This window comes from Gillisella vitis, assembly GCF_021559775.1.
GTDB classification, from domain to species: domain Bacteria; phylum Pseudomonadota; class Alphaproteobacteria; order Rhizobiales; family Rhizobiaceae; genus Allorhizobium; species Allorhizobium ampelinum.
In genome coordinates this window covers 932,501-990,171 of the sequence record NZ_CP056048.1, presented here as the reverse complement: position 1 = coordinate 990,171, position 57,671 = coordinate 932,501, and the positions used below count along the sequence as shown (strand labels likewise).

Annotated in this window: 41 protein-coding genes, 1 tRNA gene and 2 rRNA genes (1 of these 44 cut by a window edge); 27 read left to right on the top strand and 17 right to left on the bottom strand. The window is 58.6% G+C overall.

Annotated elements, in window-relative coordinates; all coding sequences use genetic code 11:
* On the bottom strand, positions 1-154 hold the 5' end (the start) of the coding sequence (locus tag AVCG78_RS21380; RefSeq protein WP_081363393.1) for an Lrp/AsnC family transcriptional regulator. It extends 314 nt beyond the left edge of the window; the window shows 154 of its 468 coding nt (coding positions 1-154); it begins with the start codon at positions 152-154; its stop codon lies beyond the left edge, outside the window.
* Positions 155-278: 124 nt separating this feature from the next.
* Here AVCG78_RS21380 and alr point away from each other — a divergent pair, with 124 nt between their 5' ends.
* Together alr and AVCG78_RS21370 are read left to right on the top strand one after the other, a co-directional pair.
* Complete coding sequence (alr, locus tag AVCG78_RS21375) at positions 279-1,403, top strand: alanine racemase (RefSeq protein WP_071584536.1); 1,125 nt, start codon at positions 279-281, stop codon at positions 1,401-1,403.
* Between the two features lie 17 nt (positions 1,404-1,420).
* Positions 1,421-2,686, top strand: coding sequence for a D-amino acid dehydrogenase (locus tag AVCG78_RS21370; RefSeq protein ID WP_071207177.1), 1,266 nt, complete (start codon positions 1,421-1,423; stop codon positions 2,684-2,686).
* 13 nt (positions 2,687-2,699) lie between these two features.
* Here the strand turns inward: AVCG78_RS21370 and AVCG78_RS21365 are convergent, their stop codons facing one another.
* Together AVCG78_RS21365 and recQ are read right to left on the bottom strand one after the other, a co-directional pair.
* Positions 2,700-3,965 carry an FAD-dependent oxidoreductase gene (locus AVCG78_RS21365; RefSeq protein ID WP_071207179.1) on the bottom strand — a complete coding sequence of 422 codons (1,266 nt, stop codon included), beginning with the start codon at positions 3,963-3,965 and terminating at the stop codon, positions 2,700-2,702.
* Between the two features lie 15 nt (positions 3,966-3,980).
* Positions 3,981-5,837, bottom strand: coding sequence for a DNA helicase RecQ (gene recQ / locus AVCG78_RS21360; RefSeq protein ID WP_071584537.1), 1,857 nt, complete (start codon positions 5,835-5,837; stop codon positions 3,981-3,983).
* Between the two features lie 369 nt (positions 5,838-6,206).
* On the opposite strand from recQ, the gene AVCG78_RS21355 reads away from it, so the two are divergent.
* From AVCG78_RS21355 to AVCG78_RS21330, 7 genes are all read left to right on the top strand, one after another.
* A complete protein-coding gene (locus tag AVCG78_RS21355; RefSeq protein WP_143049370.1) occupies positions 6,207-8,033 on the top strand; it encodes an FUSC family protein in 1,827 nt (608 codons plus the stop codon).
* A 247-nt stretch (positions 8,034-8,280) separates the two neighbouring features.
* On the top strand, positions 8,281-8,367 hold the full coding sequence (locus AVCG78_RS27330) for a potassium-transporting ATPase subunit F (protein ID WP_070148480.1): 87 nt from the start codon (positions 8,281-8,283) through the stop codon (positions 8,365-8,367).
* Positions 8,368-8,519: 152 nt separating this feature from the next.
* Positions 8,520-10,229 (top strand): potassium-transporting ATPase subunit KdpA, encoded by a 1,710-nt coding sequence (kdpA, locus tag AVCG78_RS21350; protein WP_071584539.1) that lies wholly within the window; start codon positions 8,520-8,522, stop codon positions 10,227-10,229.
* Between the two features lie 18 nt (positions 10,230-10,247).
* Positions 10,248-12,311 (top strand): potassium-transporting ATPase subunit KdpB, encoded by a 2,064-nt coding sequence (gene kdpB, locus AVCG78_RS21345; RefSeq protein ID WP_071207334.1) that lies wholly within the window; start codon positions 10,248-10,250, stop codon positions 12,309-12,311.
* A gap of 2 nt (positions 12,312-12,313) precedes the next feature.
* Positions 12,314-12,889 (top strand): potassium-transporting ATPase subunit KdpC, encoded by a 576-nt coding sequence (gene kdpC / locus AVCG78_RS21340; RefSeq protein WP_012654321.1) that lies wholly within the window; start codon positions 12,314-12,316, stop codon positions 12,887-12,889.
* 9 nt (positions 12,890-12,898) lie between these two features.
* Positions 12,899-15,607 carry a sensor histidine kinase gene (locus AVCG78_RS21335; protein ID WP_071584540.1) on the top strand — a complete coding sequence of 903 codons (2,709 nt, stop codon included), beginning with the start codon at positions 12,899-12,901 and terminating at the stop codon, positions 15,605-15,607.
* A complete protein-coding gene (locus AVCG78_RS21330; protein WP_071207189.1) occupies positions 15,604-16,290 on the top strand; it encodes a response regulator in 687 nt (228 codons plus the stop codon). Before AVCG78_RS21335 ends, AVCG78_RS21330 begins: the two co-directional genes overlap by 4 nt.
* A gap of 21 nt (positions 16,291-16,311) precedes the next feature.
* Here AVCG78_RS21330 and arsK read toward each other — a convergent pair whose 3' ends face one another.
* The 5 genes from arsK to AVCG78_RS21305 are packed head-to-tail and all read right to left on the bottom strand — an operon-like array spanning position 16,312 to position 20,148.
* Entirely contained in the window at positions 16,312-17,562 is a 1,251-nt protein-coding gene (gene arsK / locus AVCG78_RS21325; RefSeq protein ID WP_071207190.1) for an arsenite efflux MFS transporter ArsK, read from the bottom strand.
* Positions 17,559-18,218, bottom strand: coding sequence for an arsenical resistance protein ArsH (arsH, locus tag AVCG78_RS21320; RefSeq protein ID WP_234665039.1), 660 nt, complete (start codon positions 18,216-18,218; stop codon positions 17,559-17,561). The genes arsK and arsH overlap by 4 nt, the downstream gene beginning before the upstream one ends.
* Positions 18,219-18,258: 40 nt before the next feature.
* Positions 18,259-18,681, bottom strand: a complete 423-nt coding sequence (gene arsC / locus AVCG78_RS21315; RefSeq protein WP_071207194.1) for an arsenate reductase (glutaredoxin) — start codon at positions 18,679-18,681, stop codon at positions 18,259-18,261.
* Positions 18,678-19,772 carry an ACR3 family arsenite efflux transporter gene (gene arsB / locus AVCG78_RS21310; RefSeq protein WP_071584543.1) on the bottom strand — a complete coding sequence of 365 codons (1,095 nt, stop codon included), beginning with the start codon at positions 19,770-19,772 and terminating at the stop codon, positions 18,678-18,680. Before arsB ends, arsC begins: the two co-directional genes overlap by 4 nt.
* A gap of 4 nt (positions 19,773-19,776) precedes the next feature.
* Positions 19,777-20,148 (bottom strand): ArsR/SmtB family transcription factor, encoded by a 372-nt coding sequence (locus tag AVCG78_RS21305; protein WP_012654314.1) that lies wholly within the window; start codon positions 20,146-20,148, stop codon positions 19,777-19,779.
* A gap of 290 nt (positions 20,149-20,438) precedes the next feature.
* Between AVCG78_RS21305 and sfnG the strand changes: the two genes are divergently transcribed.
* The 3 genes from sfnG to AVCG78_RS21290 all read left to right on the top strand — a co-directional run bounded on the left by sfnG (position 20,439) and on the right by AVCG78_RS21290 (position 24,362).
* A complete protein-coding gene (sfnG, locus tag AVCG78_RS21300; RefSeq protein ID WP_012654313.1) occupies positions 20,439-21,548 on the top strand; it encodes a dimethylsulfone monooxygenase SfnG in 1,110 nt (369 codons plus the stop codon).
* Between the two features lie 43 nt (positions 21,549-21,591).
* On the top strand, positions 21,592-22,830 hold the full coding sequence (locus tag AVCG78_RS21295) for an SfnB family sulfur acquisition oxidoreductase (RefSeq protein ID WP_071207197.1): 1,239 nt from the start codon (positions 21,592-21,594) through the stop codon (positions 22,828-22,830).
* A 77-nt stretch (positions 22,831-22,907) separates the two neighbouring features.
* Complete coding sequence (locus AVCG78_RS21290) at positions 22,908-24,362, top strand: FAD/NAD(P)-binding protein (RefSeq protein ID WP_156582585.1); 1,455 nt, start codon at positions 22,908-22,910, stop codon at positions 24,360-24,362.
* Between the two features lie 46 nt (positions 24,363-24,408).
* On the opposite strand, the gene secD is transcribed toward AVCG78_RS21290, so the two are convergent.
* From secD to tssH, 5 genes are all read right to left on the bottom strand, one after another.
* Complete coding sequence (gene secD / locus AVCG78_RS21285; RefSeq protein ID WP_156601501.1) at positions 24,409-26,928, bottom strand: protein translocase subunit SecD; 2,520 nt, start codon at positions 26,926-26,928, stop codon at positions 24,409-24,411.
* Between the two features lie 170 nt (positions 26,929-27,098).
* The gene (locus tag AVCG78_RS21280) at positions 27,099-27,494 is read right to left on the bottom strand and encodes a hypothetical protein (RefSeq protein ID WP_139191584.1); all 396 of its coding nucleotides are present in this window, start codon (positions 27,492-27,494) and stop codon (positions 27,099-27,101) included.
* Between the two features lie 295 nt (positions 27,495-27,789).
* Positions 27,790-28,296, bottom strand: a complete 507-nt coding sequence (locus AVCG78_RS21275; protein WP_041698651.1) for a hypothetical protein — start codon at positions 28,294-28,296, stop codon at positions 27,790-27,792.
* Between the two features lie 177 nt (positions 28,297-28,473).
* Positions 28,474-28,950 (bottom strand): Hcp family type VI secretion system effector, encoded by a 477-nt coding sequence (locus tag AVCG78_RS21270; RefSeq protein WP_012654308.1) that lies wholly within the window; start codon positions 28,948-28,950, stop codon positions 28,474-28,476.
* 62 nt (positions 28,951-29,012) lie between these two features.
* The gene (gene tssH / locus AVCG78_RS21265) at positions 29,013-31,724 is read right to left on the bottom strand and encodes a type VI secretion system ATPase TssH (protein ID WP_071207338.1); all 2,712 of its coding nucleotides are present in this window, start codon (positions 31,722-31,724) and stop codon (positions 29,013-29,015) included.
* Between the two features lie 219 nt (positions 31,725-31,943).
* Here tssH and tssA point away from each other — a divergent pair, with 219 nt between their 5' ends.
* The 14 genes from tssA to AVCG78_RS21195 all read left to right on the top strand — a co-directional run bounded on the left by tssA (position 31,944) and on the right by AVCG78_RS21195 (position 50,807).
* On the top strand, positions 31,944-33,020 hold the full coding sequence (gene tssA / locus AVCG78_RS21260) for a type VI secretion system protein TssA (protein WP_012654306.1): 1,077 nt from the start codon (positions 31,944-31,946) through the stop codon (positions 33,018-33,020).
* A gap of 75 nt (positions 33,021-33,095) precedes the next feature.
* Positions 33,096-33,611 carry a type VI secretion system contractile sheath small subunit gene (tssB, locus tag AVCG78_RS21255; RefSeq protein ID WP_012654305.1) on the top strand — a complete coding sequence of 172 codons (516 nt, stop codon included), beginning with the start codon at positions 33,096-33,098 and terminating at the stop codon, positions 33,609-33,611.
* 72 nt (positions 33,612-33,683) lie between these two features.
* Positions 33,684-35,165: a type VI secretion system contractile sheath large subunit gene (gene tssC, locus AVCG78_RS21250; protein ID WP_070148435.1), complete on the top strand. Its 1,482-nt coding sequence runs from the start codon at positions 33,684-33,686 to the stop codon at positions 35,163-35,165.
* 84 nt (positions 35,166-35,249) lie between these two features.
* Positions 35,250-36,635, top strand: coding sequence for a type VI secretion system contractile sheath large subunit (gene tssC / locus AVCG78_RS21245; RefSeq protein ID WP_234665005.1), 1,386 nt, complete (start codon positions 35,250-35,252; stop codon positions 36,633-36,635).
* The gene (locus AVCG78_RS21240) at positions 36,632-37,459 is read left to right on the top strand and encodes a type VI secretion system accessory protein TagJ (RefSeq protein ID WP_156582583.1); all 828 of its coding nucleotides are present in this window, start codon (positions 36,632-36,634) and stop codon (positions 37,457-37,459) included. Before tssC (AVCG78_RS21245) ends, AVCG78_RS21240 begins: the two co-directional genes overlap by 4 nt.
* Complete coding sequence (tssE, locus tag AVCG78_RS21235; protein WP_071207205.1) at positions 37,452-37,961, top strand: type VI secretion system baseplate subunit TssE; 510 nt, start codon at positions 37,452-37,454, stop codon at positions 37,959-37,961. Before AVCG78_RS21240 ends, tssE begins: the two co-directional genes overlap by 8 nt.
* Positions 37,954-39,735, top strand: coding sequence for a type VI secretion system baseplate subunit TssF (tssF, locus tag AVCG78_RS21230; RefSeq protein ID WP_071207207.1), 1,782 nt, complete (start codon positions 37,954-37,956; stop codon positions 39,733-39,735). The genes tssE and tssF overlap by 8 nt, the downstream gene beginning before the upstream one ends.
* 8 nt (positions 39,736-39,743) lie before the next feature.
* The gene (gene tssG / locus AVCG78_RS21225) at positions 39,744-40,754 is read left to right on the top strand and encodes a type VI secretion system baseplate subunit TssG (protein WP_156582582.1); all 1,011 of its coding nucleotides are present in this window, start codon (positions 39,744-39,746) and stop codon (positions 40,752-40,754) included.
* Positions 40,751-42,010: an FHA domain-containing protein gene (locus tag AVCG78_RS21220; RefSeq protein ID WP_071584547.1), complete on the top strand. Its 1,260-nt coding sequence runs from the start codon at positions 40,751-40,753 to the stop codon at positions 42,008-42,010. The genes tssG and AVCG78_RS21220 overlap by 4 nt, the downstream gene beginning before the upstream one ends.
* The gene (tssK, locus tag AVCG78_RS21215; protein ID WP_012654297.1) at positions 42,000-43,340 is read left to right on the top strand and encodes a type VI secretion system baseplate subunit TssK; all 1,341 of its coding nucleotides are present in this window, start codon (positions 42,000-42,002) and stop codon (positions 43,338-43,340) included. The genes AVCG78_RS21220 and tssK overlap by 11 nt, the downstream gene beginning before the upstream one ends.
* On the top strand, positions 43,337-44,872 hold the full coding sequence (tssL, locus tag AVCG78_RS21210; protein ID WP_071207212.1) for a type VI secretion system protein TssL, long form: 1,536 nt from the start codon (positions 43,337-43,339) through the stop codon (positions 44,870-44,872). The genes tssK and tssL overlap by 4 nt, the downstream gene beginning before the upstream one ends.
* Positions 44,872-48,363 carry a type VI secretion system membrane subunit TssM gene (tssM, locus tag AVCG78_RS21205; RefSeq protein WP_071584584.1) on the top strand — a complete coding sequence of 1,164 codons (3,492 nt, stop codon included), beginning with the start codon at positions 44,872-44,874 and terminating at the stop codon, positions 48,361-48,363. The genes tssL and tssM overlap by 1 nt, the downstream gene beginning before the upstream one ends.
* A gap of 100 nt (positions 48,364-48,463) precedes the next feature.
* Entirely contained in the window at positions 48,464-49,915 is a 1,452-nt protein-coding gene (gene tagF, locus AVCG78_RS21200; RefSeq protein ID WP_071207214.1) for a type VI secretion system-associated protein TagF, read from the top strand.
* Positions 49,902-50,807 carry a protein kinase domain-containing protein gene (locus AVCG78_RS21195; RefSeq protein ID WP_071584549.1) on the top strand — a complete coding sequence of 302 codons (906 nt, stop codon included), beginning with the start codon at positions 49,902-49,904 and terminating at the stop codon, positions 50,805-50,807. The genes tagF and AVCG78_RS21195 overlap by 14 nt, the downstream gene beginning before the upstream one ends.
* 148 nt (positions 50,808-50,955) lie before the next feature.
* Here AVCG78_RS21195 and AVCG78_RS21190 read toward each other — a convergent pair whose 3' ends face one another.
* Positions 50,956-52,098 (bottom strand): polysaccharide biosynthesis/export family protein, encoded by a 1,143-nt coding sequence (locus AVCG78_RS21190; RefSeq protein ID WP_071207218.1) that lies wholly within the window; start codon positions 52,096-52,098, stop codon positions 50,956-50,958.
* 434 nt (positions 52,099-52,532) lie between these two features.
* On the opposite strand from AVCG78_RS21190, the gene AVCG78_RS21185 reads away from it, so the two are divergent.
* A protein-coding gene (locus AVCG78_RS21185; RefSeq protein ID WP_156636673.1) for an IS3 family transposase occupies positions 52,533-53,722 on the top strand; the annotation gives its coding sequence in 2 pieces (ribosomal slippage) (positions 52,533-52,782 and positions 52,782-53,722; 1,191 coding nt in all).
* A 149-nt stretch (positions 53,723-53,871) separates the two neighbouring features.
* On the opposite strand, the gene AVCG78_RS21180 is transcribed toward AVCG78_RS21185, so the two are convergent.
* From AVCG78_RS21180 to AVCG78_RS21170, 3 genes are all read right to left on the bottom strand, one after another.
* A tRNA-Met gene (locus AVCG78_RS21180) sits at positions 53,872-53,948 on the bottom strand.
* Between the two features lie 119 nt (positions 53,949-54,067).
* Positions 54,068-54,182, bottom strand: a 5S ribosomal RNA gene (rrf, locus tag AVCG78_RS21175).
* Positions 54,183-54,523: 341 nt separating this feature from the next.
* A 23S ribosomal RNA gene (locus AVCG78_RS21170) occupies positions 54,524-57,464 on the bottom strand.
* Between the last annotated feature and the right edge of the window lie 207 nt (positions 57,465-57,671).

The following is a 57,671-nucleotide window of genomic DNA, read 5'->3' as shown; positions in this document are numbered from 1 at the left end:
CGCTGATATAACCCTGTTTTTCAAGCAGTGCGACCCGCCGCAGGCAGGCGGAGGCGGAGAGCCCGACAGCCGCCGCCAGACTGGCATTGCTGATGCGCGCATTCAGCTGCAATTGGCGCATAATGGCCCGGTCGATGGCGTCGATACCACTCACGCAACAATCCTCGTTTTCTTCGCATAAAATTGCGCAGAAATTCACATAGCACAAGAGTTGCCGATAACCCGCCCGGAAATTTCGCGAATCTTTCAATATCATCGAGAAAAAACGGGGTGCAGTTATGGACATGTCTATCAGCCACGACCTCAATGCCGATGCGTTTTCCGCCCGCCTCGTGATCGACCTCGACGCGCTTGCCGACAATTACCGCCAATTGGCCGCTGAAGCCGCCCCGGCGGAAGCCTCCGCTGTTGTCAAGGCCGACGCCTATGGCCTTGGAGCCGCCCGCGTCGGCCCCGCGCTCTACCGGGCTGGATGCCGGAAATTCTTCGTGGCGCATGTGCAGGAAGCCGCCGGGCTGAGGCAGCATTTTCCCAAAGATGCCGAACTTTTCATTCTCAATGGCTTGCAGCCGGGCGCGGAGCCCTTTGCAGCGGCAAACGGCTTCATACCGGTGCTGAATTCGCTGGAACAGCTTGCCAATTGGTCGAAAACAGCAAGCGAGTTCGGACGGGCCCTGCCCGCGATCCTGCAATTTGATACCGGCATGTCGCGGCTCGGCTTTTCACCGGAAGAAGCCAATGTTCTCGCGGGCGACCCCGCGCTGTTGTCCGGCCTTTCCATCCGCTACATCATGAGCCATCTCGCCTCAGCCGATGACAGCGCCAGCACCCAGAATGCCGCGCAATTTGCTGTCATGCGCGAGCGATTGGCGCAATTTCCGGGCATTGCCTTGTGCTTTTCCAATTCGGGCGGCATCTTTATCGACAAGCAGTTTCACGGCGCGCTGGTGCGCCCCGGCGTTGCCCTTTACGGTGCGGTGCCCAGCGATCTGGCAGGGCGCCGTATGAAGCCGGTGGTGCGGGTCGATGCGAAAGTCATCCAGACCCGAACGGTACCAGCCGGGGCCTGCGTGGGCTACGGCGCGACCTATGTGGCCACCAAGGAAACCCGACTGGCCACAATCGCTATTGGCTATGCCGATGGTCTGCCGCGTTGCTTGAGCGACCGGGGTGCCGCTTATTATGGCGACATCCGCTTGCCGATTGTCGGGCGGGTGTCGATGGACAGCATGACACTCGATATATCGGCCCTGCCGCCCGGCACGTTGACGCTGGGAAGTCTGGTAGAGATGATTGGTCCTCACCAGAGCCTGGAAGATGTGGCGCAAGCAGCGGGCACCATCGCCTATGAAATTCTGACCAGCCTTGGTCATCGCTATCACCGCGACTATATTTCAGCATAAGAATATTGGGGAACGACATGAAAGTTACCATTCTGGGCGCGGGCGTCATCGGGGTCACCAGTGCTTACTATCTTGCCAAAGCTGGCCACGAGGTCACGGTCATCGACAGGCAAACGGGTCCGGCCCTGGAGACCAGCTTTGCCAATGCGGGCGAAGTGTCCTTCGGCTATTGTTCGCCCTGGGCGGCACCGGGCATTCCGCAGAAGGCATTGAAATGGCTGTTCATGGAACATGCCCCGCTGATCCTGCGACCGAAAATCGATACCACCATGCTGGGTTGGATGCTGAAAATGCTCTCCAACTGCACCTCCGGGCGCTACGCGATCAACAAAAGCCGGATGCTGCGGCTGGCCGATTACAGCCGGATTGCGCTGGCGCAGCTGCGCACCGAGACCAATATCGACTACGACCAGCGCATGCAGGGGACTTTGCAGCTGTTTCGAACTCAGGCGCAGCTGGATGCCTCGGCGAAAGATGTGAAAGCACTGGCGGCGGACGGTATTCCCTATGAAGTGCTGGACCGTGAAGCCTGCATCCGGGTCGAGCCTGCCTTGGCGGCAGCCCGCCATAAAATCGTCGGCGGCTTGCTGACGCCGAAGGACGAGACCGGCGACTGTTTCAAATTTACCAATCAGCTCGCTGAAAAGGCCGCCTCGCTTGGCGTAGTATTCGACTATGGCCGCAGCATAGAACGGCTGGTGGTATCGGGGGGCAAGGTCACCGGCGTTGTCACCGACAGGGGAACCGAAACCGCCGACGCCTATGTCGTGGCACTCGGCAGCTATTCGCCGCTGCTGCTGAAGCCGCTCGGCATCACGCTGCCGGTCTATCCGGTCAAGGGCTATTCGCTGACCATTCCAATTGTCGATCCATCGAAATCACCTGAATCCACCGTGATGGACGAGACCTACAAAATCGCCATCACCCGGTTGGGCGACCGGATCAGGGTGGGCGGCATGGCGGAAATTTCCGGCTATACCAATGATCTGGGTGCCGCACGTCGTCGCACGCTCGAACATTCCGTCACCGATCTTTTTCCCGGCGGCGACATGGCGCGGGCCGATTTCTGGTCCGGACTTCGCCCAATGACGCCGGATGGCACGCCAGTGATCGGCGCAACCGGCATCAGCAATCTCTATATCAACAGCGGCCATGGCACGCTGGGCTGGACAATGAGCTGCGGTTCGGGCCGTTTGATCAGCGACATCGTCAGTGGCCGCCAGACCGAAATCGACAATGCCGATCTGGCGCTCAGCCGATATGCTGCCGGTCGGGCCGGATAACCAAGGTGCTGGCCTATTTCAAGGGCCGGACATGCTCCGGCCTGAAGCCAAGGCCGATCAACCGCCCAGCAATATGGGCAAGCAGCGGCCAGCGGGCAATGGTCTTCAGGAATGCGGGCGGGCCGGAGGGCTTGGCCGGTGCTTCGTTCGCCACCGTCTCATCCTCGGGCTTCGGCTTGCGGCGCATCATCAATTGCAGTTTCTGCGTCGCCTTGGTTGGGAACAGGCGTCGTTTCTCGATGGCGGCGAGATGGGCGTCCAAAGGCTCGCCTGATAGTAGTGGTTTTGCCAGCCGATTTGCCGCGGCCACGGCATCCTGAATGGCCAGATTAACGCCGACACCACCGATCGGCGACATGGCATGGGCCGCATCGCCAATGCAGATCAGCCCCGGCTTCCACCAGCGTTTCAGGCGATCGATACGGATGCTGAGAAGATAGAGATCGTCAAATGAGGTGACTTCCTCCACACGCTCAGGGGCCAGCGGCGACACCAAAGCCACGGCTTGACGGAAGGCATCAATTCCCTTGGCTTTGACCGTATCGAAGCTGCCTTTGCGAACGATATAGCCGCATTGCCAATAGTCGCCGCGATCAATCATCACGAAGCCTTGCCTTGGACCGCCATGCCCCATCGTATAGGGCGGGTCTTGCGGCTGATGGGATAGCTTGAACCACAGCACATCGCTTGGACTGCCGAAGCTTTCCACTTCCAGCCCGGCCTTGGCGCGGGTGACGGAATGGCGCCCATCGGCACCGACCACCAGCCGGGATCGCAGCGTCACCGGGCCTTGCGGGGCGGAAGCCGTCAAGCCCGTCACCCCATCGGGGCCTTCCAGCAGCGTCTCTACTCTGGCATTCATCAACAGCCGAAAATTGGGGTATTTACCCGCTTCGCGCGCCAAAAAATCCAGAAAGTCCCATTGCGGCATGAAGGCGATGAAGCGGCAGCGGGTCGGCAACCGGGAGAAATCAGCCATCGTCACGTCACGTCCGCCGATTTCCGCATGCAAAGTCGGCGCCTGCACATGCGGCAGTTTCAACAAATCTTCCAGCAGGCCAAGCTCATGCATCACTTCCAGTGTGGAGGGGTGAAGTGTGTCGCCGCGAAAATCGCGCAGGAAATCGCCGTGCTTTTCCACCACCGTAACATTCACCCCGGCGCGCGCCAGCAACAGGCCGAGCATCAACCCGGCAGGCCCGGCACCGACAATGGCGCAATCGCAGTCAATCGTCTCCTCGATGGGGAGAACAGAGGCGAGGTCTTCCTGTTCATTCATGATCCGTGCCTCTCATCATCGCTCATGCGCCTGGATAACCTCCAGGAAAGCATCGCCATAGCGTTCCAGCTTTGATTGGCCGACGCCAGAAATACCAAGCAGCGCCTCACGGCTATCAGGCCTTTCCGTTGCAAAGGCAATCAACGTCGTATCCGGGAAAACTACATAAGGCGGCACGGAAAGATCCTTGGCAATCGCCATTCGCGCCGCCCTGAGCGCCTCGAACAATTCCATATCGGCCCCCTCCAGCGCAGATTTCGCCTTTGCGGCTGCGGGCGAGGCAGTGCGTGCCGCCTTGCCCTTGGTCGGACGGTCCTTGCGGAATCGCACTTCACGCTCCCGCTTGAAGACGGCGCGCGCGTCCGGCTCCAGTTTCAACGCGCCGAAAGCGTCATGATCGACCCGGATCAGACCGGCGGCCAACAGTTGCCGGAACACCGATTGCCAGGTTTTTAACGGCAGATCCTTGCCCGCACCGAAAACCGGCATATCAACATGGCCAAACTTTACTGTCTTGTCGTTCTCATTCCCCAATAGCACATCGATGAGATGGCCGGTGCCGAAACGCTCCCCGGTACGGTAGATCGCCGCCAGCGCCTTGATCGCCGCGTCGGTTCCGTCCCAGGTTTCCACCGGCTTCAGGCAGGTATCGCAATTGCCGCAGGCACCGGGATGCACTTCGCCAAAATGCGCCAGGATTGCCTGGCGGCGGCAACCGGGGGTCTCGCAGATCGCCAGCAGCGCATTCAACTTGGCCCGCTCGACGCGCTTCACCTCCTCAGCCGAGGTGCCGCCATCGATCATCCGCCCGCGCTGGATGACATCGGCCATACCATAGGCCATCCACACATCCGACGGCAGCCCATCGCGCCCGGCTCGACCGGTTTCCTGGTAATAGGCCTCGACGGAACCAGGCAGATCAAGATGCGCAACATAGCGCACATTCGGCTTGTCGATGCCCATGCCGAAGGCAACGGTCGCCACGAGACAAAGGTTTTCTTCCTTCAGGAAGGCATCCTGATTGGCATCGCGCAACACCCGATCCATGCCAGCATGATAGGCCAGCGACCGCACCCCTTGCGTGTTGAGCCATTCCGCCGTTTCCTCCACCTTGGCACGCGACAGGCAATAGACAATGCCGCTCTCGCCTTCATGGCGGGAAAGAAACCGCAGGAGCTGCTGGCGCGGCTGGTCGCGCTCGACGATTTCATAGGCGATATTCGGCCGGTCGAAGGAGGTGGTAAACACCTTGGCCGATTGCAGGCCGAGCTTGTCGATAATATCATCGCGCGTATGGGGATCGGCAGTTGCCGTCAGCGCCATGCGCGGCACGCCGGGATAGGCCTCGGCAAGCTTGCCCAATTCCCGATATTCCGGGCGGAAATCATGGCCCCATTGAGAGACACAATGGGCCTCGTCTATGGCAAACAACGCAATTTTCGCAGAGCCGATCACCTCCTTGAAGGCAGGCGTGACGATCCGCTCCGGCGTCACATACAACAGATCAAGCGTGCCATCGGCAATGGCGCGCCGCACCTCGACAAACTCCTCCCGTGACAGCGAGGAATTCAACGCCGCCGCCCGCACCCCCACCTGCTTCAGCGCCTCCACCTGGTCGCGCATCAACGCAATCAGCGGCGACACCACAACGCCGACCCCATCGCGGCACAGAGCCGGGATCTGGAAGCACAGCGATTTGCCAGCACCGGTCGGAAACAGCACGACCGCGTCGCCGCCAGCCACCACCTGCTGAACCACCTCGGCCTGCTTGCCGCGAAAGGCCGGATAGCCATAGACCCGCTTCAGAATGGACAGCGGATGTCTTTCGCCATGCTCGAATGTCGGTTCGTGGCGGGGCTGGCTTGACGGCATGGCATTGCTTTCGAGACATTAAGGATGCCCAACAGGGCTGTTTAATTGGCTACCGGATGGCAGCGAAAGCCAAGAGATAGAGTTATATCATGCCCCGTGCAACCTGGATGACCTTAGGCAGCGTGGGATGAAAACAGCTAAGGTCAACAAACCCGAAACGCAACCAAAACGAGCTTCACCGTCACAACGCAAGCAAAACCTCTGAATACGGCAGCCAGACCGGCTTTGCGTGGTGCAGCAGACATCAGTCTTCGACACATGAGTCATGCAAACTCGCCTGAGGTATCGGGCGTCTGTCTTTGATACAATTTTCCATCAGCATGCATTTGGAAATGCTATCAGAAATGTTAAACGGGGCGACTAAAAATCGTGAAAACTGTCCTTGGCTTGGCGATGACATCAGAGACTGAAACAGCACGCCGCCCTTCAGGACATTGGGTTCGCCGCATTGCGCGCTGGCTGGAACTGCGTGCAATCGGGTTGACGCCTGAACATCTCGACATCATTGATGGCCTGCGCTCGGCATTTATCGTCGGCGTTCCCGTCCTCATCGTCGCGGCAGGGCAAAGCCAATTTGGCTGGTCGATTTTTGCGGCTTTCTGGACCTGCCTTGCCGATACCGGCGGCGAAAAACGGTTCCAGCGGCGGATGCTGGCGACCTTCGCGCTGCTGGGCAGCCTCACGGCTTTCCTCGCATCCTGGCTTGCGGGTTTCGGGTCCATAGCAGGGCTTGCCGCCGGCTCAATTCTCGTCGGTTTGACCGCATTGCTGCCGCTGCGCTGGCCTGTCGTGCCGCTTGTCGCCACACTCCTTGGCGTGGTTGGGGTTGTGGCGGCGGGTTATCCTCACACGGCACCACAGGCCGCCCTGCTCGCCTGTTCGTTTCTGGCTGGCAGCGCCTGGGCCGCGCTGGTGCTGACTGTCCTGTGGCCAACAGATGCCTGGCGCCCAGCACGGCGCGCCATTTCCGCCGTTTACGCCCGGCTGGCCGATATGACGCTTGAGCTCGACACCATATCTCAGCCCGCAGCCACGCAAGCCTGGACCTTCAAGAGCAGCCAGCATCGGCGCGCTGTGCGCAATGCGATGGAGCGTGCGCGGTCTCACCTTACCCGCGCAGCCCACCCCTCTGAGCAAAGCGACAAGACCGCACTCCATATCGCGCTTTTGGCGGCAGATGATATTTTTCACGCGCTTCTGGCGCTTGACCATCTGCGTTCATCCGAGCGGCAGGCAGATATTGGCCAGCTTTGCGCCGAGGTTATCCGGCCGAGCCTCATTGCGGCTGCCCAAAATCTCTCCCTGCATACGGAGCCAGTGACCGAGCTGCAAAATCGGCTTTCAGTGCTGGAGCAGAGCGTTTCGGACCGCCGTGACGCCGTCGCGGGCGCGGTGCGGAGCATTGCAACAGCACTCCAATGGAAAACCGCACCAGACGTTGCCGAAACGGCGGGACCGGAACAGGCCGCTTCGGACAAGATGGCACAGGCCCGGCAGCGGCAACATTTTTTGCGTGGGGCCGTTCGCAGTGCCGTGGGGGTGACGGTTGTCACCGTCGTCGCCCATCTGCTGGCCTTGAACTATCCCTATTGGGCCGCCATGGCCGTGGTCGTGGTTTTGCAGCCGGACCGGCGGATGAGCTGGAGCCGGGCGCTGGAGCGTATGATCGGTTCGGTTGTGGGCAGCGCCTTGGCTCTGGCGTTACTAACCGGCATACCGGCATCAGGACTGCTTACCGCCATCATCATTCCCCTGGCCGCAGCAACCATTGCCCTGCGCTCCGTCAGCTATACGCTGTTCGTCACCGTGCTGACGATGCTGTTCGTTCTGACCATGGACATGTTGCATCCAGGCGCTGGCATTGCATCGGCGCGAATGCTCGACAATATCATCGGCAGTCTCGCGGCAATCATTGTCACCTTCCTCGTCTGGCCCGACAAGGCGCCGTCCCTTTCAGAGCTGGCAGCCCGGGCGCTGGACGCCAATCGCGCTTACCGTGATGCCGCCGAACGCGGCGACGCGGCGCAGATCGCTCTCACGCGCCGCGCTGCCGGAATTGCCAGCACCGAAGCCGAGATCGCTTTCCATGCACCGGATCGATACCTTGGGAAAACGCCCCCTGCCACCGATGTCGAGACACTGGCAAAGGCGCGGCAACTCGCTGGCGAAGCGGCGGTTCTGTGGCATAGCCGGTAGCGGCATGGAGCCGGAGTCATTCAAACCGGCTCCCGGAAACGCTCTCCTTTGCACAACATCTTTATGAAATCCTTATCTCCCGCCACCGCATTCCCTATCGAGATTTAATGTCATTCGGGTGGAGTGTGCATGCCTGACCATAGACAGGAGCACAATGTGACTGACTTGCTATTCATCGCCATCGGACTGGGGAGCTTCGTGGCTCTCGCGGTCTATGCCCGCGCCTTAAACAGTTTGTGAGGCGACCATGTTCGAACCCCTGCTCGGTCTTGCCGCGGCCCTGTTCATCTGCGTGTACCTGCTGATCACGCTGATCAGGCCCGAACGTTTCTGAAGCGACACCCGCTTCAGCCATTCTTGTCTCGTTTGTCTTTTCAGACATCGGACAACCCTCTTTCCTGCCAAGCATCAGACGTCCCGCACCGCGTCGCTTCATTCTCGTAGCGACGACGATGTGGGACGCAATCCCTCTTTCCGGAGAACATCATGTCTTCCAACGGTTGGCTGCAAATCGGCTTGCTGCTCGCTCTCGTCTTCCTCACCATCAAACCGCTTGGGCTTTACATCGCCTGCGTGTTCGAGGGGCAGCGGACGTTTCTCTCTCCCATTCTCGGCCCTCTTGAGCGGCTGCTCCTGCGCATATCCGGCGTTGATGCACGCCGGGAACAAGGCTGGCTAGCCTATACGCTCGCCATGCTCGCCTTCAATGCCGCTGGCTTTCTGGTGCTTTATGGCATTTTGCGGCTTCAGGCTTATCTGCCCTATAATCCGCAGGGCTTTGCTGGCATGACACCCGATCTGGCCTTCAATACCGCGATCAGCTTCGTCACCAATACCAATTGGCAGGCCTATTCCGGCGAGCAGTCCGCCAGCCATTTCTCGCAGATGGCCGGCCTTGCCGTGCAGAACTTCCTGTCGGCCGCCACCGGCATTGCCATCGCGCTGGCCGTCACCCGGGCCTTTGCCCGTTCGGCTGCCAACACACTCGGGAATTTCTGGGTCGATATGACCCGCTCGACGCTGTATCTGCTGCTGCCAATGTCGATTGTGCTGGCCCTGGTTTTCGTCTGGATGGGCATTCCTCAAACCCTCGATGCATCTGTGACGGCCACGACACTGGACGGGGCCCAGCAGACCATCGCACTGGGACCAATTGCCAGCCAGGAAGCCATCAAGCAGCTTGGCACCAATGGCGGCGGGTTCTTCAATGCCAATGCGGCCCATCCGTTTGAAAACCCCTCGGCGATCAGCGATTACCTCAACATTCTCGCGATGATGTCGATCACCATGGCGCTGATCTATGCCTTCGGCAAAATGGTCGGCGACCTGCGCCAGGGTTGGGCGCTGATTGCCAGTGTGGCCGTGCTGCTGATTGCTGGCATTGCCGCTGTCTACATCGCTGAAACAGCAGGCAACCCCATCCATCTAGCCCTTGGGCTCGATCCTTCGTTCGGTAATATGGAGGGCAAGGAAGTCCGCTTTGGTCAGGCGATGAGTGCGGCTTATACGGCGATCACCACAGGTATTTCCAACGGTGGCGTCAACGCCATGCATGGCTCCCTCACCCCGCTTGGCGGTCTGGTGCCACTGTTCCTGATCCAGCTTGGCGAAATCCTTCCCGGTGGCGTCGGCTCCGGCCTTTACGGGCTGATCGTCTTCTGTGTGCTGACTGTCTTCGTCGCTGGCCTGATGGTCGGGCGCACACCGGAATTCCTGGGCAAGAAGATCGAGGCCCGGGAGATGAAATATGCCATGCTGGCCGTACTGGTCCTGCCCTTTGCCATCCTGGGATTTTCGGCGATTGCTGCCGTACTCCCCAATGCGCTGGCTTCGCTTGGCAATGCCGGACCGCATGGTCTCTCGGAAATCCTCTATGCCTATACGTCTGCGGCTGGCAATAACGGCTCGGCATTTGCAGGGCTTTCGGCCAATACGGCCTGGTATAATACCACGCTCGGCATTTCCATGGCGCTTGGCCGCTTCGCCTACGCGGTTCCCGTCCTCGCCATTGCCGGTTCTCTCGCTGCAAAGACAAAAGGCACGGCCTCCGCAGGTACCTTCCCCACCCATACGCCGCTCTTTGTCGGCCTGCTCGTCGCCATCATCATCATCCTGGGCGGGCTGCAATACTTCCCAGCATTGGCACTTGGTCCCATTGCAGAACATGTCGGCATGCTCGCCGGAACCCTTTATTGATTGAAAGAGGCTGTCATCATGACACAGTCACAATCCACCTCAGAGACCAGGCCCGCCCAACGGCTGTTTGAACCGTCGATCCTCAAGGGCGCGTTCAAAGATGCCTTCGTGAAGCTCGACCCGCGGCAATTGATCCGCAATCCGGTGATGTTCGTTACCGAAATCGTCGCCATGGTCGTCACGATCCTGGCGGTCCGCGACCTGATTACCGGAAATTCAGCGGTATTCTCCGGCCAGATTGCCGCCTGGCTCTGGTTTACCGTGTTGTTTGCCACCTTCGCGGAAGCGGTCGCCGAAGGCCGGGGCAAGGCACAGGCCGATAGCCTACGCCGCACCAAGAGCGAGCTTTCCGCACGTAAAGTCACGGGCAATGCCGCCAGCAGCCGGGAAACAACCACGGTTGCCGCCACGACGCTGAAGATTGGCGACGTGGTGCTGGTCGCCGCTGGTGAACTCATTCCCGGCGATGGCGAAGTGATTGAGGGCGTTGCCTCAGTCAACGAAAGCGCCATTACCGGCGAATCCGCACCTGTCATCCGCGAGGCTGGCGGCGACCGCTCTGCTGTGACAGGCGGAACCCAGGTTCTGTCGGACGAGATCCGCATCAAGATCACCACGGCTCCCGGCTCGTCCTTCGTTGACCGGATGATTGCGCTAATCGAAGGCGCCGAACGCCAGAAAACCCCGAATGAAATCGCTCTGTCGATCCTGCTTTCCGGGTTGACGCTGATCTTCGTGATCGCCGTCGTCACACTCTGGGGTCTTGCCAGCTATTCCGGCGTGGTGCTGACGGTTACGGTCATGGCCGCCCTTCTGGTGACGCTGATCCCGACCACGATCGGCGGCCTGCTATCGGCCATCGGCATTGCCGGTATGGACCGGCTAGTGCGTTTCAACGTCATCGCCACCTCGGGCCGCGCCGTGGAAGCGGCGGGTGACGTGGATACACTGCTGCTCGACAAGACCGGCACCATCACCTTCGGCAACCGCATGGCCAGCGATTTCATCGCCGTGCCTGGTGTCAGCGCCACTGAAATCGCCGAGGCTGCCCTTCTTGCTAGCCTTTCCGATGAAACACCTGAAGGCCGCTCCATCGTCGCCTTGGCGACCGGCGAATACGGCCAGTCCGCCCCCGATGCGGCACCGGATGCGGTCATCCCGTTCACTGCCGAAACCCGGCTTTCCGGTGTCGATATCGGGGGTAAGCGTCTTCGCAAGGGTGCGGTGGATTCGGTCCTGTCCTTCACCGGTCTCGACGCGGCATCGGCACCACGCGCCTTTACCGACGCCGTCACCCGCATCGCCCAATCGGGCGGCACGCCGCTGGCCGTTGCCGATGGCAGCCGGTTATTGGGTGTCATTCACCTGAAGGACGTGGTCAAGCCCGGCATCAAGGAACGCTTCGCCGCCCTGCGCGCCATGGGCATCCGCACGGTGATGGTCACGGGTGACAACCCGATCACCGCCGCAGCAATTGCCTCTGAAGCCGGAGTGGATGATTTTCTGGCCCAGGCGACGCCGGAAGACAAGCTTGCCTATATCCGCAAGGCCCAGCAGGGCAGCCGTTTGATCGCGATGTGCGGCGATGGCACCAATGACGCCCCGGCGCTGGCCCAGGCCGATGTCGGTGTCGCCATGCAGACCGGCACGCAGGCTGCACGTGAAGCCGCCAATATGGTCGATCTGGATTCCAGCCCGACCAAGCTGATCGAGATTGTCGAAATCGGCAAGCAGCTGTTGATGACACGCGGTTCGCTGACGACGTTTTCGATTGCCAATGACGTCGCCAAATATTTCGCCATCATTCCGGCTCTGTTTGTCACCGCCTATCCGGGGCTTGCCGCGCTCAACATCATGCAGCTCGCCTCGCCGCAATCGGCCATCCTCTCGGCGGTGATCTTCAACGCGCTGATTATCGTTGCGCTGATCCCGCTTGCCCTCAAGGGGGTTGCCTACCGCCCGGTTGGGGCCGCAGCGCTGCTGCGTCGCAATCTTCTGGTCTATGGTGTGGGCGGCCTGATCCTTCCCTTCATCGGCATCAAGATTGTCGATCTCGCCATTACAACGCTGCATTGGGTGTAATCATGCTGTCCCATCTTCGTCCCGCCATCACCATGACCGTGCTGTTTACCGGTCTTTGCGGCCTCGCCTATCCGCTCGCCATCACCGGCGTTGCGCAAGCGGTGCTTCCCGCCCAGGCCAATGGCAGCATTGTCACGAAAGGCGATGCCGTGGTCGGCTCGGCCCTGATCGGCCAAGCCTTCACGTCGCCACGCTATTTCGCCTCCCGCCCATCGGCCACCAGCAATTCGCCCTATAATCCGCTGGCGTCAGGCGGCACCAATCTTGGGGCCACCTCGCAAAAGCTGAAGGACCAGATTGCCGCCGCTGTCACCGCCTGGCAAGCGAACGGTCGCAGCGGGCCAGTGCCTGCTGATGCCGTCACGTCGTCCGCTTCCGGGCTTGACCCGGATATCTCGCCTGAAAATGCTCGCCAACAGGTGGCGCTGGTTGCCAAAGCCCGCAACATGCCGGAAAAGGATGTGGCAGCGCTGGTGGAAGCCCAGGTGCAACCACGGCTTTTGGGCGTGATCGGTGAGCCAAGGGTCAATGTATTGCGGCTGAACATGGCGCTCGATGCGGCAGGAGCCACTCAATAAGGTCTACTCATGTCCGACGCCCAGCGCGACACCAACCGCCGTCCCGATCCTGACGCCCTGCTTGGGCTCGCCAACCGGGACGGACGGGGAAAACTGACGATTTTTCTGGGAGCAGCGCCCGGAGTTGGAAAAACCTATGCCATGTTATCACGTGCCCGCGGTCAAAAGACGGCGGGCATTGATATCGTTATCGGCCTGGTCGAGACCCATGGCCGCAGCGAAACCGAATTGCTGACGGACGGGCTCGAAACCCTGCCGCGCAAGCAGATTGCCTACAAGGACCGTGTCCTAGAGGAATTCGACATCGACGCGGCGCTTGCCCGCCGTCCTGCGGTCATCATTGTCGATGAGCTTGCCCATAGCAATGTCCCGGAAAGCCGCCATCCGAAACGCCACCAGGACATCGAGGAACTTCTGGCTGCCGGAATCGACGTCTGGACCGCCTTGAACATCCAGCATCTCGAAAGCCTCTCGGAAATCGTCACGCAAATCACCGGCGTCCAGGTGCGGGAAACCGTGCCAGACCGGGTGTTGAAACAGGCCGATGTGGTCGTGCTCATCGACCTGCCACCGGAAGAACTGATCGTCCGGCTGCGAGAGGGCAAGATCTACCTGCCTGACAATGCCCGTCGCGCCACCGACAGTTTTTTTCGTCTGGGCAATCTGACCGCGCTGCGCGAACTGGCCTTGCGCCGCACTGCCGACCGGGTCGATGACCAAATGGTCGATTACCTCAAGCAGAATGCCATCGAGGGACCGTGGCGCACGGGTGAGCGGCTGCTTGTCTGCATCGGCCCGGATGCGCTCTCGGAAAAAGTGGTCCGCACCGCCAGCAATCTCGCCTCCGGGATGAATGCCCGTTGGCTGGTCGTCTCTCTGGAACAGGCCGATCAGGCGGATGAAAATCCCGGCGACCAGACCAGGATCGAAGAGCTATTTCGGCTGGCGGAACGGTTTGGTGCAGAAACCCGGCGCGTCCAGGGCCGCGATTTCGTTCACGAAATCCTGCGTCTCGCCAAGAAGGAACACGTCACCCAAATCGTCATTGGCGCACCGAAGCGATCCCGCTGGCAAAGGCTTTTCCGCCGCTCCCTGCCGGATGCCTTGCTGGACGTCAGATCCGGCATGGGCATTCACCTGGTCACTGGCGAAGCCGCACCAGAGGAAAAAAAGCGCGCCGGGCTGACGAAAACCTTTTCACTGAAGAGCCTGCCCGTTCGCCCAAGAGATATCATCACCGCTCTCATCACGACCACGGTGGCGGTCATCGGCGCACGCGGCATCATCCATTTCGTGGCCCTGCCCAATGTGTCCATGCTGTTTCTGCTCGCGGTGCTGGTTTCGGCTTTGCGGGAAGGCTATGTCGCCGCCGTTCTGACGTCCGTTCTGTCGGCGCTGGCCTATAATTTCTTTTTCATCTCACCGGTTTTCACCCTGACCATCGCCGCTCCGCATGAAGTCTTTGCCTTCGTCATGTTCATTGCGGCGGCGCTGATCGCCGGTGGCATTGCCGCACGGATACGCGCCCAGGGGCAGATCGCGGCCCGCCGCGCCACACAGACGCAGATCCTCTACGACGTCTCTTCAAAACTTGCGGGAACGGTGGATGCCGATGGCGTGGTCTGGACCGCCGTCAGCCAGTTGAATGGCATTATCAAGCGGCCCGTCGCCTTGCTCTCACCGCAAAACGGCACGCTCGCCCTACGCTCCTGCTGGCCGCCGGATACCGAGCTTGGGGTGGCGGAAATGGCCGCGGCCCGTTTTGCTCTCGAAAAAGGCGAGACAGCGGGTGCTGGCACCGGTACCCTGCCGAATTCGAAACTGCAATTTCGGCCCTTGCGCAGTCCTGCCGGTACACTGGCCGTCTGTGGCCATGAAATGACTGGGGAGCCACTCGATCCGATGGAGGAGCGGGCGCTTTCCGCTATTCTGGACCAGGTGACAATCGCTCTCGACCGCGCCAATCTGACGATCCGCAGTGTAGAGGACCAGGCGCGCTTGGAGCGGGAACGTTTCCAGTCAACGCTCCTGTCTTCCATCTCCCACGATCTGCGCACGCCGCTTGCCACCATTACCGGCGCTGTCACCAGCCTGAAGGAATTTGGCGAGCGCATGCCCGTCGAAAGCCGCCGCGACCTGCTGCAATCCATCGAGGAAGAGGGTGAAAGGCTGTCTCGCTTTGTCGGCAATCTGCTGGACATGACCCGGATCGAGGCAGGTGCACTGGAAGCCAAGCACGATTGGGTGGATTTGAACGATGTGATTTCGGACAGCATCGCCCGTGCTCGCCGTGTCGCACCAGCCACAGACATTAGTGCCAGCATTGCCAAGGACCTGCCCTTGCTGCGGGCAGATAGCCTGCTTCTGGGTCAGGTGTTGTTCAACCTGATCGACAATGCCTGCAAGCATGGCGGCGGCGAGCCGGTCACCGTCTATGCCCGCGCCGATGATACAGTGCTATCGCTTTCGGTAACGGACATGGGCAAAGGCATTTCGGAAAAAGACATCGACCGGATCTTTGAAAAGTTCTACCGTCGCGGCAAAGGAGCGGATGGCCGCAAGCCGGGGACCGGGCTTGGCCTTGCCATTGCCAAGGGCTTTGTCGAGGCGATGGGCGGCACGATCACCGTCGAAAGCCCGGCAGTGAAACGGATAGGCACGCGGTTCACCCTGCGTTTTCCGTTGGAGAATATGGAAAAGGACCGGACTGAGGCATGAAAGGGCAACGCATTCTCGTCGTCGATGATGAGCCGCAGATCCTCCGGTTCCTGCGCCCTGCCCTTGCGGCGGCCGGTTACGAGGTGATTGAAGCCGATACAGGCAAGCAGGCATTGGCGCTGGTGGCAACCGCCGTGCCTGATCTGCTGATCCTCGATCTCGGCCTGCCTGATATGGACGGCAAAGAGGTGATCGCCCAATTGCGACACTGGAACCCGATCCCGATCATCGTGCTGTCTGCCCGCGACCGTGAGATCGAAAAAATCGCAGCCCTTGATCTCGGTGCCGACGACTATCTCGAAAAACCGTTCGGAATCGGCGAATTGACGGCCCGCATTCGCGTCGCCCTTCGCCATAAACCGCAAGCGGAACCGGCCCCATCCACCATCCGCAGTGGTGAGCTCGTCATCGACATCGACCACCGCCTCGTCACAAGAGCGGATCAGCCGGTCAAGCTGACGCCGAAGGAATATGATCTGCTGCGCCTGCTCGCCACCCATGCGGGTCGCGTCTTGACCCATGGCGCATTGCTGAAAGAGGTATGGGGCCCGGCCCATGCCCACGACCTTCAATATCTGCGCGTCTTTATTCGCCAGATCCGCGCCAAGATTGAAAAAGACGAAAGCCAACCGGCAATCATCCTCACCGAAGCCGGGGTGGGGTATCGCTTTGTGCTGGCGTAACCGCTTTGAGGTCCCGAGAGACTATGTTGGCATTGTGCGCTGACGCTGGGCCAAATGTGCAATTGCCAGGAAGGCGAGGACCGCAACACCGCCAATGGCGGTGTTGATTGCAAGAGCCAGGTCCGTACCCATGTTTTCCATCATCCATGCGAAAGCGAAAGGGGCCGTCGAAGACACGACCAACCGAACGGCGGTGACTTGCCCCTGGCGCCTGCCGTAACCGGCGTTGCCGAACAATGCCAGCGGCAGGGTTCCCTGAACGATGCTGCCGAGGCCGGAGCCCAAGCCGAACAGGACCGCAAAAATCAATGCGCCTGAAAAGGATGGCGCCGTCAACAAAAGCACCGCAACTGCCCCCGGCATCAGCAGTGCCGAAACCAGTGCCAATGTCAGTTGAGACAGATCGCGGCCAAACATCATATTGGTAAAGCGACTGAGAACTTGCGATGGGCCAAACAGGGTTCCGACCAAGATAGCGGCGGAGCCAAGGCCAAGCGCCGTCAACAGCGGCACCATATGCACGAGCAAAGCCGCATTCACGAAGCTTTCAAGCGCAAAACCTGTCACCATTAGGAGAAAGGCGATAGGTCGCAACCTGTCGGGCAGCCCTCCTTCCATGATATGATGTGACGTGGCACTGGGAGCGACAACTGGTGCATGACGCCCACCCACCCGGCTTGCCAGCCACAGATGAAGCGGCAAGCAGATGGCAAGATGCAGAAGCGCGTAAACCAGATAGACCTGCCTCCAACTGAGATCGGCATGAAGGGCCGAGGTCAATGGCCAGAAAATCGTCGAGGCAAAACCGGCGATCAAAGTCAGATAAGTGATATTCCGTTGCGCACTCTGCGGCCGAAACTGGACAAGAAAGGCAAAAGCCGCCGTATATTGCACCAGGGTCGATGCCATCTCAATGACGATCAGCGCCATTACAAATGTAATCTTGCCCGGCGCAAACGCGCAGGCGGCCAGGGACAGCGCAGCGACCATCGATCCCACCGTCAGGACCCGACCTGCACCATGGTCATCGATGATGCGCCCTACCCAAGGTGCTACCAATCCGCCTGCCAGCAGAGCAGCGGAAAGAGTTGCGAAAATCCATTCGCTCGACCAGCCAAGATCCGCCGCCATGGCAGGGGCGAGAATACTGAAACTATAATAGAGCGTGCCGTAACCGATGATTTGCGTCAGCCCCAAAGCGATGATCGCAAAGATCTCGCCCCGGTCGGTCGAGAGCAACAAGCGGCTGGGACTGCTCCTATTCAGGCTCATGGTGTTGTGTTGCCCGTGAATGTCTCGCGCTTTTCAGCCGCTTCCTTCCGCTCGCTGTAGCGGTCGGTCAGATAGCTGGATGCATCTCGTGTCAGGAGCGTAAACTTCACCAGCTCCTCGCAGACATCAACGACCCGTTCGTAATACGAAGAGGGCTTCATGCGTCCGTCAGCGTCAAACTCCTGGAATGCCTTGGCAACGGAGGATTGGTTGGGGATGGTGATCATCCGCATCCAGCGGCCAAGAATGCGCATCTGGTTGACCGCATTGAAGGACTGCGATCCTCCCGAAACTTGCATGACAGCCAGGGTCTTTCCCTGGGTCGGGCGCACAGCACCGATGGAAAGCGGAATCCAGTCGATCTGGGATTTCATGATACCGGTCATCGCGCCATGGCGTTCAGGGCTGACCCAGACCTGACCTTCCGACCATGCAGATAACGCGCGCAATTCCTGGACCTTTGGATGATTGACCGGTTCTGCATCTGGCAATGGTAAGCCCGCAGGATCGAATATCCTCACCTCGCACCCGAAATGCTCAAGCAGCCGGCCCGCTTCCTGCGCCAATAACCGGCTGTAAGACACGGCCCGCAGAGAGCCATACAAGATCAGGATTCGAGGCTTGTGCGTGGAGACCGGAGGCATCAAGGCCGCCATGTCTGGATGGTTCAAATGCTGTTCGACAGCTGCTGGCAAATCAGACAAGGCGTTTGCCCTCGCTGTCCAAAACCTTTTCACCGTCTTCCTTGGTGAACGCTCCCTGATGGGTATTGGGCAGGATCTCAAGGACCCGTTCGGAGGGTCGGGCGAGGCGCGTCCCAAGCGAGGTGATCACGAACGGACGATTGATCAGGATCGGGTGTTCCAGCATGGCATCCAGCAATTGCGCGTCGGTGAGATCAGGATTATCCAGCCCAAGTTGGGCATAGGGCGTTCCCTTTTCCCGGATCGCGTCGCGCACCGAAAGTCCGGCATCGGCAATCATTTTGGCCAGTTCGCCTCGCGTTGGTGGGTTGCTCAGATATTCGATAACCAGCGGTTCGATGCCTGCATTGCGGATCATTGCCAGCGTGTTTCGTGACGTGCCGCAGTCGGGGTTGTGATAGATAGTGGCGTTCATGACCGGACCTTCTCCTCGGTATTTGTTTCATGACTATTGGCTTGGGAAAGACCAGCCGCCTGCACCGCCGTGCCACGCTCGTACCAGCCCTTGCTGCGATTGACGATCCAGACGACCGACAGCATGACCGGCACTTCGATGAGAACGCCGACGACCGTGGCAAGGGCGGCACCGGAATTGAAGCCAAACAGGCTGATGGCGGCGGCCACCGCCAGTTCAAAGAAATTCGACGCGCCAATCAGGGCTGAAGGCCCGGCAATGCAATGCTGTTCACCCGTCGCGCGGTTCAGCAGATAGGCGAGACCCGAATTGAAATAGACCTGGATCAGGATCGGCACAGCAAGAAGGGCGATAATGGTCGGTTGGGCAATGATCTGCTCGCCCTGGAACCCGAACAGCAATACCAGCGTGGCCAGCAACGCTACAAGCGACATCGGTTGCAGCACCTTCAACAGTCGGTCGAGCGAGGCAGAAGAACCGGACGAAGTCAGACTGCGCCGCAAAATCTGCGCCGCGATCACCGGAAGGATGATGTAGAGCACCACCGAAAACACCAGGGTATCCCAAGGTACGGTGATGGCCGACAGGCCAAGCAACAGGCCGACAATGGGCGCAAAGGCCACGACCATGATCGCATCGTTCAATGCGACCTGGGAAAGAGTGAAATGAGGCTCGCCCTTTGTCAGGTTAGACCAGACGAAGACCATGGCCGTGCAGGGTGCCGCAGCCAGGATGATCAGTCCGGCAATATAGGAGTCGATCTGCACAGCCGGAAGCAAGGGCTGAAACAGGGTGCCGATAAACAGCCAGCCAAGCAGCGCCATGGAAAAGGGCTTGACCGCCCAATTGATGAACAGGGTAACACCGATGCCGCGCCAGTGACGACCAACCTGCCCAAGCGCTGCGAAATCGATCTTGATCAACATCGGAATAATCATCAACCAGATCAGCACCGCAACCGGGATATTAACCTTGGCGATTTCGGCGGCACCGATGACCTGAAACACACCGGGCATGGCATGTCCAAGCGCGATCCCTGCGAGAATGCAGAGGAAAACCCAGACCGTCAGATAACGTTCGAATGTGGACATCTGTTTATCGCTCCAATGACGTGGCGACCGGTGGCTTCGATCCCGGAGCACAGCAGACGGCAAGCTCAGCAACGGGCACGCAGATGTCAGGATGTCCTGAACAGCAATCCTCCATCAGAAACCGGACAAGTCCGCCCAGGGCGGCATAATTGGCGGTATAAATAATCGACCGTGACTGCCGTTGCGCGGCAATCAATCCGGAATGTTCAAGCTCCTTGAGGTGAAAGGAGATATTGGAGGGAGACACGTCGATCTTGTCGGCGAGCGCACCGGCCGCCATGCCATCTGGCCCAGCCACAACAAGCATACGGACGATCAGTAGCCGGGTTTCCTGGGAAAGAGCGGCGAAGGCGGAGAGAGCCTGTTTTTGATCCATATTTCAATATTCCTTGAATAGTTGAATTTATCTATTCAAGATTCCCAATAAATGCAAGGGAGAAAAACCAGGAGCTGCACGGCTGCATTGTAAGGCTCCGAAGCGGCAAGACCCGTCTCATCCATCGCATATTTTGAGCAAATTATTCCCGCCGTGATCCATCGCACAGCGCATATGATCTTTGATTTATCGTCTACTATTTCTATCGTTTAACACTATTGCGCCATGCAGCTCGCACCATCGTAAGCAGGAATGCAGGTCACTTTTGAAACCCAATGGAGGAGACGGATATGCCACACCAGAAAAGAGAGCCGCTGAAATTCGCCTATTGGGTTCCCAATGTCTCCGGCGGATTGGTCATCAGTTCCATCGAACAACGGACCCATTGGGGGATAGAGTATAACCGCAAGCTGGCGCAGATTGCCGAGCAGAGCGGCTTCGATTACGCCCTCAGCCAGATCCGCTTCACCGCCGGTTATGGCGCCGACAACCAGCACGAATCCGTGTCTTTCAGCCATGCCCTACTGGCGGCGACGGAAAAGCTGCGGGTTATCGCCGCGGTGCTTCCCGGCCCCTGGCACCCGGCCCTGCTTGCCAAGCAGATCGCCACAATCAGCCACCTCACCAACGGGCGCGTCGATGTGAATATCGTCTCGGGCTGGTTCCGGGGTGAATTTACGTCGATTGGTGAACCGTGGCTGGACCATGATGAACGTTACCGTCGCTCAGAAGAATTCATCCGGGCCATTCGCGGCATCTGGACCGAGGACAGCTATAATCTGCGCGGCGATTTCTATCGCTTCAACGATTACTCCATGAAACCGAAGCCGGAAGGCGGCGTTCCACAGGTCTTCCAGGGCGGTTCCTCACGCGCTGCGCGAGACATGGCGGCCCGCGTGTCGGATTGGTATTTCACCAACGGCAACACGCCGGAAGGCCTGCAAGCCCAGGTCGATGACATCCGCGCCAAGGAAAAACTATTCGGCAAGACCTGGCGCACCAGGATTGGCATGAATGCCTTCGGCATTGTCCGCGACACCGAGCAGGAAGCTCAGGATACCCTGAAGGAAATCATCGACAAGGCCATTCCCGATGCCGTCAATGGCTTCAAGCATGAAGTTCAGAATGCCGGCAATGCCTCGCCGGAGCGCGAAGGCAATTGGGCAAAATCCACCTTCCAGGATCTGGTCCAATATAATGACGGCTTCAAATCCAACCTGATCGGCACGCCGCAACAGGTCGCCGAACGGATCATCGAGCATAAACGCGCCGGTGCGGACCTGATCCTGATGGGCTTCCTGCATTTCCAGGAAGAGGTGGAGTTTTTTGGCAAAAAGGTCATTCCGTTGGTGCGCGAACTGGAAGCGCGGGAAGACGGCGCACTGCAAGCTGCCGAATAACCGATCGAAATACGCAGTTGCCCGTTAACCCAGGGAGATTTTCATGAATATCATTGCCAAGCCGGAAAAAGCCGGAATACCTGCCATCCCGCGTCCCATTGAGCCCGCACATGTAATCAGAAGCGATGCGGAAGCCATCGAGATCGCCCATCGCCTCGCAGCAGACTTCGTCAAGGATGCGGCGATCCGGGACCGGGACAGAATTTGGCCGGTTGCGGAACTCGACGCTTTTTCCCAAAGCGGCCTCTGGTCGATCAACGTCCCAAAGGAATTCGGTGGCCCCGAGCTTTCCTATGCCACACTGGCGAAGGTCATCGAAATCATATCGCAGGCCGATTCCTCCATCGGACAGGTGGCGCAGAACCATCTGGGCGTCGTGGCGGCAATTCGCACCGTGTCCGACAAAGCCCAACAGCGATTGATCTTCGGGGAAGTGCTGAAAGGCTTGCGGCTGGGCAATGCCTTTTCGGAATTCGGCTCGAAACGGGCCGCCGATTTCGAAACGAAATTTACCGATCACGGTGATCATGTCATCGTTAACGGCAAGAAATTCTATTCTTCCGGCGCGTTACTCGCCCACAAAGTGCCAATCGTCGCCCTCGATGAGGAAGGCCGTGCCTGGTATGCCATCGCCGACCGCGATGCACCGGGCCTGACGGTTATCGACGACTGGTCCAGTTTCGGCCAGCGCACCACGCTCTCAGGCACCGTCATTCTAGAGAATGTCAAGGTGGACAAAGCCTGGCTGGTTCCGGGCTACAAGGGCTATGAGGTACCGACTGCCGACGGCGCAATTTTCCAGATCATCCAGGTTGCCGTCGATACTGGCATCGCCCAGGCGGCGATTGTCGAAACCATCGATTTCGTCCGCACCAAATCCCGGCCCTGGGTGGATTCCGGCCTGGAGCGCGCCAGCGACGACCCCTACACGATCCAGGCTGTTGGCAGCCTGTCGCTACGCCTGCATGCCGCCCAGGCATTGCTTGAAAAAGCCGGTCGGGCCATCGACGTCGCTGTTGCCAACCCCAATGCTGACACCGTCGCCCAAGCGCAAATCATCACCGCCGAAGCGAAAATTCTATCGACCGAGATTGCCATTGAGGCGACCAATAAATTGTTCGAACTCGCAGGCACGAGATCGACCCTGGCCGAGCACAATCTGGACCGTCATTGGCGCAATGCCCGAACCCATACGCTGCATGACCCGGTGCGCTGGAAATATTCCATTCTCGGCAAATATTACCTGAATGGCGAGAACCCACCGCTCCATGCCTGGAGCTGATAAAAGCATCGCACCGTTTCCGATTTTCTGCGCGATGAAGTAGCCTAATGCCGATGAAATCTCGTGGAGAAACTTCCATGCCTGCCGCCAACCTGACTCAGGCCAAAAAGCCGCCAACAATCGCCATCATTGGTGGCGGATTTACAGGTGCGGCTGTGGCCTGGAATCTAGCCCGCAAGACACAGCCCGGCCATGTGCGCATCGTCATATACGAACCGCGGGCAAGACTTGGCGGCGGCCTTGCCTATGACACGGCTGACCCGGCTCATCGCATCAATGTTCCTGCAGACCGGATGAGCCTCGACCCTGACGAGCCTCTCGACTTTCTCGATTGGGTCGGCAAGCACCGTCTGGGTGAGGAAGACAGGCAAGCGGCTTTGGACGATGGCAGGATATTTCCGCGCCGGCGCGATTTCGGTGCTTATATCGCCTCGAAGCTGGCACCTTATCTGGCCAATGGCCGGATAGAGCATGTCAAATCCGATGTCGTTTCGCTGGACCCGTCCACCCGAGGCTGGCGCTTGACACAAGCGGATGGAACAACACTGGAGGCAGATGATGTGGTGATTGCCACCAGTCATCCCTCCCCCAGGCCACCAAAGGCGCTTGCCGCCATTCTGGAAGGACACCCACGCTTCATCCCCGATGCGACCGTGCCGGATGCGCTCAACGTCATTCGCCCGGACGATGCCGTTCTTATTGTCGGCAATGGCCTGACGGGTGCCGATATCGCTGCGTCCTTGCTGGCGCGAAACCATCAAGGGCCGATCACCAGCATTTCAAGACGTGGCCTGCGTTCCAGAGGCCATGCCGGGACGGTACAGGAGCCCTATGGGGACTTTATCGACCCGCCTAGCCGGTCGATCCGGCATCTGACGCGCCGCATCCGTGAACAGATCAACCATGCCGCAGCGGAAGGCATCAGTTGGCATGCCGTGCTGGATGCGGTTCGCGCTCAGGCCCAGGAGATCTGGGGCGCACTACCGCTCGATGAGAGGCGGCGCCTGGTGCGCCATCTGCGCCCCTTTTGGGATGTGCATCGATTCCGCATCGCCCCGCAAGTGGAAGGGGCCATCAACCAGGCGATCAGCAGGGGCCAGATGGAGATACTGGCAGCGTCGGTACAAACAGTATCCTATGATGGCTCGAAAATTCGTGTCTCCCTACGTCTGGCGCGCAGTACCGAAAAGGTGTCGTGTGTTGTCGATGCCGTGGTCATTGCCACCGGTCCGGCGCATGGCGCCATCATCGATAACCAGCCTTATCTCCGCAACCTTGCGCTTAAGGGCTTGATCGGCCTCGACCCGACCGGTCTTGGGCTGCATTGCGACCGGCAATCGCGCCTTCTCGACCAGCATGGAGCGGTAACGCCGGGCCTACTGGTCGCCGGACCGCTTGCCCGTGGTACCTTCGGGGAATTAATGGGTCTTCCCCAGGTCGCGCATCATGCTCGCGACATCGCCGATCATCTATATGCGCGGCTTGAGGAAGCCCATCGCGATGCGCCAGTAACCGCCGAAGACGCAGCATAAACGATAGCCCCGCTGCCGTCAGTGGACGGCAGCGGGGATCTGTTGATCAAGCCTCGACGGAACCGGCTGGCTTTTCCGGAACTGCCGCCCGCTTGCGACGCCAATCCCCAAGGAACAGCAGGATCGGTGCGGCAATAAACACCGACGATGAGGCCGCAATGGCAATGCCGAAAATCATCGGCACGGCAAAGCTCTCAACCGCGCTACCGCCCCAGATGGCCATGGGCAACAGCGAAAGAAAGGCAGTGGCCGATGTATACAGGCTGCGGGCCAACGTTTCGTTGATCGACAGATCGATCAGTTCACGCAGCGGCATCGTCTTGTAGAGCCGCATATTTTCGCGCATCCGGTCATAGACCACGACCTTATCGTTGACGGAATAGCCGACCAGGGTCAGCAGCGCCGCGATGGCCGTCAGGTTGAAATCAAGCCCGGTGAGCGCGAAGAAGCCAATCGTCTTGGTGACGTCGAGAATGAGTGTCGCAATTGCGCCAACCGCAAAAGGCCACTCGAAACGCGCCCAGATATAGCCCAGCATGGCCAGGCTGGCGAGGACGACCGAGAGGATACCCGCGGTCGCCAGTTCTCCCGACACCTTCGGGCCAACAACTTCGGTGCGCTCTACCGACGCCGTTGCATCGATAACCTTTACCTCGGTTCTCAGCCGCTCCACCGCCGCGGTCTGCGCTTCTTCACCACCCGGCTGCCGCTCGACGCGAACCAGCAGGTGACGAGCATCGCCGAATTCCTGAAGCGTGACATCGCCAAGCCCAAGCCCATCCAAGCCCGACCGGAAGGCGGCGAGATCGGCGCGGTCCTGGGTCACCACTTCAAGCTGGATACCGCCGCGAAAATCGACGCCATAGTTCAAGCCGGGCGTGACGAACAGGATAAGAGAGGCAATCGAAAGGAACGCAGAAATGCCGATGCCAACGAAGCGCGCCCGCATGAAACGAATGCGTGTTCCATCAGGGATCAACTGGAGGGGAAGCAGCGGCTTGATATCGAGACGCTTCAGCTTGTAACGCCTGATGATGGCGAGCATGACAACACGCACCACCGAAACCGCTGTGAACATCGATATGGCAATGCCCAGCCCCATGGTGATGGCAAAACCGCGAACCGGGCCGGAGCCGAACCAGAACAGCAGCAGCGTGGCGATCAGCGCCGTCACATTACTATCGATAATGGTGGAATAGGCCCGGCGGAAACCGGCATCCAACGCCGCCATGGCACCACGGCCCTTGCGGGTTTCTTCCCGAATCCGCTCATTAATCAGCACGTTAGCGTCAACAGCAAGGCCGATACCGAGCACAATGCCCGCGATACCCGGTAGGGTCAGCGTCGCGCCAATCAGCGACAGGCAGGCGAAGGTCAGGATGACATTGAGACCGAGGGCCAGATTGGCGACAATCCCCCAACCGCCGTAGAGCACGATCATAAATCCGACGACCAGCGCAAAGCCGATCAAGCCGGTATAGACACCCATCTTGATGGCGTCCGCGCCCAGGTCAGCACCAACCGTCCGCTCTTCAATGACCGTGAGCTTGACGGGCAACGCCCCGGCGCGCAGCAATGCAGCAAGGTCCGTTGCGCTTTCCACCGTGAAATTCCCGGAAATCTGGCCGGAGCCACCAGTAATCGGCTCACGGATGACAGGGGCAGACAGAACCTTGTCGTCCAGCACGATGGCAAAAGGCTTGCCGACATTGACACGGGTGATTTCGGCAAAACGCGCCGCACCCGCCGTATCGAAGCGGAAACTGACCAGTGGCTCATTGGTATTCGGGTCAAAGCCAACGCGGGCATCGGTCAGGCGATCGCCTGCCAGTTCCACCCGGTCATCAACCGGATAGGCGCGGCCCTCATCATCCTTCAGCATGGTGACGCCGCGCGGTACGGCTGTTCCATCCGTGGCATTTTCCGATAGCATGTGAAAGCTCATCTTGGCGGTAGAGCCAAGAAGTTCACGAATGCGCGCCGGGTCCTGCGTACCCGGAAGCTGAACAAGAATGCGGTCGCCGCCGATGCGCTGGATCGTTGGTTCGGCAACACCAACCTGGTCGATACGCTGACGAATGATTTCCAGGCTCTGCTCAACCCCGGCATTGGCGCGGTCGGTAATTCCGGCCTCGGCAAGCGTTACGGATATGGTGGTGCCCTCACCCGTAAACGCCAGATCGGGCGCGCCCGTCAGGCCGACCGGATGGGCAAGCTTACCCAAGGCGGTCAAGGCTGCGGCTCTTTGCTCCGCCGACTGAAGGGTCACGACCAGCGAGGAGCCGCTCTTGCGCACTGTCGCCGCATCAACGCCATCGTCGCGCAGCGCACGGCGGGAATCCTGAATCAGGCTTTGCAGTCTTTCCTGCACCAGATCGGCGCTATCAACCTCAAGCACCAGATGAGAGCCCCCGCGAAGGTCAAGGCCAAGTGCGACCTTGTCCTTCGGGAACCAGGAGGGAAAGCTATTGAGCGTGTTTGGCGACAGAATATTCGGCAGTGCCGTTAGGATGCCAAAGGCGATGATGACCACATAGGTAGCCACAAGCCAGGGAGAGGTTTTCATAGAACAGTATCCATGCCTGCGCCGCTGCTACCGATGCGCCTTCACATGCCAAAACCCCGCGAAAAGGCTTGGGCTTAAATGAAACGCTTGATGTCTGCCGCATAAATCTGGTCACAGGTATTGAACGGCAGACGGTCGGTGCGCGGTCGCGCGTTGATCGAAAAACGGGATCAGGCAGACAAGGATGGGGGCGCCCTGGCCAGGTTAGCCCGCGAAATCCGCCCGGAAACCAAAGGCGAAGAACGCTCGACACGCTGGACAGAAGACCGCCCGACAAGCAGGAAATGCTCAGCCCCCAAGCTCAGTACAGCCACAGGCGGCGGCACTGGAACGCGTGGATCGGGCCGGGACGCCAGTGCAACAGCCCGGCTGCCATTTTCCCGTGCCGCCAGATGCTGTGTCTGCTGTGGCGCATGCAAAAGCGCTGACCCGTGTGCGCCAAGCGGCGCGGGTAACGGTGCCCCAAACAAAAAGCCGAGATAGGCAACCGCAAGCGCGATAATCGCAATCAGAACGCCGGGCTTCAGACCTTTTGAAAAAGTCTGCTCTTCGTTTGCCGACATCATATGTTGGTTAATCGCCATGGCCGTGATTAGCAGAGCAACACGATGCTGTCGACCCTTGCCGGGTTTGGAGATCGAACGCTACTGCCATCCGGCTGGGTCAAACGACAGTTCACCGCGATGCGTGCTCGACGTCGTGATGAAGCATCATGCCGATGACATGGCTGCGGACAACAGACGACTACCTGTTCTTCGTATTTCTCACAGCAGCCCCATGTCTAACACCACGGCGCGAAGATGCTGATGCATCCTCGCCTTGAAAGCATTCGGTGCAAACGAGATGCGAGAGTTCAAAATATCAGAGGCGCTCGCCCACCAGGTAGGCATAGCGGAACTTGATCGAATTATTGGGACGTTGCGCATCGATCTTCGGACCATACATCAGGTCCGCCGTCAGTATACGACCGGCATCAGCAGCCTTCGGCACAGTACCAAGCAGATAAATATCGCGGCTGAGATAGGTTCGGGTCTCATTGGCGTCCGATTCCATGTAGTTCACTTGAACGACAAAGGCGCCATCGCCGGTTTCCAACAGTTTTGCGAGGATTTTGGTTTCGTTGTTTTCCAGCCATTTCTTTGCCCAATGGGTCAAGGCATAGCTGTTCAGAGCTTCCGATCCCATGCGCAGCGCAGATGCAGCAGCGCCTCCAACGGCGTTGCGAGAGGCAACCTCGCGCGGGCCTGGTGCATAGGTAATATAATCCAGTGACGGACCTCGTCCCATACGGCTCATGGGCTGGGATACATCATTGCTGTTAAACGGCTTCATCTTCAAACTTGAGGAAGACACATCGAAATCAGGCATAGCCTTCTCCTTGAATCACGATAGACGTGCTTGATACCGAAGGCCGAAGTTGCTCACGCACCCTCACCTTGAAGACGCTATCAGGGAACATTCGCTCGAACGGGCGCATCCGAAATATCGGCATCACAACAAATACGGCACCGCCCGAAGGCGGTGCCGCTGCAGGAGAAAGGCGGATTACGCAGCCTTTGTGGTCGACAGATCGTAAGATGCGATCATCGGCGACTTCGGGTTGTTCTGGTCGTCGTAAGGCGTATACTTCACTTCGATCTTGGTGAAGTTCAGCTTAATGGTTTCGACCGGACGGTCACCACTGGAATCGACGGAATAATTGGCGATCAGTGTGTTGGTGAGCGTGTATTCGATATAGGTATTGCCGGGATTGCCGGTGGTGACCATGTGGATCACCGCTTGCTTGCCAGTGCGGCCAGCGCAGGCTTCCTGGAACAATTTCGTGGAAGAGGAATCGCTGACCTTGGTCAGGATGACTTCGGAAATTGCGGGTTCAGAGGCTTCACGGTTGGCAGTCGAGCCAGCAGTGGTGTTCATGGCGCGGCTAACGTTCCAGTGAATAGCCTCGATGTCCATCCAGTTGCGGTGCTCTTCGTGGGTCGCATCACCCTGGATACCATCGACCTTCAGATAAATCGGCATATAAATTCTCCTATATAAATTGAAATCACCTCGTTCACGGCGAGGTATGGTTCACCTTTCACTCACTGCCGCATGCGTCTGGATACCCCTTCCGACGCGGCATCCTTATCCACCGATGCACCCGAGGCATCGGCGAATTCCTCTTTTTCCCCAGCGGCCCCGGCGCGAACGCCGAACCCTTTTTCATCATGGGTTACCAGAGCTTCGGTAACCTTTGCGCCGGTTGCGACCAGCTCAAGGAAGAAGCTGGAAAGCGGCGGCAACAGATCCCGGCCAATCATGATTTCGATGGCACGAGCTCCGATCTCACTTGCAACAGCGCGTCCGACCAGCGCATTGCGGGCCTCTTCGGACAGAGCAAGCTCTGTGCCATAGGCCGAAAAAATACGCTCCCGAATGCGGTTGATCTGGATATCGACGATCCGCGACAGGGCCTCCTTGCCAAGCGGCATGAACGGCAACAGCAGCGTGCGTCCGAGGAAGGCCGGCTTGAACTGCTTTTGCAGTTCCGGCATCAACAATGCTTCCAACGCCTCACCTTCGGGCATGGTGTCTGGATCAAGGGCCAAGGAGGCCAGCAATTCCGAGCCGGTATTGGCCGTCATGAAAATCGTGGTATTGCGGAAGTCAACATCGCGGCCTTCGCCATCGCGCAACATACCCTTGTCGAACACCTGGTAGAAAATATCCTGAACGCCGGGATGCGCCTTGTCGATTTCGTCGAGCAACAGCACGCCATAGGGCCGACGCCGCACGGCTTCGGTCAGCACGCCGCCTTCGCCATAGCCGACATAGCCCGGAGGAGCACCCAGCAGCATGGATACTTTATGCTCTTCCTTGAATTCCGACATGTTGATCGTCGTTAGATGTTGGCTACCACCATACATCAGGTCGGCCAGCGTCAGCGCGGTTTCCGTCTTGCCGGTTCCCGACATGCCGACCAGCATGAACACGGCAGGCGGACGGCGTGGATCGGAAAGCCCGGCGCGCGCCGCGCGCATGGCGTCACCGATCCGTTCCAGTGCGGCATCCTGGCCGATTACTTTTTCCTTCAACCTCATATCGAGGCTTTTTGCGCTTTCAATCTGGTCGGCCAGCAGTTTGCCCAGAGGAATGCCGGTCCACCGCGCCAGCACGGCGGCAACAACATTGCGATCGACCTCATGCGGCACAAGCTTTTCTTCGCCAGCGGAGGTCGGCGCCAGAGAAGCCGCGCGGCGGGTAAGCCCCCGTGTCCGCAGAGGAGTGATCAATGGGGTGACATTGACGTCAGCAACATCCAAGGACGCTGTCATATCATTGTCTACGGCGGGCGCTTCGTCACTCGCTGCCAGCGCTGCAATTTCAGCATCATAGCGCGCTTGGAGGCTATCGATTTCCTTAGCCAGGCGCTCCATTTCAGTGGCCACGGCCTGGCGGCGCTCCTGCACATCCGTATTTTCTGGCTCACGGGCAAGCCAGTCGGTCTCGACCGTGAGATGCGAAAGCTCGCTTTTAAGAAGCAGTAATTGTTCCGGCACCGTCTGGCGCGCCAGCGAAACCGTGGCTGCGGCGGTATCGATCAGGCTGACCGCTTTATCAGGCAATTGGCGGGCTGGAAGAAAGCGGGCAGAAAGTTGTACGGCAGCGACGATAGCCTCGTCACGGATCTTTACCCCATGATGGGCCATGAAGGTCTCAGCTATTCCGCGTAACATGCGGATCGCGGTTTCCTCGTCCGGCTCACGCACATGCACAGGCTGGAAGCGTCTGGTCAGCGCGGCATCTTTTTCGAAATACTTCTTATATTCGCTCCAGGTCGTGGCAGCGATGGTCCGCACTTCGCCCCGCGCTAGCGCGGGCTTGAGAATATTGGCGGCATCGCCCTGCCCGCTTGCCCCACCGGCACCGATCAGGCCATGCGCTTCATCGATAAACAGGATGATAGGTTCCGGCGAACGTTTCACCGCTTCGATAACGCCGGTCAACCGCCGTTCGAACTCACCCTTCACGCCAGCGCCTGCCTGCAACAGAGTCAGATCGAGCATCAGAAGCCGTACGGATTGCAATTTTTCCGGCACGCGTCCGGCGGCAATCTCCAGCGCCAGCGCTTCGGCCACCGCTGTCTTGCCAACACCGGCTTCACCGACCAGTATCGGGTTATTCTGTCGCCGGCGCAACAAAATGTCGATCATCTGGCGAAGTTCGCCATCACGGCCGACGACCGGATCAAGCCGGCCCGCCCGCGCATCCTCGGTAAGGTCATGAGTGTAAAGTCGCAGGAACTCGTCTTCCCGGGCCGACGCCGGAGACAACGACGATTTTGGCGTCTCGGCGACAACGTCTGTCTGCAAAAGTGTTTCGAGTGCTGTTCGGTCCAGCATCCTCAGCGACGGGAAACGACCACGGGTCAAGGCCCGAAGCGACGGCTCATCATCCATAGCCGCAAATATATCGGCAAGCGTAATCGCACGTCTTCCAGACTGGAGCGAAGCACAAATCCAGGCTTCACGACCCAAAGTCAGAATATTCTGGGATAAAGCGAGCTGACCGGATCCGGACACCACGGTGTCATCGAGCGCATCGCTCACTTCGCGGCGAAGTGCTGCAATGGGCAAGCCCAATTGTTCCAACACAGGTTGAAACGATGCCGCATCCATGACGGCGGCAAGCAGATGAGCAATATCAACCTGTCCGTGTCCGCGCCCGGCTGCTGTGGATGCAGCCGTCTCAAGCGCGACACGCAAATTAGGCTCAAGCGATTCGATCAATCGATTGAGGTCAATATGCGACATGCAAAAAGCCTCCCCAGCAACGACCTTACCTTCGTTGGAATAAACAACTAAGGCGATTACCCCAACCTGTCCAGAGCGCGAGATAATTTTTTTAAGATATGCAAAGCCAGGCATCACCCCCGACATCAAACAAATGACCTCAGGTTGACAAAAATATAACTGCGCCCCACATTAACAAGTGGCATATATTAGTTAATTCAAAATGGGGCTAGTCTATCGTTGATCGACAATGAATTGGCTACAGCATTAGTAGAAAACGGACCTTGCGGAATAAATATTCGCGTGGATGCCAATTATCGTGAGGTATACTACAGAATTAAGGACGCAAGGAACCAAGCAAGGACGGAAGAAAGATCTACGACACCTGGAGAGGTTATCAAAGTTTCCCAAAGTTGGAACCTGGTGAGCAATCTTGGATTGCAAATTACTTCTTCCGTCAGCAAAGATCTCGAAGTATTGGCTTGGCTTGCAGAATCCCGTTTGCGACTTGAAGGGTTTCCCGGCCTGAGTGAAGTTTATGAAGCGACGGCGTCGCTTATAGAACGATATAGCGACGAGCTTCATTCGATTGATGATGAAGATATCGAGGAAAAGCTGGCACCCTTTGCCGGATTGAATGGTTTTGGCGCCGAGGGAACATTGATTCAGCCCTTACGCCTGTCTTCGCTTTTGCCGCTTGGGAAATTCGGGGAATTCACGCTTTGGGACTATCAACTTGCCCAGCGCAGTGATGAAACGGGTTTGCGCGATAGCCTGCATCAGGCCGCAGCCGAGGCCGGAATAGCTGCTCTCTCTGCTCATCTGGCCGAGGTCAACACATGCCTCGCCGCCTTCAATGGCTTCAATGCGCTCGTTACCCAGCGCTACGGACAGTTTGCCCCACCGGCATCCAATATCCGCAACGTGCTTGAGGAAATCATTGCGGCGATTCGCAGTCTTGGCGGGCGCGACGACGCGACATTGCCTGCCAATCAGAATGCCACCCCTTCAGGTGAAGATGGACAGACGACCCAACAGAATGCTGCGGCCGGCGCAATCCAGCCCGCTGCCCGCCCAGCCGAGGGGCCCGAAGGCATTGCTTCGCGTGAAGACGCCTTCGATCTCCTGATGAATGTCGCCCGCTATTTCCGCCGCACGGAACCGCATTCGCCGATTTCGCTGTCGATTGAAACCCTGGTGCGGCGAGGACGCATGGATTTTTCCGAATTGCTGACGGAGTTGCTGCCGGAAGCACAGACCAGAAATGCCATTCTCATTGCTGCCGGCATCAAACCGGCCAAGGAGAGCGGAAACTAACACACATCGGCGGAGGCTTCGGCATCCGCCTACCGGATTTTTTGATGCCCAGGGGGCACGCAAGGAGGGTCAGTGATGGCAAGTGTGCATGAAAAGCTAGAGCGGGTTCGCAAGCCCAGGGTCCACATCAAATACGAGGTGGAAACCGAAGGTGCGATGGTGATCAAGGAACTGCCTTTCGTGGTGGGTGTGCTCGGCGATTTCTCCGGCAACCCGACCCAGCCGCTGAAGCCGTTCAACGAGCGGAAATTCGTCCAGATCGACCGGGACAATTTCGACGATGTGATGCGCCGCATGACGCCCGGCCTGAATATCCAGGTGAAGAATACCATTGACAATGACGGCACCGACATCGGCGTCAATCTGAAGTTCGAAAGCATGGACGATTTCCTGCCGGGGTCGGTAGTGCAGCAGGTGCCAGCGCTGAAAGCGCTGCTGGATGCCCGCAATGAATTGCGCGACCTGCTCAGCAAGGCGGACCGTTCGGAAGATCTCGAACGGCTTCTCGAAGACATTCTGCAAAACCGTGGTGATCTTTCAAAGCTCGTCGCCGAGCTGAAAGACCGGCCCGACAGCAACGGCCAGAGCTGACACCAGCCGGTCCAACCGAAAACTCTTTGACTGGCGGCCCTTGTGTGACGCCGCTTTGAAAGGATTGAAGAGATGAGCGCTGAAAGCGTTTTGAAGCCGAATGAAACGACCGCCGCCACCGAGGAACAGGGGCTGTTGTCGAAGGTCGTTGCCGCCACCCGTCAGACGGAGCCGGACCGCGCCCGCAACCTTTTGAGCACCCTGACGGATCAGGCCCTGAAAGGTACTGTAAAATACGACCGCAACCTGACGGTCACCTTGAACAATGCCATTGCCGAGCTGGACAAGGTGATTTCCACCCAGCTCGCCGCCATCATGCAATCGCCGGAATTTACCAAGCTGGAAGGCAGCTGGCGGGGGCTGAACTATCTGGTCAAGAATTCTGAAACCAGCGTCAACCTGAAAATCCGGGTGCTGAACGCCTCCAAACGCGAACTGTCGAAAGACCTAGCCAAAGCGGTCGAATTCGACCAGTCGCGGCTGTTCAAGTCGATTTACGAAGACGAATTCGGCACGCCTGGCGGTGAACCGATGGGTGCTGTCGTCGGCGATTACGAATTCGATAATTCTTTCGAGGACGTCCAATTGCTTCAGGGCGTGTCCTCGATTGCCGCCGCTGCCTTCGCGCCGTTTGTCTCGGCAGCAAGCCCGCGGATGTTCGGCTTTGACGATTTCCGGGAATTGTCGCGGCCCCGCGACCTCGAAAAAATCTTTGAGACGGTGGAATATGCCAAATGGCGCAGCTTCCGCGAAAGCGACGATTCGCGTTTCGTCACGCTGGCCCTTCCACGGGTGTTGGCGCGCATGCCCTATAGCCCGAAAACCAGCCAGATCGACGAGTTCGGTTTTGATGAAACCCTGGGCGAGGCAAGCGGCGAGCTGCATCACGATAGCTATTGCTGGATGAATGCCGCCTACGTCATGGGGACGCGCCTCACCGAAGCGTTTGCGAAGAACGGCTGGTGCACAGCCATCCGTGGCGCGGAAAACGGCGGCAAGGTGGAAAACCTGCCCATGCATGTGTTCTCCAGCGATGATGGCGACCTCGACCTGAAATGCCCGACAGAAGTCGGCATTACCGACCGTCGCGACGCCGAGCTGGGCAAGCTGGGCTTCCTTCCGCTCTGCCACTATAAGAACACCGATTACGCCGTGTTCTTCGGCGCGCAGACCGCCCATAAGCCGAAGCTCTACGACAAGCCCGAAGCGACGGCCAATGCCGCCGTTTCCGCCCGCCTGCCCTATATGATGGCGACCTCACGGTTCGCCCATTATCTGAAGGTCATGGGCCGCGACAAGATCGGCTCCTTCATGGAAGCAGACGATTGCGAAGTCTGGCTCAATCGCTGGATCTCCAACTACGTCAATGCCAATGACGATGCTGGAGAAGATTCGCGCGCAAAGTATCCGCTGCGCGATGCCAAGGTGACGGTACAGGAAATCCCTGGCAAACCGGGCTCCTACAATGCGGTCGCCTGGCTGCGTCCATGGCTGCAGATGGAAGAGCTGACAACTTCGCTGCGCATGGTTGCCCGTATTCCATCGAAAAACTGATCGATCATCAAAGGTCTGCGCGGGTGCTTCGCGCAGACCTCTATCGTCAACGTCATCAAACATGCGCGTCCACCGGGGGGTATTGTGAGGACATCGTCACGGATGCTGGCGGATCGGTTGATCGCGGAAATCGACGCGGTTTTGAACCGGCAGGTGAATGCAATTCTACATCATCCCGACTTCCAGGCGATGGAAGCGCGGTGGCTTGGTCTTGACTTGCTGGTCCGCGAAGCCGGACGCAGCGCCGAGGTGAAAATCAAGCTGATCAGCGCCAGTTGGAAAGAATTGGCGCGCAGCATGGAACGCGCCACCGATTTCGACCAGAGCCACCTGTTCGAACTGGTCTATAACCGAGAATTCGGCATGCCGGGCGGCGAGCCATTCGGACTTCTGGTCGGCGATTACGACCTCTCTCCCGCCACCATCGATGGTAGCGATACAGTCAGTACGCTTGCACGCCTTTCAACGGTAGCCGCAGCGGCCTTTTGTCCCTTCATCGCCGGTGCATCGCCGCAGGCCATCGGTCTTGAAACCTTCCGCGAACTGAACCGGGTTTCCGATTTTTCCTGGTTGCAACAGGACAAGACGCGGCTGCGCTGGAACAGCTTGCGCGGCAATGACGATACCCGTTTCCTGGGCCTGGTTGCACCGCGCGTGCTGATGCGCCCGCCCCACAAACCATTCTGGCGCAAGCGCAATGACGGTTTTCCGTTTCGTGAACATCTCTCGGAAAGCGGAGAGACTTTGCTCTGGGGAAACAGTGCCTTCGCCTTTGCGGCGATTATTCTGCGCACCTTTATCGATTCCGGCTGGTTTGCCGACATGCGCGGCGTTACCCAGGACGAGATCGATGGCGGTATGCTGGCGCCCTGGCAATTGCCGGGCCTTGATATCGGTGTGGAAAGCGAGGGCCTGTCCGCCCAGCCGCCCGTCGAGGTCAAACTGACCCGCTCCCAGGAATTGCAACTGTCCGATCTCGGCATCGTGCCGGTTGCTACGACTTATCTTTCATCATCCGCGATTTTCAACGCCAACCAGTCGCTGCACGCGCCCGGCCATTATTCCAGCGAAACCGCCCGACAAAATGCCCGGCTGGCGGCCATGCTGCAATATGTACTCTGCGCGTCACGCTTCTCGCATTACCTGAAGGTGATCATGCGCGACAATATTGGCCAGCTCAGCACCGCCAATGTCATTCAGCGCCGGCTGGAAGACTGGCTGTCAGGCTATACGCTGGGCAATGACGATGCGGATGTGTCGCTCAGAAGCCGTTATCCGCTGCGTTCCGCAGGCATCCACGTCACGGAAATTCCTGGAAAACCTGGTGCCTTTTCCTGCACGGTCAGATTGCAGCCGCATTTCCAGCTCGATGATATCTCCACCAGTTTTCATCTCGTCGCCGAAACCTCGGGCGCTGCCGCCATGGGCGCTACCCCCGGGCAGACGGAACCGAAAAGGATAGTTGCATGAGTACCGCCTCCCGCCGCATTGCCAGCCTGCTCGATGATGCAGATCTTGCCCAGGCCATGGATGCCGTCAAAGCCGAATTGAAAACGGCGGCCAGCGATCATGACCTGCGCCATCTCTATATCGACCTGCTGATTCTGGCTGGCGATTATGAAAAGGCCGACAGCCAATGCGAATTGGCTGTCCGCTTCCAGCCGCAGGATGCCGTCGGTTTTTCGATGCTGCGCCAGCAGATCCGTGGGATGGCAGCCCGCAAAGCCTGGTTTGAAACCGGTGCTCTGCCGGATTTTCCCGGTGGCCCCACCGCCAGCGACCAGATTGCGCTAAAGCTCAACCTAGCCCTGAAGGAAGGAGCGGCAAGCGAGGCTGTGTCTCTGCTTGCCGAACTGGAAGAGAGCCGTGGCACTGTGCCGATACTGTGGAACGGCGCCGCCGTTGCCGATATCCGCGATCTCGACGACCGTATCCCTCATGCGCTTGAAGTGCTGACCACCGGCGGCGCCTATCTCTGGGTCGATTTTTCAAGGATCGCGTCTGTTACGCCGCAACCGATACGCCGCCCCCGGGACACGGCCTTCCGCCCGGCGGAACTGACACTGGAAAGCGGCGCCGAGGCGACCGTGCTTCTCCCCGCCATTTATTATGGCGCCGATTCCAGCCCTGCCCTGCAACTCGGCCATCAGACCGAGTGGATGGATGCGGTGGACGGGATCGTCACCGGTCTTGGCCAGCGATGCCTGCTGGCGGGCGACGAACTGGTGTCTTTCCACGATCTTGAAAGCTTGCAATCGGATGCGACCGGCGAAAGGCAGGCTGCCCATGGTTGATCCATTACAGCGGTTTCGCGCCTCTGAGCGGGTATTGAACCGATCCGTCCTGGACCGGCTGCTGGACGATACGCCTGATATGGACAGTGATCCGCAAACCAGCGTCAGCGAACAGGTGCGTGAGATGCGCGAAGTGATCCGCCGCGACCTGGAAGCGCTGTTGAACACCCGCCGCTGCCCGCAGGCACCACCGGATGGACTTGGCGAGTTGCAGGACGCGCTGGTCTCCTATGGCGTCGATGGTGTTCTTTCGGCCAATCTTTCCACCGACGAATCCAAACTTCGCTTGGCAAGACTGGTGGAACGGCGCATTGCGCTGTTTGAAACCCGCCTCGCCGACGTCAAGGTCACGATCCTCAAAGGCAATACAGAGGGCGACCGCGCCTTGCGGATGCGCATCAACGGTACGTTCCGCCTTTATGACGGGATGCCGCCGGTCAGTTTCGAATCTCGCATCGACCCCTCCACCCAGGCTTTCCGCATCGAGGCGTCGAATGGCTGAAACCTTTCTGGAACGCTATAATGACGAGTTGTTCGCGCTTCGCAGGCGCGCGGAAAAATTCGCCCGCGCCTTCCCGAAAATCGCCGGGCGGTTGCGTCTGTCGGGTGATGTGGCCGACGATCCGCATGTAGAGCGGATCATCCAGAGCTTCGCCTATTCCGCCGCCCGCGTTCGCCAAAAACTGGACGATGAATTTCCGGAACTGACCGACAGCCTGCTGGAAACCCTCTACCCCCATTATCTGGCACCAGTGCCGCCGATGAGCATCGTGCAATTTGCGCCAGGCGCAACGCTGGCCGGCATGCAATTGCTGCCGCGCCATACCGACATCGTCACCGAGCCGGTCGGCGGCGATCCCTGTCAGTTCCGCACCACGCAGGATGTGGAAATTGTCCCGATGACGGTCAGCAATGCCAGCCTGACCGGCTTGCCGCTCGATGCGCCAGCGACACCCTTTGCAGGTGCGGCAGGCGTGTTGCGTCTGTCCCTGCGCTCTACGGCCCCCAAGCAGGACAGCATGGCCGGGCTTGGCGTCAAGCGCCTGACTTTTTTCATTGCCTCCGCATGGGCGCAGGCCGCCGCCCTGTTCGAGCTTCTGGCCAATCATTGCATCGGCATGGCGCTGGCACGGCATTCGGAGGATCGCAATGCAGTCTTTCTGGCAGCGGAAAACCTGCGTCCGCTGGGGTTTGCGCCGGAGCAGGCGATGCTTCCCACGGCACCGGGCAGTTTTGCCGGATACCGGCTGCTGACAGAGTTTTTCACGTTGCCGCAAAAATTTCTGTTCCTGGAGGTATCCGGCATGGATCGCTGGCAGGGCGATGATGTCGAGCTTTACATCTATCTGGACAGCAGTGACGCGCGACTGGAGCGGATGATTTCCGCCAGCGACATCGTCCTCAATGCCACCCCGGTCATCAATTTGTTCCGGCAAAGCTCTGAACCGCTGACATTGGATGGCAGCCGCACGGAATATTCGCTCCTGCCCGACAGCCGCCGCCAAACGACCCGGGAAATCTACATGGTCGAACAGGTCCGGCTTTCGGCGGCGTCCGGCGAAGAACAGGATGCCCGGCCGTTTTTCGGGAGCAGCCAGCGCGGCGCCAATAGCAGTGTGTTCTGGCAGGCGGTTCGCCGGTTCGATGAGGATGACGGCTCCTCGGATACCCAGATCGCCTTCGTTGACCGCAATCGCGGTCCGCTTGAGCCGACCGGATTGACGGCCAGCGTCGATACCCTATGCCTGAACAGAGACCTGGCCAGCCAATTGCCTTTCGGCGGCGGTCACCCGCACCTTCAATTGGTCAAGCGCAGTGAAAGCGTGGCCGAGATCAAGGCGCTTTTACCGCCAACGCCCGCCATTCGTATCCATGAAAAACTGGCGCGCCAGTGGCGGCTGGTCTCCCATCTTCTGCTCAATCATCTGTCACTGTTCGACAATGACGGTTCGGCACTGAAGGATATTCTCTCGCTCTATGCATTGCGCGATGCGCCGGAAACGCGACAGCTTGTCGAAGCTATCAGCCGCGTCGAGGCCAAGCACGCACTCGCCCGGCTTGGCCCCGCCATGGTGCCAGGCACCGATGTCAAGATCGAATTTGACCCGGCTATGATCGACCGGGCAGCCGCCTTCATCTTCGGCAGCATCATTGATCATTTCTGCGGGCTCTATACCTCGGTCAACAGTTTCACCCGGCTGACCCTGACCATGCGCGGCCAGTCCGAGCCAATTGTCCGCTGGCCCGCCCGGGCCGCCGAGCGGCCTTTGCTGTAGGGGTGGTGATGAATATCCAGATCAAACCCAATGAGGATAAGCTGGCCCGCCTGCTGGAGCAGGACCCCGGCCATTTTGAACCGACCACGGCATTTCGGGTGGCACAACATCTGTCGTCGGGAACGGAGCTGGACGTCGGCCCCCATTCCGGCATTCAGCCAGCCCCGCTTGCCGTCAGCGGTTTTCGCCGCAAGTTGCAGGGCAATGTCGTCAAATCGGCTTTTGCGCCGCTGGTTGGACCGCTCGGCGCGCTGCCGCCGGAATATAACGAATTGCTGCTGCGCGAAGAGCGCCGCCGTTCCCGAGCCTTGATCAGCTTTCTCAACCTGTTCGCTATCCGGTTTTCGGAACTGTTTGTGGCGGCCTGCGAAAAATACCGGTTGGCGCGGCGGCTGCGATGGAGTGCCACCAAGGAACAAAACACCTTCCGCAAGGTGTTGCTATCGCTGACCGGATTCGGCACCGCCGGACTGGTGGAAAAAGCCGGCATCAATGAAGATGTGATCCTGCGGTTTTCCGGATTTTTTGCCGACCGTACCCGCAATGTCGCCAGTCTTCGAGCCATGCTGGAGGAGTTTACCGGCATGGCGGTGGCAATTGAGCAGTTTCGTCCGCGTTGGGTCTCCATTCCGTCGGCAGAGTTGAGCCAGATGGGCAAGGGGTCCGGCCCAAGGCTTGGCGTCAATGCCATGGCGGGTGCATCCGTTATGGACCGGAGCGGAGCACTGAGGCTGGTCATCGGTCCGGTTGGCTATGACGATTATATCAGCCTGTCGCCTGGCAAGCCGCGTCTTGCGGAAATCTTCGCCCTCACCCGGCTGTTTATCGGCAACGGCTTCGATATCGATGCCCAGGTGGTGTTGAAAAAAGAAGACATTCCTTTTTGTCAGATGGGGTCTGCGACCATGCCTGCCCGGCTCGGCTGGAACAGCTGGGCGCGGCTCGTCCCGGCAAGCAGTGACAGCCGCGATGCCGTGGTCACCGAATATCAGGCCATGCAGCAGGGAGGCCGGGCATGAAGCTGGAACTTCGCCCCGAAAAGCCTGTCACCAAAGGCCAGACCACCTGGACACTGGACTATGGCCGCCGCACCATTGGCCGCGCCCCTGCCTGCGATTGGCAAGTGACGGACAATGAATGCCGCGTCTCTAAACTGCATTGCACCATCAGCCGTGACCGGGACGGCTATATACTGAGCGACCAGAGCGCCAATGGCACATTGGTCGATGGCAAGCTGCTGCTGGAAGGCGATACGATCCGGCTCAAGCACGGCGCCAGTATTGATGTGCGCGGCTACCGGTTTACCGTTTCGATTACCGGTGAGGCGGCGCCTGAGGCGGTCGATCCCGATCCAACCATGCCGGTTAGCAGTGAGACGCTGACGATTTCCTCGATCCTTGCCGATATCGCCCCGAATGGCACCACCGCCCGTGGCCTTCTGGGAGACCGGCAGGTGGAGGAACCGTGGAAGCAACCCCGGCCATCAGAGCGAGGTATGTCTGGAGGGGCCACACAATCTGACCGTCGGGCGGACAAGGAAAAGAGCTTTACTCGTCATGTCGATATCGGCTGGAGCGGTCCGCCGCAGACCGATGGCATGAAGCCCGTCTTGCCGGACAATTGGTTCGATGAGGATGCCGGTGGAAGCGCCATGGAACATCTGGCCGCGCCGAAAACCTTCGTGACCATCGCGCCACCGGTTCGCCGTCCGCCGCATGACGTGCCCCCTCCGCAAGAGGAGCGGTCAAAACCGCAGGACGAATTTGACGCCGTGTTCGCCGATCCTGAGGATCAGGAGCCGGATGCGCGACAGAGCCCATCGGCTTCAGATCTGCAAGCGGAGCGGATGATGGCGGCGCTCTCCCGCGCCCAAGAGGCTCTGGCCGAAAGCATCGCGGCCTTCGACCTGCCGGGTGATGCTGTACCTGCCCTGTCGCCCAGCGGCGGAACCGATCTTGCCGCCCGACTTGAAGCCTTTGCCGGACAGCAGGAGGCCTTCGCGGCGATTTTGCAAACCATGATGCAGGCGGCAGGCCGGTCGCTGGACCCACGCCTGCTGGAGGCCAAGGTAGACGCAAACTCGCCGGTACGCCTACCGTTCCTTGCCGAGCGCGACTACTGGGCGGCCTATCGGCAATTGTTTCAGGCCGAGGGCCGTATTCTTTCATTCAGGGATTTCATGCGTCGCGCCGCCATGGGCGAGCAGGCCGAAGAGCCAGCCGTACCGGTTCAAGCCGACAGAGTAATGGGGGTAGAAACAACCGATGAGACATGAAAACCGGGTTGCCTGGACCGAAGGCATGTTCCTTCGCGTCCAACATTTCCAGCAGTCCGACCGCTGGACGGAGCGCCTGGTGCGCTCGGTGGCGCGCAGCCTTACGCCTTATCCCTGGGGTATTCTGGAGATTGGCCTGGACCGCAGCGCCCTTGCCATCGGCCAGTTCGCCCTGTCGGGCCTGCGCGGCATGTTGCCGGACGGCACGCCCTTCGATGCGCCTGAGGATACCGACCTGCCAGCAGCCCTTGAGCTGGACGAATCCGTCAAGAATGCGGTGATCTATCTGGCCCTGCCCGCCCGCCAGCCCGGCAAGGCCGACATGGCCCAGACCGGCACCTCGGCGGTCAACAGTGTGCGGCTTGTTGCTTCACCCTATGAAGCGCCTGATGCCAATGTGGAAACCGATTTCCTGGCGCCCATCGATGTTGGCCGTCTCAACCTCAAACTGTTGAAGACCGGCGACGATCTGGCTGGTTATGAACTTCTGGGTCTGGCCCGCGTGGTCGAGGTGCGCTCCGACAAGGCTGTCCTCCTCGACCCGGATTTCATTCCAGCCAGCTTGAACTGCACGGCGTCCTCAAGACTGCATGAATTGATGACCGAATTGCTGGGCATCGTCCGGCACCGGGCGGAAGCGATTGCCGAGCGGATCGGCGATCCGACCATTCGCGGCACCGCGGAAGTTGGTGATTATTTCCTGTTGCAGATCCTCAACCGCGCCGATCCGCTGTTGAAACATGCATTGTCCAACGCCACACGCCTGCATCCCATACAGTTTTACGAGCAATGCATTCAGCTAGCCGGCGAGCTTGCGACGTTCACCATGGAGAGCAAGCGGGCGACGGATTTTCCGGCCTATCGCCATGACGATCTGAAGGCGACGTTTGGCGCTGTCTTCGAGGATTTGCGCACCTCGCTGTCCTCGGTGCTGGCGCAATCGGCTGTCGCCATCGAGCTGGTGGAACGCCGCCACGGTGTACGGGTCGGCACGATCAACGACCGCAGCCTGCTGCGCGATGCCGGTTTCGTGCTGGCTGTGCGGGCGGACATGTCGGCGGAAGACGTGCGCCGTACCCTACCTGCTCGTATCAAGGTCGGGCCGGTGGAGCGGATTGCCGAACTGGTCAATGTCGCGCTGCCGGGCATTCCGGTGCGCCCGTTGCCCGTTCTGCCACGCCAGTTGCCTTACCGGGCCGGAACCATCTATTTCGAGCTGGATACCAAGACGCCGCTCTGGAAACAGCTCGAAACATCCGGGGCGATTGCCCTGCACCTGGCAGGCGATTTCCCTGGTCTTGAACTCGAAATGTGGGCCTTGAGAGAATGAGCAACGAACGGCCTCCTTCCTGGCAGGATCTGCCGACCGTGGTGGAAGTCACGGAGGAAAAACGCCTCCAGGACGACAACGCCCGCAAGGTCGCCGACCTGCTCGACGGCGAAACATCGCAACCGGCACCCGCCGATAGCGGGACGCGGATGCCTGTCGCACATCTGATCGACAATTTCCGCTTCGGCAGCAGCGAAATGCCGGTGCTGGTGCGCTCGGCGGCACCGTTGCTCAACCTTGCCCATGCGCTTCGCTACCGCTCTGAGCAGCCGGATATCGAGGAACTGCGCCAGGTCTGCATCAATGCGGTCAACCGCTATGAGCGTGACCTCGCCAGCGCCCGTATCAGCCCGGAACGGGCGCGCGCCGCTCATTATGTCGTCTGCGCCACCATCGATGATGTGGTTCTCTCCACGCCTTGGGGCGTGCGGGCCGGATGGGCGCGCTCCGGCCTGGTCTCCACCTTCCACAACGACGTGACGGGCGGCGACCGGGTGTTCGATATTCTCGATCATTTCCATCAGTCGCCCGGGTCTGCCAAAGACCTGCTGCTGCTGATCTACCTGTCCCTGTCCCTGGCGTTCGAAGGCCGTACCCGGGTGTCTTCCAAGGGACCACTTGAGCTTTCCCGCATTCGCGACAGTCTCTACAAAACCCTGCTTGGCCAATATGGCGTGTTTGAACGGGAGCTTTCGCCCCATTGGCAGGGCGTCCATGCCCGCCACAAACCGCTTCGCACCATGGCGGCGCTATGGACCGTGCTATCGCTGCTGGCCCTTGCGCTTGGGCTTGGCTACCTGTTTTTCACCCTGACCCTGAACGACAGTTCCGACCGGACTTTCGAGCGTCTGGCTGGGCTTGGACCACATGAAGCGCCGGGTGTGATGATCACGGTTCCCGTACCTGAACCACAGCCCCAGCCAACCGTTGCGCAGCAGGAGCCGGAACCGCAGCCGGTCAAGCCACCGGAGCCACCGCCGCCAAGCCGTCTGAAAAACCTCATTACCTTCCTTCAGCCGGAAGTCGAAAAGAAACTGGTATCGCTGTCAGATGCCAATGGACGGCTGCGCGTTCGCATCAACAATTCAGGCCTGTTTGACACCGGCAGCGCCGATGTGAAGGGTCAGTTCCGCGATCTGCTGCAACGCATCGGCGGAGCGCTGGCGGCGGAAAAATTCAGGGCGGTGGTGATCGGTTATACGGACAATGTGCCGATCAAGACCGTGCAGTTTCCATCCAACTGGCACCTGTCGGAAGCCCGCGCCAAAGCGGTGGGCGAAATCCTTTCCAGCTTCACCGGACCGGATGCCATTCTGACCGAAGGCCGCGCCGATAGCGATCCGATTGCCGGTAACGACACGCCGGAGGGCCGTGAAATGAACCGGCGCACGGAAATCCTCGTTCTGACCAATCCCGACGAGAAAATCACCGATGCCGGCATCCTGACCCCGCCCGTTGAAAGCATCGACAACGGTCCCAATAATCAAGTGCCGAACACAAGTATAAAGACGCAGCAGGGGGCCAAGCCGTGATCAATCCACTCAGCTGGTTTTACACCATACGCTCCTATGTCGATTCCTACGCGGGTGTCGTGGGGCGGCGCTTTATATCGCTGATCTGGGTCATCGCCCTTTGCGTGCTGATCTGGTTCTACGGCTATCTGGCCGCCTTCGGCAGCTTCAAGCCACTCGCCAGCGTTTCCGCCCGCATCTGGACCATGGTGGTGATCTTTGCCATCTGGACCGCCTATATGATTGTCACCATGGTCCGCGCCAAGCGCCAGGACAAGGAACTGGTCGACAGTATCGAGGCGCAGGCGCTGGCCAACCAGCAGGCCGAAGTCAGCGAAATCAGCAACCGGCTGAAAGAAGCGCTGGCCTTGCTGCGGCGGATTACCAAGAAACGCTTCGGCTATATCTATGAGCTGCCATGGTATGTGATTTTCGGGGCTCCCGGCTCTGGCAAAACGACGGCGCTGACCAATTCCGGCCTGCAATTTCCGCTTGGCGACGCCCTTGGCAGCGATGCCGTCAAGGGCATTGGCGGCACGCGCAATTGCAATTGGTGGTTCGCCGATCAGGCGATCATGATCGACACCGCTGGCCGTTATACGACCCAGGATGACCTCGATGGATCATCGAAAGCCGGATGGGAAGGGTTTCTCGGCCTGTTGCGCCGCTATCGTCGTTCGCAGCCGGTCAATGGCGCGCTTCTCACACTTTCCATCGGCGACCTGTTGACCCGCGACCCGGAAGCCCAGCGCGAAGAACTGCGTGCGATCCGCAAGCGACTGGCCGAACTGGACGACCATCTCGGTGCCCGCGTTCCGGTCTATATCCTGCTGACCAAGGCCGATCTTCTCACCGGTTTCGTGGAATTCTACGATAGTTTCAACAAGAGCGACCGCGAACAGGTCTGGGGCACGACCTTCGGCCTAGAAGAAAGCTACGGCGCAAAGACATTGCCGGAGCGTTTTGCCGAGGAATTCGCCCTGTTGCAACAGCGCGTCGATGCCATGCTGATCGAGCGACTGCAACAGGAACAAAGTGCCGACATCCGCGGCCGGATTTTCCGTTTTCCGGCCGAGCTTGCCAGTTTGCAGGAAAAGCTCGGTGAGGCGATCAGCGAGCTTTGCACCGGCTCGTCATTGGTCGAGGCTCCACTGATCCGTGGTATCTATTTCGTCTCCGCGACACAGCCGGATGAAACCCTGGCCCGCACCACGACAAACCGGACGCGGCGCAGCTATTTTCTGCCGAAACTGTTCAGCGAGGTGATTTTCAACGAAGCTGCCCTGGTTGCACGCGACAAGCGCCTTTCCTCTCGCCAGGTTCTGCTGCGCCAGGCTGTTTGGGGTTTGGCTGTGGCGGCGGTGGTCATTGTGTTTGCCGGATGGACCATGACGTTTTTCCAGAACCGGGCCGCGCTCGCCCAGGCCGAAGAGCATCTGAACGCCTATGACAAGCTGATCCAGGATGTGCCGGTGCGCAATGTGTCGGATGCCGATTTTCTGCGCGTCCTGCCTGCGCTGGACAATCTGCGTGCGGTTCCAACCGGCTTTGACACCCGCTATGTCTGGGCCGCAAGTTTCGGCCTCAGCCAGCGCGACAAGATTGCCGGTCGCCAGCGCGACGCCTATCAGCGCGCACTGAACAGCCTTTTGCTGCCCCGTATGCTGGTGCAATTGCAAAAGGACCTGACCGGTGAAAGCGATGTAACGCGTACCTTCAATGCGCTGAAACTCTATGAAATGCTGGGTGGACTGGGGCGGCTTGACCGGGAATTCGTCTCGGCCCAAGCAACCCAGATGTTCAATGCCCTTTATCCGGGGGAAGGTCGGACAGCGGCTCGCAAAGCGCTGATCCAACATGCCAGCGCCATGGCAGCCGGCGTATTGCCGCCAGTCGAAATCGACAGACGGCTCATCGAAAAGGCCCGCGACACCATCCGCAACCAGACCGTTGCCGAACGTGCTTTCGACATTCTGGCCGGATCGAAACAAGCGCAGGCGCTGATGCCGTGGCAGCCGTCGCTTGCCTTTGGCGCGCTGGGTGAAAAAGCCTTCATCCGCAAGTCGGGCGCGCTGCTGACGGAAGGGGTCGAGGGACTGTTTACCGCGACCGGCTACCGCAGCGTCGTCCTGCCGCATATTGCCGACGCCGCCCGCGAAGCGCTGCAAGAAGAATGGGTGCGCGGCTCCAATGCGCAATTGCGGGGGCAAACGCTGGAGTCAGTGGCCCAGGCGGCCTTGCAAATCTACTATGACCGGCTTGAACAGCGTTGGGCGTCCGTGCTGGGGGATCTGGCCGTCAGGCCTTCGCAAAACCTGGGCGATGCCGTGGAAACCACGCGAATCCTTTCCAATGACCGCAATATCGTCGCCCAGGCCGCCAGATCGATAGCCGATGCGACGGATCTGCGCCCGAAGGGCGATACGGCGGGCATGACCACGCTGGTGTCATCCGCCAGCGGTGACACGGTTGCTGCCATGCTGGCATCCTCCATGGCCGCCCCTGATCCCTATAACCGCTTGCGCGAGGCGCTGGATACGCCTGCCGCAGACGATAGCCGCAAGGCAACAACAGATAAACAGGATAAACCCGCCTCCCAGGTCGAGGCGATATTGCCAGTTATCACGGCGCTGCATGACCAGCTGGCCCGCTCGGTTACGTCCTCAGCGGAGGTGGCGAAAGTATTCGATGTCGATAGCCAACTGACACGGGCCAATCAGGACCTGCTCCAGGATGCCCGCCGTCTGCCTGGACCATTGGATGGCTGGATGGCCGGACTTGCCGCCGATACCGGCTCACTCGCCGTCAAATCGGCCCGCAGCCGGATTGGCGACCTGTGGTCGAGCGAAGGGGCGGGCCTGTGCAGCTCCATCGTTACGGGCCGCTACCCCTTCGACCGCGCTTCCAGCCGCGATGTCGCCATGAACGACTTCATCAGGCTTTTTGGACCGAAGGGCCTGTTCCAGACGTTCTTCAAGCAAAGGATGGAGCCCTTCGTCGATCAGTCGATCTCCCCCTGGGGTTGGAAGGGCACCTTCGGCGCGGCAGGCATTCCCAGCGAGGGTATTGCCGAGTTTGAAAGGGCCGACCAGATCTTCCGCGCCTTCTTCCCAAATGGCAGCGAGACACCGGCGATTGCCATCAATGTCAAGCCGGTGTCGCTTGGCGAGACCTCGACGGCGGTGATGTTGGAAATCCAGGGCGAACGGGTGGTATATTTCCACGGCCCGGTCCAGGCGAAAACCATAACCTGGCCATCGAAGGATGCCGCCAGCATGTCGCGGATTGCCTTCCAACCCGGCGGTTGGCAACAGGCGAAAACCGAAAATGGCGACTGGTCGCCTTTCCGCCTGTTTGACGATGCAAACATCCAAAACCAAGGCGACGATATGTTTAGGGCGAAATTCACCAACGATAACCAGGTGGCGGAATTCGATGTGCAGTTTGGTTCGGTGTTGAATGCCTTCAGGCTGAAGGCGCTGTCCGAATTTACCTGCCCGACCCAGTTCTGAACCGCTATCGTAGGACCCGGCTTGATGGCCGGGTCCTACCTCCCTGTCAAAGGCACCCCGGATCACTCTGTCGGGATGCATCCTGAGGAAGAGGCAAGCCATGGCATTGCGACCTGCCCAGACAGAAAAGCCCGCCAATCAGGACCGGATCGGGTTTTTCGGCAAATTACCAAGCCATGGCGACTTCCTCTCGGATGGCCTGGAACGGGAGATGGTCGCGACGCTCGATGGCTGGATCCGTGGCGGCCTGCACGCCTGTGAACAGGAATTCGGCTCGGCTTGGCCGGAGCTATTCAGCGCCTCCCCTCCTTGGCGGTTCATCGTCGAAAAAGGTGTCTGGGGCCAGGTGGCCCATGCGGGTGTCATGCTGGCCAGCCGTGATCGGGTTGGTCGCAGTTTTCCGCTGATCATCATGGCGCAGATGCACCGCTTCACCCATCACCCCCGCACGCTGTTTCTGGACCATACTTGGTTCATGGCCGCCGAAGGCCTGGCTGAATCGACGATGACGCGGGAATTTGACATCAACCGCTTCACTGAAACCCTGAAGCGCATGCGTATGCCCCGTCCCCAGGAGGAAGAGGGCACCGCCACCGCCAGCAAGGATGGCACTGCGCTCTGGTGGTATATCGACCCGCAGACCTCAAAACCGCAGGGCCTTCGCTTTTCAAGCCAGATGAAGGCCGAGGACTTCCTGCGGCTTTTCCGGCAAAGCGCCGGCCTTACATCCCGACCACAAGACACAACCGCCCCTGCCTCATCCCGTGCCCCAGGGCCAGTCCCGATAAAAGCCGAGGCAAGACCTGCGCCTCAACGGACCGCTCCAAGCCCGGATAAACCGGCCAGAGACCAACAAGCAGCTGAGCCGCAAGCAGCAGGGCTACGGTATAGTTATGCCACCCATGCCGGCACACGATTTTCGATCAATGCGGATGGGCTATTCATCTGCGAAAAACCGAGGATTTTCGCCATTGCCGACGGTGTTGGCGACGACACCGCGTCGCAGGAAGCCGCACGCTATACTGCCGGCCAACTGGCCGAAATCGGTGAGACCGCCGATCTGGACACCATGTTACAGGAAATCAAAGGCAAGCTTGGCCGGGCCAATAGCCTGTTGCAAGCCCGCACCCAACGCACAGACGGAACCGCACCCGCCGCCAGCGTTGTTGTTGCCGCCTTGGTGAATCATCAACTTCTGCTGGTTTGGGCGGGGGATGCCCGGGCGTATCTGTTGCGTGACGGCACAATGGTACCACTGACCCGCGACCATATCGCCATCGGCCTGCAAAAACGACTGCGGCGCGGGGTTGGATTGGATCAGCAATTTTTGCCGGAAACGCTGACCACCGACATATTACCGGGCGACCGCCTGTTGTTATGCAGTTTTCCGCTGATCCAGGTCCTGACGGAGCGAACCGTCGCGGAAATTCTGCACCAATGCACCGATACAGAAAGCGCCGAGCGGTTGGTTCAGGAGGCTTTGATTGCCAATGTGCGCGAAAATGTGAGCGCTATCGTCGTTAGCCTGGCACGTAGCGATGCCTCTGCCTGACGGTTTCAGCGACGTCGCCGCCGGTTTCTCTGCCCTGATGCAAGCTGTGCGCGGGCGTGGCGGGACACCTCATAATGACGGAGAACAGCGGCTGCTGATCGACCAATTGAGAAACGCCCTTGACCGGCGGGCCGAAACATTGGCTCCCTCGGACCCCGCCTTCATTGCAGGAACATTTGCCGTCGAAAACCTGCTTTACAAGGGGCGCCATAGCCGCGTTCTCAAACTGCGTCATCGGGATCTGGGAACCGCCTATGTCCTGAAAACACTGACCACCGATGGGGCCTCGTCAGCCAGCCAGGCAAACCTGCTCGTCCGTGAAGCCCGGATCGGCCTCGACTTGCACCATCCCAGTCTGGTTGGCACCTCAATGCTGTTGCGATTGGCCGATGGCGGTCCAGGCCTCATCCAGCCCTGGGCTGGGTATTCGCTGCGCGAGAGGCTGGAGAAGGAAGATGAAACCGACCTTGACATAGCGCAAATCATGCATGATCTGCTGACCGCACTTGAGGCTTTGCATAACCGCGGCCTTGTCCACGGTGATGTTACCCCCAGCAATATCATTCTCGATCCGCAGCGGCGGATAGCAAGATTAGCCGACTTTGGTTTGACCATAGAATGCGGTGCCAGCTGGGCCAATCTCGGTCTTGCAGAGGTTGGCTCCCCGGAATATTGCGCACCGGAACAGAGTGCTTCAAGCAAGGCATCGGCGGCGATGGATCTCTACGGTGCAGGTCGAGTGCTCTTGCGAATGCTCGACACTGTGCCGCAAGGCCACAACGCCGATCTTGCACAGCTCGCAGATCATCTCTGCAAAATCGATCCTGGAAACAGGCCCGAAACCGCCAAAGAAGCCTTGGCGAACCTGTCGCGGATAGGGACAAGGGAATGATATCAGGGCGTAACAACGCTTAGGTTTTCTCGCCTTCAAACCATTAAAGACATCTCAAATCTATCAAGAATTTGAGATGTCCAAGACCGGAATTTTGACGGTCACTTCAATCATAGAACCAGCACGCCGCAGGTTCAGCTTATCATGATCAATTGGAGGAGCCAGGGAGAGGTGCCGCCGATGTTGACGGCACTTTCTGGTAAACGGTCAGCAACTTGGCAGCATCAACCATGCCCGAATTGCTGGCATAGAGCACATCGCCCTTCTGCATCTGGAACAGTTGCATCAGCATGATGCTGGAGGCATCTTTCATATTCACATGATAGATTACCGGCTTGCTGCTGGTGGTCATGGCTACCGGTCCCTTGGCGCCACTTGCCGTCACCGTCGATGCCGGAACCTGGATCAACTGGTTGCGGAACACGTAGACATTGCGGGCATCGGCCCGGTCATCCAGCAATCCGCCAGCCCGGCCAACCGCCTGAGCCAGGGTAAGCTTGCCGGTTTCGAACTGGAATTCACCCGTGCTTTTGAAAGCACCAAGGGCCGTATAGCTGGCCGGTTCACCATCGACGATCACCTGGTCGCCGGGCAGCAGGACGATATTCTGTTTTTCATCGCTCATCACCCGATCCAGCGTCGTCGTTGCGCGTTCCCGACCGCGCACAACGGTAACCTTTGCGGCCTGCGGTGCAACAGACGCCCCGCCTGACTGCGAAATGATATCCAGAACCCGCTCACGCCGCGCTGTCAGCGCCACTTTTCCGGGGGTCTTAACGCCACCGCTGACCAGAACGGCGCTGGACGGCTTATCCACAATCGTCACGACGGCCTGTGGGTTAACCGCCGAGCCTTTCATGCCCTGGACAATACGATTTTGTAGGCCTTCCGGGGTGGAATCCGTCACCCGCTGCTTGCCAACGAAAGGCATGGTGACGCTGCCCTGGGGATCGACAGTGAAGCGACCGAGATTAAGGGTACTACTATGGGTGGAGGAAAACAGACCTTCCTCGCCAGTGTCCAGCAAGGTCACGTCAAACACATCGCCCGGCCGTAGTCTCTGTTGATTATAGGCGCCGCGAAGCACCGACAAACCCGGCTCGGAGGCTGAATAACCAGACTGCGGTGCCGCAGCAGTGACAGCCGGCGCCTTGGAAAGCTCGATCACCGGCACCTTGCTTGAACTGCCCGGGAACGTCGCAGACCGGATTGCCCCAGCACTTGGTCCATCCGATGGTTTTGCACAGCTCGACAAAATCGCAATCAAAAGAACTGGCAAAACCTTGCGCATTCGCTGCTCCAAAATCCAAGAATCAATAGAAAAAATAGATAGCAGCAGATGCCTAACTAACAATTGTAAAAAACGACAAATGCCGCAAAAACGACATTCAAAAAACACATGTTGCTTTTGCGCAACCCCAAGAGTGAAAATTAAAGATAGCTCGCGTCCAGAAATTGCTGCGACGGCATGCATCAGCTCGAAGCCCTTGTTGATGTATTCGAGTGGCATGGTGTGGGTGATCATCGGGCGATCAGGATTGAATAGCCCTGAGATTTGTAGGCACCTTCTTTCCTAATTTTGAGGCAAGAAGCTCATCATGAGCAAATCGAATTTCAGCGAAGAGGTTAACTCCCGCTGTGCGTCAGATCACCGAGCGGGGTGACCTTGCCCCGCTGAACTAATCCATTTTGAAGTAAGCTCTGTCCCATTGAGAGGACCAGAGAATGAAGCGCAACCGTTTCACAGACGAGCAGATTATCGGGATATTGAAGGAGCATGAGGCAGGCACGCCGGTCTCGGAGCTTTGCCGCAAGCACGGCGTCAGCGATGCCAGCATCTATAAATGGAAGGCCAAATTCGGCGGAATGGAAGTTTCCGAAGCCAAGCGGCTGAAGACGCTGGAGGACGAAAACACGAAGCTGAAAAGGCTCCTGGCAGATGCGATGCTCGACAATTCGGCTTTGAAAGACCTTTTGGGAAAGAAGTGGTGACGCCCGCAGCAAAGCGGAAAGCTGTCGCTCATCTGATGGATCACCACCAGATGAGCGAACGGCGGGCGTGTAAAGCCATCGGCTTTTGCCGGATGACGATCCGTTACGAGACCAGGCGCTGCGATGACTATGACCTTCGCGAGCGGATGAAGGCGCTGGCGCATGAACGCCGCCGCTTTGGATATCGACGACTTCATGTGCTGCTCAGGCGTGAGGGTCACCTTGTGAACCATAAGCGGCTCTTCCGGCTCTATCGGGAAGAGAAGCTGACGGTGCGCAAGCGCGGCGGTCGGAAACGGGCGATAGGCACACGAGCACCGATGCTGATCCCGCTTGCCGCCAATGACCGCTGGTCCCTCGACTTCGTGTCGGATCAGTTCACCGATGGGCGCAGGTTCCGGGTGCTGACCGTCGTCGATGATTGCACCAGAGAATGCCTTGGCCTCGTCGCCGATACGTCTCTTTCTGGCCTGCGGGTTGCCCGTGAACTGGAGCGGATCATCGAGGGACGAGGCAAGCCGAAGATGATCGTCAGTGACAATGGCAGCGAATTCACCAGCAACGCGATCCTGCAATGGACGGATCGGACGAAGGTCGATTGGCATTACATCGCACCCGGCAAACCGATCCAGAACGCCTTCATCGAAAGCTTCAATGGGCGGCTGCGCGACGAGTTCTTGAATGAAACGCTCTTCTCGTCACTGAACCATGCTCGAGCAGGGCTTTCAAACTGGCGAGGCGACTACAACGATCATCGACCACACTCTGGTCTAGGCTGGCTGACACCGGCCGAGTTCGCTCAGACCATCAACCCGCGACGTGATGCGGTGCTGCGCAGCCGAAATGGCTCCGCACCGCAACCCGCCGCTACCGCCCCGAATACAGCAACCCAAAACCACTGGAGCGAACTCAAAACTGGATAAAACTTGGGGGCAAGGTCACTTGGGGGCAAGGTCACAAGGTCAAAGGTCACCTTCCTTGTAAAATATAAACAGAGCTGAAAGCCTGGAGGATCTCATTCCCCAAACGCAAAAATCCCGCAGCGTTTAAGGCTACGGGATTGATGTAATTTTGGTTGCGGGGGCAGGATTTGAACCTGCGGCCTTCAGGTTATGAGCCTGACGAGCTACCGGGCTGCTCCACCCCGCGTTATATATTGTTATTCGTTAACGGAATAAGGGTCGCTTGAGCGACCCTTTATGTTTTCGGCGGGGCCGATGTATGTGAGAGAAGATGATTGATTTGAGTATGAACATTGCGCTTAGCAGACCTGGCAGCGACCTACTCTCCCGCGTCTTAAGACGAAGTACCATTGGCGCAGGGGCGTTTCACGGCCGTGTTCGGAATGGGAACGGGTGCGGCCGCCCCGCCATGACCACCAGGTCAGCTAAGGGCAATGTTGACGCTTGGCACCAATAGTGTTCCCTTTTCTTTGGCAAACCCATCTTCTTCGCCTGCGCTCAGAAGGGTGCCAAAGCGTTGATACGGAACCGTATTGATGCTTTGCATAATTGAGAAGCTGGCGGGCGTTGCCCGTTTTCTTATTGTATGAACACGTCATTCCGCGACGTTTTGCTTGGCACTTTCGGACGAAGTCCGCAAGCGCAAGGCGCGTCGCCGATCGTTCGGCGCCCTCGCGGAGCATAGGCTCGTATACGAGCCGCTCATGCGTGAGCGCTAAACAGATGGCTCATCGACGAAGTCGATGAGCATGGTCAATGAGAACGATTAAGCCAATCGAGCTATTAGTAACGGTAAGCTTCGCAGGTTACCCTGCTTCCACACCCGTCCTATCAACGTGGTCGTCTTCCACGGCTCTGATAGGGAATACTCGTTTTCAGGTTGGTTTCCCGCTTAGATGCCTTCAGCGGTTATCCATTCCATATATAGCTACCCTGCTATGCCGTTGGCACGACAACAGGTCCACCAGAGATATGTCCATCCCGGTCCTCTCGTACTAGGGACAGATCCTGTCAATATTCCTACACCCACGGCAGATAGGGACCGAACTGTCTCACGACGTTCTGAACCCAGCTCACGTACCGCTTTAATTGGCGAACAGCCAAACCCTTGGGACCTGCTCCAGCCCCAGGATGCGATGAGCCGACATCGAGGTGCCAAACAACCCCGTCGATATGGACTCTTGGGGGTCATCAGCCTGTTATCCCCGGCGTACCTTTTATCCGTTGAGCGATGGCCCTTCCACGCGGGACCACCGGATCACTATGACCGACTTTCGTCTCTGCTCGACTTGTCAGTCTCGCAGTCAGGCGGGCTTATGCCATTGCACTCGACGACCGATTTCCGACCGGTCTGAGCCCACCATCGCGCGCCTCCGTTACTCTTTCGGAGGCGACCGCCCCAGTCAAACTACCCACCATACACTGTCCCGGATCCGGATAACGGACCGCGGTTAGACATCCATGACGATAAGGGTGGTATTTCAAGGATGGCTCCACTCGAACTGGCGTCCAAGCTTCAAAGCCTACCACCTATCCTACACATGCCGACACGAATGCCAGTGTAAAGCTATAGTAAAGGTGCACGGGGTCTTTCCGTCTGACCGCAGGAACCCCGCATCTTCACGGGGAATTCAATTTCACTGAGTCTATGTTGGAGACAGCGGGGAAGTCGTTACGCCATTCGTGCAGGTCGGAACTTACCCGACAAGGAATTTCGCTACCTTAGGACCGTTATAGTTACGGCCGCCGTTTACTGGGGCTTCAATTCAAAGCTTGCACCTCTCCTTTTAACCTTCCAGCACCGGGCAGGCGTCAGACCCTATACGTCGTCTTGCGACTTCGCAGAGCCCTGTGTTTTTGATAAACAGTCGCTACCCCCTGGTCTGTGCCACCCCTCTCCACTTGCGTAAAAAGGGGTCACGCTTCTTCCGAAGTTACGCGTGCAATTTGCCGAGTTCCTTCAACATAGTTCTCTCAAGCGCCTTGGTATACTCTACCTGACCACCTGTGTCGGTTTCGGGTACGGTCTATACGGTGGAGCTATTTCCTGGAACCACTCCACTGCACAATCAATCCAGTAAGACTGTACAATTTGTGTGATCCGTCACTACCACCAGGCCCACGAATATTAACGTGGTTCCCATCGACTACGCATTTCTGCCTCGCCTTAGGGGCCGGCTAACCCTGCTCAGATTAACTTTAAGCAGGAACCCTTGGTCTTTCGGCGAGGGGGTCTCTCACCCCCTTTATCGTTACTCATGTCAACATTCGCACTTCCGATACCTCCAGGATGTCTCACGACTGTCCCTTCACAGGCTTACGGAACGCTCCGCTACCACGTGCATTACTGCACATCCTCAGCTTCGGTGCATGGCTTTAGCCCCGTTACATTTTCGGCGCAAAGACCCTTATTTAGACCAGTGAGCTGTTACGCTTTCTTTAAATGATGGCTGCTTCTAAGCCAACATCCTGGTTGTTTTGGGATCCTCACATCCTTTCCCACTTAGCCATGACTTGGGGACCTTAGCTGGAGGTCAGGGTTGTTGCCCTCTTCACGACGGACGTTAGCACCCGCCGTGTGTCTGCCGATTAGTACTCTCAGGTATTCGGAGTTTGGTTAGGATCAGTAAGACGGTGAGTCCCCATAGCCCATCCAGTGCTCTACCCCCTGAGGTATTCGATCGACGCACTACCTAAATAGTTTTCGCGGAGAACCAGCTATTTCCGAGTTTGATTGGCCTTTCACCCCTAACCACAAGTCATCCCAATCTATTGCAACAGATGCGGGTTCGGTCCTCCAGTTGGTGTTACCCAACCTTCAACCTGCTCATGGCTAGATCACTCGGTTTCGGGTCTAATGCAACTAACTCAATCGCGCTATTAACACTCGCTTTCGCTGCGCCTACACCTACCGGCTTAAGCTTGCTAGTTACACTAAGTCGTTGACCCATTATACAAAAGGTACGCAGTCAGGCTTTCGCCCTCCTACTGTTTGTAGGCATCCGGTTTCAGGTTCTATTTCACTCCCCTTGTCGGGGTGCTTTTCACCTTTCCCTCACGGTACTTGTTCGCTATCGGTCATGCACGAGTACTTAGGCTTGGAGAGTGGTCTCCCCATGTTCGAACAGGATTTCACGTGTCCCGCCCTACTCTAGGACAATGAGTGTTCTACGCGTACGGGGCTGTCACCCACTATGGCCAAGCTTTCCAACTTGTTCCGCTTTATTCCTCATTGCCACTGGCCTGGTCCGCGTTCGCTCGCCACTACTTGCGGAGTCTCGGTTGATGTCCTTTCCTTCGGGTACTTAGATGTTTCAGTTCCCCGAGTTCGCTTCTTACCCCTATGTATTCAGAGTAAGATACCTTATTTGCGATATCTAGAAACCTCTTTTGCCGAACCCTATCGCCCCACACGCGGGGTTTGTTTTGTCTTCACGCTGTCGGCTCTTCGAGCCTGCGCTACAGACGGTGCGCCAAACGCTTGGCGACGGCCTACCGGCCTGTATGGGATGTCCCACACAACCGGTCAAAACAGATTGGTCTAGCAAAACAGATTTTCTAGATATCTAAGGTGGGTTTCCCCATTCGGAAATCCATGGATCAAAGCTTATTCGCAGCTCCCCACGGCTTATCGCAGCGTATCACGTCCTTCATCGCCTGTGCATGCCAAGGCATCCACCAAATGCCCTTATTCCACTTAATCGTTCTCATTGCCAATGCTCATCATCTCGCTGTCGCCTCCAAAGGAAGCGATCAGCAGGCCGGGTTACCTTTTACAACCCAACCAAACCAATGATGCCATCGACGTGTTCGATAGATCTGCTTTATTGGAGCTACGCCGAGCAGCTCACTTGCAGTCTATCTTAAGACCAGCTTCTCGAGATCAAATCCGGTACCGCGCGGTCAGGCA

What these genes read in the sequence shown, in the direction of transcription:
- alr (WP_071584536.1), top strand. Translation starts at nt 279, where the DNA reads ATGGACATGTCTATCAGCCACGACCTCAATGCCGATGCGTTTTCCGCC.
- AVCG78_RS21370 (WP_071207177.1), top strand. Translation starts at nt 1,421, where the DNA reads ATGAAAGTTACCATTCTGGGCGCGGGCGTCATCGGGGTCACCAGTGCT.
- AVCG78_RS21365 (WP_071207179.1), bottom strand. Translation starts at nt 3,965, where the DNA reads ATGAATGAACAGGAAGACCTCGCCTCTGTTCTCCCCATCGAGGAGACG.
- recQ (WP_071584537.1), bottom strand. Translation starts at nt 5,837, where the DNA reads ATGCCGTCAAGCCAGCCCCGCCACGAACCGACATTCGAGCATGGCGAA.
- AVCG78_RS27330 (WP_070148480.1), top strand. Translation starts at nt 8,281, where the DNA reads ATGTTCGAACCCCTGCTCGGTCTTGCCGCGGCCCTGTTCATCTGCGTG.
- kdpA (WP_071584539.1), top strand. Translation starts at nt 8,520, where the DNA reads ATGTCTTCCAACGGTTGGCTGCAAATCGGCTTGCTGCTCGCTCTCGTC.
- kdpB (WP_071207334.1), top strand. Translation starts at nt 10,248, where the DNA reads ATGACACAGTCACAATCCACCTCAGAGACCAGGCCCGCCCAACGGCTG.
- kdpC (WP_012654321.1), top strand. Translation starts at nt 12,314, where the DNA reads ATGCTGTCCCATCTTCGTCCCGCCATCACCATGACCGTGCTGTTTACC.
- AVCG78_RS21335 (WP_071584540.1), top strand. Translation starts at nt 12,899, where the DNA reads ATGTCCGACGCCCAGCGCGACACCAACCGCCGTCCCGATCCTGACGCC.
- AVCG78_RS21330 (WP_071207189.1), top strand. Translation starts at nt 15,604, where the DNA reads ATGAAAGGGCAACGCATTCTCGTCGTCGATGATGAGCCGCAGATCCTC.
- arsK (WP_071207190.1), bottom strand. Translation starts at nt 17,562, where the DNA reads ATGAGCCTGAATAGGAGCAGTCCCAGCCGCTTGTTGCTCTCGACCGAC.
- arsH (WP_234665039.1), bottom strand. Translation starts at nt 18,218, where the DNA reads ATGGCGGCCTTGATGCCTCCGGTCTCCACGCACAAGCCTCGAATCCTG.
- arsC (WP_071207194.1), bottom strand. Translation starts at nt 18,681, where the DNA reads ATGAACGCCACTATCTATCACAACCCCGACTGCGGCACGTCACGAAAC.
- arsB (WP_071584543.1), bottom strand. Translation starts at nt 19,772, where the DNA reads ATGTCCACATTCGAACGTTATCTGACGGTCTGGGTTTTCCTCTGCATT.
- AVCG78_RS21305 (WP_012654314.1), bottom strand. Translation starts at nt 20,148, where the DNA reads ATGGATCAAAAACAGGCTCTCTCCGCCTTCGCCGCTCTTTCCCAGGAA.
- sfnG (WP_012654313.1), top strand. Translation starts at nt 20,439, where the DNA reads ATGCCACACCAGAAAAGAGAGCCGCTGAAATTCGCCTATTGGGTTCCC.
- AVCG78_RS21295 (WP_071207197.1), top strand. Translation starts at nt 21,592, where the DNA reads ATGAATATCATTGCCAAGCCGGAAAAAGCCGGAATACCTGCCATCCCG.
- AVCG78_RS21290 (WP_156582585.1), top strand. Translation starts at nt 22,908, where the DNA reads ATGCCTGCCGCCAACCTGACTCAGGCCAAAAAGCCGCCAACAATCGCC.
- secD (WP_156601501.1), bottom strand. Translation starts at nt 26,928, where the DNA reads ATGAAAACCTCTCCCTGGCTTGTGGCTACCTATGTGGTCATCATCGCC.
- AVCG78_RS21280 (WP_139191584.1), bottom strand. Translation starts at nt 27,494, where the DNA reads ATGATGTCGGCAAACGAAGAGCAGACTTTTTCAAAAGGTCTGAAGCCC.
- AVCG78_RS21275 (WP_041698651.1), bottom strand. Translation starts at nt 28,296, where the DNA reads ATGCCTGATTTCGATGTGTCTTCCTCAAGTTTGAAGATGAAGCCGTTT.
- AVCG78_RS21270 (WP_012654308.1), bottom strand. Translation starts at nt 28,950, where the DNA reads ATGCCGATTTATCTGAAGGTCGATGGTATCCAGGGTGATGCGACCCAC.
- tssH (WP_071207338.1), bottom strand. Translation starts at nt 31,724, where the DNA reads ATGTCGCATATTGACCTCAATCGATTGATCGAATCGCTTGAGCCTAAT.
- tssB (WP_012654305.1), top strand. Translation starts at nt 33,096, where the DNA reads ATGGCAAGTGTGCATGAAAAGCTAGAGCGGGTTCGCAAGCCCAGGGTC.
- tssC (WP_070148435.1), top strand. Translation starts at nt 33,684, where the DNA reads ATGAGCGCTGAAAGCGTTTTGAAGCCGAATGAAACGACCGCCGCCACC.
- AVCG78_RS21240 (WP_156582583.1), top strand. Translation starts at nt 36,632, where the DNA reads ATGAGTACCGCCTCCCGCCGCATTGCCAGCCTGCTCGATGATGCAGAT.
- tssE (WP_071207205.1), top strand. Translation starts at nt 37,452, where the DNA reads ATGGTTGATCCATTACAGCGGTTTCGCGCCTCTGAGCGGGTATTGAAC.
- tssF (WP_071207207.1), top strand. Translation starts at nt 37,954, where the DNA reads ATGGCTGAAACCTTTCTGGAACGCTATAATGACGAGTTGTTCGCGCTT.
- tssG (WP_156582582.1), top strand. Translation starts at nt 39,744, where the DNA reads ATGAATATCCAGATCAAACCCAATGAGGATAAGCTGGCCCGCCTGCTG.
- AVCG78_RS21220 (WP_071584547.1), top strand. Translation starts at nt 40,751, where the DNA reads ATGAAGCTGGAACTTCGCCCCGAAAAGCCTGTCACCAAAGGCCAGACC.
- tssK (WP_012654297.1), top strand. Translation starts at nt 42,000, where the DNA reads ATGAGACATGAAAACCGGGTTGCCTGGACCGAAGGCATGTTCCTTCGC.
- tssL (WP_071207212.1), top strand. Translation starts at nt 43,337, where the DNA reads ATGAGCAACGAACGGCCTCCTTCCTGGCAGGATCTGCCGACCGTGGTG.
- tagF (WP_071207214.1), top strand. Translation starts at nt 48,464, where the DNA reads ATGGCATTGCGACCTGCCCAGACAGAAAAGCCCGCCAATCAGGACCGG.
- AVCG78_RS21195 (WP_071584549.1), top strand. Translation starts at nt 49,902, where the DNA reads ATGCCTCTGCCTGACGGTTTCAGCGACGTCGCCGCCGGTTTCTCTGCC.
- AVCG78_RS21190 (WP_071207218.1), bottom strand. Translation starts at nt 52,098, where the DNA reads ATGCGCAAGGTTTTGCCAGTTCTTTTGATTGCGATTTTGTCGAGCTGT.